The sequence below is a fragment of the Streptomyces ferrugineus genome (genome assembly GCF_015160855.1).
Classification (GTDB): Bacteria; Actinomycetota; Actinomycetes; order Streptomycetales; family Streptomycetaceae; genus Streptomyces; species Streptomyces ferrugineus.
On sequence record NZ_CP063373.1, the window covers coordinates 9505066 to 9561879 of the forward strand.

Annotated in this window: 56 protein-coding genes (1 of these 56 only partly in view); 25 read left to right on the forward strand and 31 right to left on the reverse strand. The window is 67.5% G+C overall.

All coding sequences use genetic code 11. The annotated features are described in order from the left end of the window. Positions 1-338 carry the final stretch of a glutamate decarboxylase gene (gene gad / locus IM697_RS42240; RefSeq protein ID WP_194042567.1) on the forward strand. The gene continues 1069 nt to the left of window position 1, outside the view, so the window shows 338 of its 1407 coding nt (coding positions 1070-1407); its start codon lies beyond the left edge, outside the window; its stop codon occupies positions 336-338. 224 nt (positions 339-562) lie between these two features. Here the strand turns inward: gad and IM697_RS42245 are convergent, their stop codons facing one another. The 6 genes from IM697_RS42245 to IM697_RS42270 all read right to left on the reverse strand — a co-directional run bounded on the left by IM697_RS42245 (position 563) and on the right by IM697_RS42270 (position 5395). Beyond that, complete coding sequence (locus IM697_RS42245; RefSeq protein ID WP_407699586.1) at positions 563-1336, reverse strand: ABC transporter permease; 774 nt, start codon at positions 1334-1336, stop codon at positions 563-565. Beyond that, positions 1333-2298 carry an ATP-binding cassette domain-containing protein gene (locus tag IM697_RS42250; protein ID WP_194042576.1) on the reverse strand — a complete coding sequence of 322 codons (966 nt, stop codon included), beginning with the start codon at positions 2296-2298 and terminating at the stop codon, positions 1333-1335. The genes IM697_RS42245 and IM697_RS42250 overlap by 4 nt, the downstream gene beginning before the upstream one ends. Positions 2299-2383: 85 nt before the next feature. After that, a complete protein-coding gene (locus tag IM697_RS42255; protein WP_194042578.1) occupies positions 2384-3025 on the reverse strand; it encodes a PadR family transcriptional regulator in 642 nt (213 codons plus the stop codon). 18 nt (positions 3026-3043) lie between these two features. Then, a complete protein-coding gene (locus IM697_RS42260; protein WP_194042581.1) occupies positions 3044-3580 on the reverse strand; it encodes a DinB family protein in 537 nt (178 codons plus the stop codon). 52 nt (positions 3581-3632) lie between these two features. Continuing rightward, positions 3633-4562 carry an alpha/beta hydrolase gene (locus tag IM697_RS42265; RefSeq protein WP_228045150.1) on the reverse strand — a complete coding sequence of 310 codons (930 nt, stop codon included), beginning with the start codon at positions 4560-4562 and terminating at the stop codon, positions 3633-3635. Then, a complete protein-coding gene (locus IM697_RS42270) occupies positions 4559-5395 on the reverse strand; it encodes an MBL fold metallo-hydrolase (RefSeq protein WP_194042583.1) in 837 nt (278 codons plus the stop codon). The genes IM697_RS42265 and IM697_RS42270 overlap by 4 nt, the downstream gene beginning before the upstream one ends. Before the next feature lie 80 nt (positions 5396-5475). Between IM697_RS42270 and IM697_RS42275 the strand changes: the two genes are divergently transcribed. Next, entirely contained in the window at positions 5476-5814 is a 339-nt protein-coding gene (locus tag IM697_RS42275; RefSeq protein WP_194042585.1) for a winged helix-turn-helix transcriptional regulator, read from the forward strand. Between the two features lie 139 nt (positions 5815-5953). On the opposite strand, the gene IM697_RS42280 is transcribed toward IM697_RS42275, so the two are convergent. Then, a complete protein-coding gene (locus tag IM697_RS42280) occupies positions 5954-7417 on the reverse strand; it encodes an aldehyde dehydrogenase family protein (RefSeq protein ID WP_194042587.1) in 1464 nt (487 codons plus the stop codon). A 101-nt stretch (positions 7418-7518) separates the two neighbouring features. Further along, positions 7519-8343, reverse strand: coding sequence for a helix-turn-helix domain-containing protein (locus IM697_RS42285; RefSeq protein WP_194050113.1), 825 nt, complete (start codon positions 8341-8343; stop codon positions 7519-7521). A gap of 333 nt (positions 8344-8676) precedes the next feature. Here IM697_RS42285 and IM697_RS42290 point away from each other — a divergent pair, with 333 nt between their 5' ends. Next, positions 8677-9198 (forward strand): ATP-binding protein, encoded by a 522-nt coding sequence (locus IM697_RS42290; protein ID WP_194042589.1) that lies wholly within the window; start codon positions 8677-8679, stop codon positions 9196-9198. A gap of 103 nt (positions 9199-9301) precedes the next feature. Here IM697_RS42290 and IM697_RS42295 read toward each other — a convergent pair whose 3' ends face one another. The 5 genes from IM697_RS42295 to rpmG all read right to left on the reverse strand — a co-directional run bounded on the left by IM697_RS42295 (position 9302) and on the right by rpmG (position 11705). Further along, positions 9302-9520: a DUF397 domain-containing protein gene (locus tag IM697_RS42295; protein ID WP_228045152.1), complete on the reverse strand. Its 219-nt coding sequence runs from the start codon at positions 9518-9520 to the stop codon at positions 9302-9304. 336 nt (positions 9521-9856) lie between these two features. Beyond that, positions 9857-10087 (reverse strand): 30S ribosomal protein S18, encoded by a 231-nt coding sequence (gene rpsR / locus IM697_RS42300; RefSeq protein WP_194042593.1) that lies wholly within the window; start codon positions 10085-10087, stop codon positions 9857-9859. Between the two features lie 6 nt (positions 10088-10093). Then, positions 10094-11275: a CobW family GTP-binding protein gene (locus tag IM697_RS42305; protein WP_194042595.1), complete on the reverse strand. Its 1182-nt coding sequence runs from the start codon at positions 11273-11275 to the stop codon at positions 10094-10096. Continuing rightward, positions 11275-11532 carry a type B 50S ribosomal protein L31 gene (locus tag IM697_RS42310; protein ID WP_194042597.1) on the reverse strand — a complete coding sequence of 86 codons (258 nt, stop codon included), beginning with the start codon at positions 11530-11532 and terminating at the stop codon, positions 11275-11277. Before IM697_RS42310 ends, IM697_RS42305 begins: the two co-directional genes overlap by 1 nt. A gap of 8 nt (positions 11533-11540) precedes the next feature. Next, positions 11541-11705 carry a 50S ribosomal protein L33 gene (gene rpmG / locus IM697_RS42315; RefSeq protein WP_030573688.1) on the reverse strand — a complete coding sequence of 55 codons (165 nt, stop codon included), beginning with the start codon at positions 11703-11705 and terminating at the stop codon, positions 11541-11543. Positions 11706-11765: 60 nt separating this feature from the next. Between rpmG and rpmB the strand changes: the two genes are divergently transcribed. The 4 genes from rpmB (at position 11766) to IM697_RS42335 (ending at position 13580) form a co-directional block, all read left to right on the forward strand. Beyond that, entirely contained in the window at positions 11766-12002 is a 237-nt protein-coding gene (gene rpmB / locus IM697_RS42320) for a 50S ribosomal protein L28 (protein WP_194042599.1), read from the forward strand. Then, positions 12002-12307 carry a 30S ribosomal protein S14 gene (rpsN, locus tag IM697_RS42325; RefSeq protein WP_194042609.1) on the forward strand — a complete coding sequence of 102 codons (306 nt, stop codon included), beginning with the start codon at positions 12002-12004 and terminating at the stop codon, positions 12305-12307. The genes rpmB and rpsN overlap by 1 nt, the downstream gene beginning before the upstream one ends. Before the next feature lie 160 nt (positions 12308-12467). Continuing rightward, positions 12468-12950, forward strand: coding sequence for a hypothetical protein (locus IM697_RS42330; RefSeq protein ID WP_194050114.1), 483 nt, complete (start codon positions 12468-12470; stop codon positions 12948-12950). 96 nt (positions 12951-13046) lie between these two features. Beyond that, entirely contained in the window at positions 13047-13580 is a 534-nt protein-coding gene (locus tag IM697_RS42335) for a DUF4232 domain-containing protein (protein ID WP_194042611.1), read from the forward strand. Between the two features lie 6 nt (positions 13581-13586). Here the strand turns inward: IM697_RS42335 and IM697_RS42340 are convergent, their stop codons facing one another. Then, complete coding sequence (locus IM697_RS42340) at positions 13587-14693, reverse strand: DUF2786 domain-containing protein (protein ID WP_194042614.1); 1107 nt, start codon at positions 14691-14693, stop codon at positions 13587-13589. 87 nt (positions 14694-14780) lie between these two features. Between IM697_RS42340 and IM697_RS42345 the strand changes: the two genes are divergently transcribed. Together IM697_RS42345 and IM697_RS42350 are read left to right on the forward strand one after the other, a co-directional pair. After that, on the forward strand, positions 14781-15542 hold the full coding sequence (locus IM697_RS42345) for a Clp protease N-terminal domain-containing protein (RefSeq protein WP_194042616.1): 762 nt from the start codon (positions 14781-14783) through the stop codon (positions 15540-15542). Between the two features lie 190 nt (positions 15543-15732). Further along, positions 15733-17436 (forward strand): bifunctional 3'-5' exonuclease/DNA polymerase, encoded by a 1704-nt coding sequence (locus IM697_RS42350; protein WP_194042625.1) that lies wholly within the window; start codon positions 15733-15735, stop codon positions 17434-17436. 228 nt (positions 17437-17664) lie between these two features. On the opposite strand, the gene IM697_RS42355 is transcribed toward IM697_RS42350, so the two are convergent. The 5 genes from IM697_RS42355 to IM697_RS42375 form a co-directional block, all read right to left on the reverse strand. Further along, positions 17665-18558, reverse strand: coding sequence for a glycosyltransferase family 2 protein (locus tag IM697_RS42355; RefSeq protein WP_194042627.1), 894 nt, complete (start codon positions 18556-18558; stop codon positions 17665-17667). A 119-nt stretch (positions 18559-18677) separates the two neighbouring features. Then, positions 18678-20048, reverse strand: coding sequence for a Tat pathway signal sequence domain protein (locus IM697_RS42360; RefSeq protein WP_194042629.1), 1371 nt, complete (start codon positions 20046-20048; stop codon positions 18678-18680). A gap of 265 nt (positions 20049-20313) precedes the next feature. After that, the gene (locus IM697_RS42365; protein ID WP_228044387.1) at positions 20314-21582 is read right to left on the reverse strand and encodes an MFS transporter; all 1269 of its coding nucleotides are present in this window, start codon (positions 21580-21582) and stop codon (positions 20314-20316) included. 129 nt (positions 21583-21711) lie between these two features. Then, entirely contained in the window at positions 21712-22674 is a 963-nt protein-coding gene (locus IM697_RS42370) for a hypothetical protein (RefSeq protein WP_194042633.1), read from the reverse strand. A gap of 30 nt (positions 22675-22704) precedes the next feature. Beyond that, positions 22705-23841 carry an MFS transporter gene (locus tag IM697_RS42375; RefSeq protein WP_265582695.1) on the reverse strand — a complete coding sequence of 379 codons (1137 nt, stop codon included), beginning with the start codon at positions 23839-23841 and terminating at the stop codon, positions 22705-22707. Positions 23842-24315: 474 nt separating this feature from the next. Here IM697_RS42375 and IM697_RS46065 point away from each other — a divergent pair, with 474 nt between their 5' ends. From IM697_RS46065 to IM697_RS42445, 14 genes are all read left to right on the forward strand, one after another. After that, on the forward strand, positions 24316-24867 hold the full coding sequence (locus IM697_RS46065) for a hypothetical protein (protein WP_407699670.1): 552 nt from the start codon (positions 24316-24318) through the stop codon (positions 24865-24867). A gap of 20 nt (positions 24868-24887) precedes the next feature. Beyond that, on the forward strand, positions 24888-27965 hold the full coding sequence (locus IM697_RS42385; RefSeq protein ID WP_194042639.1) for an AMP-binding protein: 3078 nt from the start codon (positions 24888-24890) through the stop codon (positions 27963-27965). Next, positions 27962-28210, forward strand: a complete 249-nt coding sequence (locus IM697_RS42390; protein ID WP_194042641.1) for a phosphopantetheine-binding protein — start codon at positions 27962-27964, stop codon at positions 28208-28210. The genes IM697_RS42385 and IM697_RS42390 overlap by 4 nt, the downstream gene beginning before the upstream one ends. Positions 28211-28414: 204 nt before the next feature. Then, positions 28415-29212, forward strand: a complete 798-nt coding sequence (locus IM697_RS42395) for a hypothetical protein (RefSeq protein WP_194042643.1) — start codon at positions 28415-28417, stop codon at positions 29210-29212. Further along, the gene (locus IM697_RS42400; RefSeq protein WP_194042645.1) at positions 29197-30957 is read left to right on the forward strand and encodes a non-ribosomal peptide synthetase; all 1761 of its coding nucleotides are present in this window, start codon (positions 29197-29199) and stop codon (positions 30955-30957) included. The genes IM697_RS42395 and IM697_RS42400 overlap by 16 nt, the downstream gene beginning before the upstream one ends. A 145-nt stretch (positions 30958-31102) precedes the next feature. Further along, complete coding sequence (locus tag IM697_RS42405; RefSeq protein WP_194042647.1) at positions 31103-32308, forward strand: non-ribosomal peptide synthetase family protein; 1206 nt, start codon at positions 31103-31105, stop codon at positions 32306-32308. A gap of 15 nt (positions 32309-32323) precedes the next feature. Continuing rightward, the gene (locus IM697_RS42410; RefSeq protein ID WP_194042649.1) at positions 32324-33595 is read left to right on the forward strand and encodes a condensation domain-containing protein; all 1272 of its coding nucleotides are present in this window, start codon (positions 32324-32326) and stop codon (positions 33593-33595) included. A gap of 493 nt (positions 33596-34088) precedes the next feature. Continuing rightward, the gene (locus tag IM697_RS42415) at positions 34089-34412 is read left to right on the forward strand and encodes an acyl carrier protein (RefSeq protein ID WP_194042651.1); all 324 of its coding nucleotides are present in this window, start codon (positions 34089-34091) and stop codon (positions 34410-34412) included. A gap of 106 nt (positions 34413-34518) precedes the next feature. After that, on the forward strand, positions 34519-35619 hold the full coding sequence (locus IM697_RS42420) for a branched-chain amino acid aminotransferase (RefSeq protein WP_194050115.1): 1101 nt from the start codon (positions 34519-34521) through the stop codon (positions 35617-35619). Beyond that, on the forward strand, positions 35613-37667 hold the full coding sequence (locus IM697_RS42425) for an amino acid adenylation domain-containing protein (RefSeq protein ID WP_194042653.1): 2055 nt from the start codon (positions 35613-35615) through the stop codon (positions 37665-37667). The genes IM697_RS42420 and IM697_RS42425 overlap by 7 nt, the downstream gene beginning before the upstream one ends. 5 nt (positions 37668-37672) lie before the next feature. Continuing rightward, the gene (locus tag IM697_RS42430; protein ID WP_194042655.1) at positions 37673-38932 is read left to right on the forward strand and encodes a cytochrome P450; all 1260 of its coding nucleotides are present in this window, start codon (positions 37673-37675) and stop codon (positions 38930-38932) included. A gap of 25 nt (positions 38933-38957) precedes the next feature. Next, the gene (locus IM697_RS42435; protein ID WP_194042657.1) at positions 38958-39695 is read left to right on the forward strand and encodes a thioesterase II family protein; all 738 of its coding nucleotides are present in this window, start codon (positions 38958-38960) and stop codon (positions 39693-39695) included. Further along, the gene (locus tag IM697_RS42440) at positions 39692-40441 is read left to right on the forward strand and encodes a thioesterase II family protein (protein ID WP_194042659.1); all 750 of its coding nucleotides are present in this window, start codon (positions 39692-39694) and stop codon (positions 40439-40441) included. Before IM697_RS42435 ends, IM697_RS42440 begins: the two co-directional genes overlap by 4 nt. 196 nt (positions 40442-40637) lie before the next feature. Further along, a complete protein-coding gene (locus tag IM697_RS42445; protein ID WP_194042661.1) occupies positions 40638-41855 on the forward strand; it encodes a class-II aminoacyl-tRNA synthetase family protein in 1218 nt (405 codons plus the stop codon). A gap of 549 nt (positions 41856-42404) precedes the next feature. Here the strand turns inward: IM697_RS42445 and IM697_RS42450 are convergent. From IM697_RS42450 to IM697_RS42485, 8 genes are all read right to left on the reverse strand, one after another. Beyond that, positions 42405-43226: a Rossmann-like domain-containing protein gene (locus IM697_RS42450; RefSeq protein WP_194042663.1), complete on the reverse strand. Its 822-nt coding sequence runs from the start codon at positions 43224-43226 to the stop codon at positions 42405-42407. 36 nt (positions 43227-43262) lie between these two features. Further along, the gene (locus tag IM697_RS42455) at positions 43263-44183 is read right to left on the reverse strand and encodes a radical SAM protein (RefSeq protein ID WP_194042665.1); all 921 of its coding nucleotides are present in this window, start codon (positions 44181-44183) and stop codon (positions 43263-43265) included. Further along, positions 44180-45265, reverse strand: a complete 1086-nt coding sequence (locus IM697_RS42460; protein WP_194042667.1) for a radical SAM protein — start codon at positions 45263-45265, stop codon at positions 44180-44182. The genes IM697_RS42455 and IM697_RS42460 overlap by 4 nt, the downstream gene beginning before the upstream one ends. 309 nt (positions 45266-45574) lie before the next feature. After that, positions 45575-45925, reverse strand: a complete 351-nt coding sequence (locus IM697_RS42465) for a tRNA-binding protein (protein ID WP_194042670.1) — start codon at positions 45923-45925, stop codon at positions 45575-45577. A 248-nt stretch (positions 45926-46173) separates the two neighbouring features. Next, complete coding sequence (locus tag IM697_RS42470; RefSeq protein WP_228044388.1) at positions 46174-46998, reverse strand: phenylalanine 4-monooxygenase; 825 nt, start codon at positions 46996-46998, stop codon at positions 46174-46176. A 26-nt stretch (positions 46999-47024) separates the two neighbouring features. Next, positions 47025-48056 carry a class I SAM-dependent methyltransferase gene (locus IM697_RS42475; RefSeq protein WP_194042674.1) on the reverse strand — a complete coding sequence of 344 codons (1032 nt, stop codon included), beginning with the start codon at positions 48054-48056 and terminating at the stop codon, positions 47025-47027. A gap of 109 nt (positions 48057-48165) precedes the next feature. Next, positions 48166-48543 carry a cupin domain-containing protein gene (locus tag IM697_RS42480; RefSeq protein ID WP_194042675.1) on the reverse strand — a complete coding sequence of 126 codons (378 nt, stop codon included), beginning with the start codon at positions 48541-48543 and terminating at the stop codon, positions 48166-48168. A 22-nt stretch (positions 48544-48565) separates the two neighbouring features. Beyond that, positions 48566-49300 (reverse strand): hypothetical protein, encoded by a 735-nt coding sequence (locus IM697_RS42485; RefSeq protein WP_194042677.1) that lies wholly within the window; start codon positions 49298-49300, stop codon positions 48566-48568. Positions 49301-50187: 887 nt separating this feature from the next. On the opposite strand from IM697_RS42485, the gene IM697_RS42490 reads away from it, so the two are divergent. After that, positions 50188-50994, forward strand: coding sequence for an endonuclease/exonuclease/phosphatase family protein (locus IM697_RS42490; protein ID WP_194042679.1), 807 nt, complete (start codon positions 50188-50190; stop codon positions 50992-50994). Between the two features lie 227 nt (positions 50995-51221). On the opposite strand, the gene IM697_RS42495 is transcribed toward IM697_RS42490, so the two are convergent. After that, positions 51222-52556 (reverse strand): PLP-dependent aminotransferase family protein, encoded by a 1335-nt coding sequence (locus tag IM697_RS42495; protein WP_322734542.1) that lies wholly within the window; start codon positions 52554-52556, stop codon positions 51222-51224. A gap of 519 nt (positions 52557-53075) precedes the next feature. Between IM697_RS42495 and IM697_RS42500 the strand changes: the two genes are divergently transcribed. After that, positions 53076-53843: a hypothetical protein gene (locus IM697_RS42500; RefSeq protein WP_228044390.1), complete on the forward strand. Its 768-nt coding sequence runs from the start codon at positions 53076-53078 to the stop codon at positions 53841-53843. A 400-nt stretch (positions 53844-54243) separates the two neighbouring features. On the opposite strand, the gene IM697_RS42505 is transcribed toward IM697_RS42500, so the two are convergent. From IM697_RS42505 to IM697_RS42515, 3 genes are all read right to left on the reverse strand, one after another. Beyond that, positions 54244-54390 carry a hypothetical protein gene (locus IM697_RS42505; protein ID WP_194042683.1) on the reverse strand — a complete coding sequence of 49 codons (147 nt, stop codon included), beginning with the start codon at positions 54388-54390 and terminating at the stop codon, positions 54244-54246. A gap of 32 nt (positions 54391-54422) precedes the next feature. Then, entirely contained in the window at positions 54423-55568 is a 1146-nt protein-coding gene (locus IM697_RS42510; protein WP_265582696.1) for an MFS transporter, read from the reverse strand. A 301-nt stretch (positions 55569-55869) separates the two neighbouring features. Then, positions 55870-56811 (reverse strand): helix-turn-helix transcriptional regulator, encoded by a 942-nt coding sequence (locus IM697_RS42515; protein ID WP_194042685.1) that lies wholly within the window; start codon positions 56809-56811, stop codon positions 55870-55872. Positions 56812-56814: the final 3 nt, after the last annotated feature.

Below are 56814 nucleotides of genomic sequence, written 5' to 3' on the forward strand. Positions count from 1 at the left end.
GGCTCGCCCGGGCCGTGGAGAAGCTCGGCGACTTCCGGCTGCTGACCCGGGGCGACCAACTGCCGGTGTTCGCCTTCACCACGGCCCCGGACGTGCGGGCGTACGACGTCTTCGACGTCTCCCGGCGGATGCGGGAGACGGGCTGGCTGGTCCCGGCGTACACCTTCCCGCCCCACCGCCAGGACCTGTCCGTGCTGCGGGTCGTCTGCCGCAACGGCTTCTCCGCCGACCTCGCCGAGCTGTTCGTGGCGGACCTGAGCCGTGCCCTGCCGGAGCTGCGCCGCCAGCCGCACCCCTTCACCCGGGACAGGGAGGCGGCCACCGGCTTCCACCACTAGGCCTGTCGTCAAATTCCCGCCTGCCGCGCGGCGTCATGCACGCTCCCCCACTGCCTTGAGGGCGTGGGAGGTACCCCCACTCGCCGCACCGCGCGAAAGCCCACGTGGCGCCTCCCCCACGCTCGAACCGGCTTCCCTCGGCTTGCGCGGGGGCACCCCCATCGCGGCGGGCGCGCGGCCCGCCCTTCGGGCGGACGACGGGAATTGACGACAGGGCGTGGCCGCTAACGGCTCATGCGCGCGAACCGTCGTACGGCCAGTGGGAAGAACACCGCCAGGAGGACCAGCGGCCATACGATCGCCGCCGCCAGGTGCGCGGTGCCCGTGCCGGCGAACAGGTCCCGTACGGCCGTCGCCGTGTGGGACATCGGGTTCCGGTCGACGACCGCGGCCAGCCAGCCGGGCATGGACTCGGGCAGGGCGAGCGCGTTGGACAGGAAGGCGATCGGCCAGACCAGGATCTGCACCGCCTGCACCATCTCCGGCCTGCCGGCCACCAGCGCCAGATGGATGCCGATCCACAGCATGGCGAAGCGGAAGAGCAGCAGCAGCCCGAAGGCGCCCAGGAAGGCCCCGGGGCCGCCGTCCACGCGCCAGCCGAGGGCGTGGCCGACGCCCATGAGGACGAGCAGCGCCAGCGCCGACTGGAGCATGTCGGCTGCGGAACGGCCCACCAGGACGGCCCCGTTGGTCATCGGCATGGACCGGAAGCGGTCGATCACACCCTTGTTGAGGTCCTGGGTGACCGCGATCATCGTGCCCTCCAGTCCGAAGGCCATGGTGAGCGCGAGCATCCCGGGGACGAGATAGTCGATGTAGGAGCCCTCGACCCCCCGGCCGCCGCCGATCAGATAGCCGAACATCAGCAGCAGCATCACGGGAAAGACCAGGTTGACCACGACCTGCACGGGCTGCCGCGCCCAGTGGGCGAGTTCGCGGCGGGTCATGGTCCAGGAGTCGGTCAGCGCGTGCGCGCCGGCGTTCGTGCTCATACTCATACGGGCTCCTTCACTCGGTGCTCGTCCTCGGTGAGGCGCAGGAACACCTCGTCCAGCGTCGGCCGGCGCAGGGCGATGTCCGCCGCCTCTATTCCGGCCGCCTCCAGGGCCCGTACGACGCCGGAGAGCGCCGCCATCCGGTCGGTGACCGGGGCGCTGAGCAGGCGGCGGTCGGTGTCGACGGAGACGCCCGACGCGGGGACCGGCAACAGGGCGACCGCCGCGCCCAGTTGCCCGGCGTCGCGCAGGACGACGTCGATGCGGTCGCCGCCGGTCAGTGCCTTCAGCTCGTCCGACGTGCCGTCGGCGATGACCCGGCCGGCGTCCACGACCGAGATGCGGTCGGCGAGTTGGTCGGCCTCCTCCAGGTACTGGGTGGTGAGCAGGACCGTGGTGCCGCCGCCGACGAGGGAGCGGACGGCGGACCAGACCTCGGCGCGGCCGCGCGGGTCGAGTCCGGTGGTGGGTTCGTCGAGGAAGAGCACCTCCGGGTCGGTGATGAGTGAGGCGGCCAGGTCCAGCCGGCGGCGCATGCCTCCGCTGTACTGCTTGACCGGCTTGCGGCCGGTGTCGGCCAGGCCGAAGCGCTCCAGGAGTTCGTCGGCGCGCACGCGCGCGCGGCGGGCGCCGAGGTGGTGGAGGCGGCCGAACATCTCCAGGTTCTGATGGCCGCCCAACTCCTCGTCCACGGCCGCGTGCTGGCCGAGCAGGCCGATGCGCAGGCGCACCTCGTACGCGTGGCGCACCACGTCGTGCCCGGCCACCTCGACGTGGCCGCCGTCCGGCCGCAGCAGGGTGGACAGGATCCGGACCAGGGTGGTCTTGCCGGCCCCGTTCGGGCCGAGCACTGCGTGCACGGTGCCGTGCGCGACCGTGAGGTCGAGCCCGTCCAGTGCGTTCTTGCCGGCTTTGCCGCCGTACTTCTTGCGTGCCCCTTCGACGGTGATCGCCGCGTCGGCCACTGCTTCTCCCTCGCTAGTCAAACTTGACTACCCGCTCGAAGGTAAACCAGCCTCCAGGGTTAGTCAAACTTGATTAGAGCCTGGACTAGAGAGCGTCCTCGGGATGGGACTCCCCCGTCGCGTACGGGTTCTCCTCGCCCTCGGCCAGTACGCCGACGAACGGGTCGCCCTCGTCGGCGAACGTGTAGGCGCCCTTCTCCAGCCGCTCGATCAGCCCGCCGGTCCAGGTTCTCTCGGAGTCCGCCGTGTGGACCCACATGTTCATGATCTCGCCGATGTGGCCGAGCTGCTCGGGCCCGTCCTCGGGCACGTAGTGGGCCACGACGGAGGCCCGCCACTCCTCGATCCGCCGGGTCCGCTCCTTCAGGAGCGTCACGGCCTCGGCCCTCGGCAGATCGACCATGAAGCCGACGGCTGCCGTCTTCACATCTCCCCGCTGGTCGTACGTGACCAGCGCGTCCCGCAGCAGCGTGAAGTACTCCTCGGTGCCGGCGTCCGTGAGTTCGTACTCCACGCGCGGCGGGCCGCCCGCCGTGGACGGCGCGATCTCGTGGGCGTGCAGCAGGCCCTGCTTCGCCATCTGCTTCAGCGCGTGGTAGATCGAGCCGGGCTTGGCGTTGGACCACTCGTGCGCGCCCCAGTACTCCAGGTCGTTGCGCACCTGGTAGCCGTGGGCGCGGCCGTGCATACGGACCGCGCCGAGCACGAGGAGACGGATCGCTGACATGCGGTCCAGGTTATGACCTCACATTCCGGCGAGAGCAACCAGCTCAAAGGCCGTCTTCCCGTCCAGGGACTCCCGGATGACATCCGCGTGCCCCGCGTGCCGGGCCGTCTCGCGGATCAGGTGCAGCACCAGCCAGCGCATCGACACGCGGCCCCCCGGCGGGAACCACGGCTGGTCCGGCAGGGCGAAGGTGTCGTCGAGGCTCGGTACGGAGCGGATGAACGCCTCCGTGTCCGCGGCCACCTTCTCCCAGTACGCGAGCTGCGACTCGACGCTCTCGCCTGCCACGAGGACGAAGCACTCGTGCCAGTTGCTCTCGTCGCGCTCGATGGCCGGCGCCTCACCCTTGGCCCGCGCGACCCAGCCCTGCTCGACCTCTGCGACATGCTTGACCAGCCCCGCGAGGGACAGCTCGCTCACACTGGGACGGCAGCTCGCCTGCTCGTCCGTCAGCCCGAGCACCGCCCGCCGGATCCCGCCGCGCTGCTCCGCCAGGAAGGAGAGCAGGGCCCCGCGCTCGTCGCCGTACTCCTCGGCCGGAACGTGAGTGACCATGACCGCCGCCTTTCGCCGGAACGGGGGCCCTCGCCCCCTGACACCGATGAAGCTACGGGCCCTTGCGGTCAGGTTCGGTCCGCAAAGGGCAAGGTGTGTGCTCCGAGCGGCCGGCCCTCAGCCCAGGTGGCGGTGGAGGAAGTCCGCGGTCGCCCGGGTCGCCTGGCCCACATGGGGGTCGACGTCGTACAGGTCGATGTGCTGTTCGCAGTCGAGCCGGCGGATCTCCTTCGGTCCGGCGGCCCGCTCGTACATCGCGTCGGCGAGTTCCGGCGGGCAGTAGTCGTCCGCCTTGCCGTGCACGATCAACAGCGGTGTGGCGCCCAGCAGTTCGGCGGCGCCCAGGGCGTCGAAGGTCATCAGCGAGTGCAGCGAGCCACGGGTGACGCGATTGGCCCAGTGCGGGGCGGCGCCGCGCCCGGTGCCGTAGTACGCGTACGGCTCCGCACCGGACATGGCCGCCTCCCCGCCGCCGGGCGCGACGGCGGGCAGCGTCTCGTCGTACCGCTCCAGGAACGAGGCCAGGGCGGTGCGGTAGGCGTCGACACCCATGCCCCGGGCGAACCACGCCGGACTGTTGTACGCCCCCGCGATCCCGGCCACCGCCCGCACCCGGGGGTCCGTGGCCGCCGCCCAGGCAGATGCCGACCAGGCCGACGCGGTCCTCGGCCACCTCCGTACGACGGGCCAGCGTCCCGACGGCGGCCCGCAGATCGGCCAGCTTCCCCTGGCTGTCCTCATGGCCGCTCCGCCCCGGGCTCTCGCCGAAGCCACGGTGGTCGAAGGCGAGGGTGACGAACCCGGATGCCGTGAGCCGTTCCGCGTACACGCCGGTGACCTGCTCCTTCACCCCGGTGAACGGTCCGGTGAGGGCCACAGCGGGAAACGGTCCCGGCCCGTCGGGCAACCGCAGCTCACCGACCAGCTCCCGCCCGTCCGCCAGTCCGTCCGCGGTGAAGGTGATCCGCTCCAAAACCGTCATCCCCCAGCTCCTTCGGCCAGTTCCCGGGCGACCGCGTCGGCGCCGAGCCCGACCATCCAGGACAGCGCCGCCTGCGGCAGGAACGCCTCCATCTGCCGGGTGAGCTCGGCCTTCTGCTCCTCCGTCAGGGACGGGCGGCCATCGGCGATACGGAGCACCGACTGCCGGAACGCCAGCAGGTATCGGCGCTGGGCGGACAGCAACCCGGTGTCGGCGGGTGCGCCGTGCCCGGGATGAAGCGGCACCCCGGCCAGCTCACGCTCCAGCCGGTCCAGCAGCGCCAGCCACGCACCGGTATGGCCGTCCGCGGTGTACGGGTGCATCAGATCACCGAAGGCCAGGTCGCCGATGAAGGCGGCGCGCTCGGCGCCGGCCTCGACCATCAGGTAGGAGTCGGCATGGCTCTCCCCCGCCCCCAGCTCGCGGAGGGTGATCCGCAGCCCGCCCAGTTCCACGGCGCCGCCGTCGCCCAGGAGGTGCTCCGGTATCCGGTAGCGGTCCGGCCACTCGCTCCCGTACACCGGCTGCCACTGCTCCCGCTTGGGTTCGGCGATCTCCGCGATGGTCTTGGCCACGGCCGCGCCCGCATAGACCGGTACGTCGTCGCCGACCGCGTACGGCAGCCCGTTGAAGTGGTCGGGATGGGCGTGGGTGACGAAACAGGCGAGGACCGGGCCGTCCAACGCGGCTGCGCGCTCGGCGATGGCACGGCCGTCGGAGACCCGCAGCCCGGCGTCGACCAGCACCACGCCGTCCGGGGTTTGCAGCAGATAGGAGTTGGCGAAAATGCCCAACTCGTCCGCGGTGTAGGTGTGAATGGCAAGATCGGTCATGACCCCGACGCTAGAGGCGCACAGCACCCCGGAACAGAAGGCACTTGGAAGTGCCCTTCCACGGAAGGAGCGTCACCGTCATGGCCCTGGTCATACCCGACGTGCTCGACCCCGGATGCGCGACACGGCAGGCGCTGGAGCGGCTCGGCAGCAAATGGCGTGTCCTGCTGATCTACGCCCTGCTCGCCGGCCCGCAGCGGCACGCCCAGCTACGCCGCCGGCTGCCCGGCATCACCCAGAAAGTGCTCACCGAGACGCTGCGCGGCATGGCCGAAGACGGCCTGATCGAGCGCCGCGTCCTCAAGGAGGACCCACCCGCGCACGTGGAGTACGCCCTCACCGAACTCGGCAAGACGCTGCGGGAACCGCTGGCCGCGATCTGCGACTGGGCCACTGCTCACACAGCGGTTCGCCCTTGACCCCCGTGACAAACGACGACCAGCCGGACGCCTGCTCCGGTACGTGCTGGCCCGGACGAGCGAGGCGCTGACCGACGTACGCCGGATCGCGGTGAACCGTGGCGCCGGGCCGTAAGGCCCGACCCTCCTGCGACGCCGCTCAGAACGGGAACCCGCTCCGGCCGTGCTGTACCGAGATCCACTTCATCGTCGTGAACGAGTCCAGCATCGTCTCGCCGTTCAGACGGCCCAGGCCGGAGTGCTTCTCGCCGCCGAAGGGGACGATCGGCTCGTCGTGGACGGTGCCGTCGTTGACGTGGAACATGCCGGTGTCGATCTGCTTGGCGAAGGAGACGCCCCGCTCGATGTTCCCGGTGTGGACGGCGCCGCTCAGGCCGTACGGGGTGTCGTTGACCAGGCGTACGGCCTCCTCCTCGCCGTCGAACGGGATGAGGAAGGCGACCGGGCCGAAGACCTCCTGCCGCAGCAGGGGCGAGTCGGCCGGGAGGCCGGTCAGGACCGACGGCTCGACCAGGTTGTCCGTCGTCGTGCCGTGCACGAGGGCCGTCGCGCCCTCGGTGATCGCCTGCTCGACGGTGGCCGAAAGCGCGTCCGCCTGCGAGGAGTTGATGACCGGGCCGATGACGGTCTCCGGGTCGCGCGGGTCGCCGGCCCTCAGGGTCTTCACCTTGGCGACGAACTTCTCGGTGAACTCGTCCGCGATCGAGCGGTCCACGAGGACGCGGTTCGCGGCCATGCAGACCTGGCCCTGATGGACGTAGCGGCTGAAGACCGCCGCGTCGACCGCGTAGTCGATGTCGGCGTCGTCGAGGACCACCAGCGCGCTGTTGCCGCCGAGTTCGAGGACCGAGCGCTTGAAGTGCGAGGCGCAGACGGTGGCGACATGGCGGCCGACCTTGTCGGAGCCGGTGAAGGAGATGACCTTCGGGATCGGGTGCTCGATGAAGGCGTCGCCGATCTCGGCGATGTCCGTGATGACGACATTGAGCAGACCGGCGGGCAGGCCCGCGTCCTCGAAGATCTTCGCGACCAGGGAGCCGCCGCAGATCGGCGTGTTCTGGTGCGGCTTGAGGACCACGGCGTTGCCGAGCGCGAGGGCCGGGGCCACCGACTTGATCGAGAGGAGGAAGGGGAAGTTGAAGGGGCTGATGACGCCCACGACGCCGACCGGGACGCGGTAGACACGGTTCTCCTTGCCGTCCACCGGCGAGGGGATGATCTTTCCCTCGGGGCGCAGCGCCAGGTGGACCGCCTCGCGCAGGAACTCCTTGGCGAGGTGGAGTTCGAACGCCGCCTTCAGCCGGGTGCCGCCGAGCTCGGCGATGATCACCTCGGCGATCTCCTGCTCGCGGTCCTCGATCAGACGCAGCGCCTTCTCGAAGACGGCACGGCGGGCGTACGGATTGGTGGTGGCCCACTGCTTCTGGGCGCGGGCGGCCGCCTTGTAGGCGTCGTCGACCTCGTCGACCGTGGCTATGGTGATCGACGCCAGCTTCTCGCCGTCGTACGGGTTGAAGTCGATGATGTCCCAGGAGCCGGTACCCGGACGCCACTCACCGTCGATGTACTGCTGAGCCAGCTCGGTGAAGTAGGACGACGACATGTGATCCCTCAATCCCTAGCAGACACCCGGTCGACTGATCACTCAAGCAGGATCGCCTTGATCGTCTTCACGGCCTGATCACACGTCATCGTACTTGTGTTTCAGGAGAGTTGAAGGAGTCCTCGGAGAAGATCCCGGCTCTCGTCCGGGCCCGGGCTGTCCTGCTGGAGCTCCTTCAGCGCCTTCTCGTACTGGGCGACGTCCTCGTGCTTGTCGAGGTAGAGGGCGCTGGTGAGCTGCTCCAGGTAGACGACGTCCGACAGGTCGGACTCGGGGAAGCTGAGGATGGTGAAGGCGCCGGACTCTCCCGAGTGGCCGCCGAAGCCGAACGGCATGATCTGCAGCCGTACGTTGGGCCGCTGGGAGACCTCGATCAGATGCTGCAGCTGGCCGCGCATCACCTCGCGGTCGCCGTAGGGGCGGCGCAGGGCGGCCTCGTCCAGCACGATGTGGAACTCGGGGGCGCTCTCGGCGACGAGGTACTTCTGCCGCTCCAGGCGCAGCGCCACGCGCTTTTCGACGTCGGCCGCGCTCGCGCCCTTCATACCGCGCCTGACGACCGCGCGGGCGTACGCCTCGGTCTGCAACAGGCCGTGCACGAACTGCACTTCGTACGCCCGGATGAGGCTGGCCGCGCCCTCCAGGCCGACATACGTGGGGAACCAGCTCGGCAGGACGTCGGAGTAGCTGTGCCACCAGCCGGCGACGTTGGCCTCGCGGGCGAGGGAGAGGAGCGAGGCGCGCTCCTGCTCGTCCGTGATGCCGTACAGCGTCAGCAGGTCCTCGACGTCACGTGTCTTGAAGCTCACCCGGCCCAGCTCCATACGGCTGATCTTCGACTCCGAAGCGCGGATGGAGTATCCCGCCGCCTCGCGCGTGATCCCTCGCGCTTCCCGCAGTCGCCTCAGTTGCGAGCCGAGCAGCATGCGCCGCACCACCGATCCGGGCTCTCCCGCGCTCACGTTCGCCAGCCTCCCCAACCGTCTTCAGGGCCCGCAGTCTGCCACTAAATCACTCCGAGCAGTACTCGTCCGATTACAGAGATGGAAAGAAGACAAGGATTCCTCGCAGGGAACGGTCTCCGGAAGGCAAGGAGAGCGGTTGAAGTTGGCGGAAAAAATGGCCAACAAGCGGTACGGGAGTGGCCAATTCGGTCACGTGCACGTGCATCTGCCCTTGCATCTGCTCTGCGCATCAGAAACCATGGTCCCGCGCAACCGCTGCATCGCAACGACCGCGAACTCCCGGGAGTGCCTCGCATGGGGACGAATGGATCGACCATGCTCGAGCCGTTAAGGCAGGGCCTTCCGCCACTGGATCCCGCAGCCGTCTCCAACGCCGCGTCCTGCGCCCTGCCCGCCCGTTACGAAGCGGTGCGTGAGGCCAGGAAGTTCACCGGACGGACCCTGGACCAGTGGGAACTCGGCTATCGGTTCGACGACGTGTGCCTCGTGGTGTCGGAGCTGGTGACGAACGCGCTGCGGCATGCGCTGCCGGCCGGTGCCGCGCGGCTGCCCGACCAGACGCCGCCGGTGCGGTTGCATCTGATGCGGTGGACCGAGCGGCTGGTGTGCGCGGTGCGCGATCCCAGCCATGACAGTCCGGTCGCGCGCGATTCCGACGACTTCTCGGCCGAGTCCGGGCGCGGGTTGTTCCTTGTCGACTCCTTCAGCGACGGCTGGGGATGGCATCCGCTGGCGGGAACGCTCAGCGGGAAGGTGGTCTGGGCGCTGTTCCGGCTGCAACCGGGGCAGGGGGCCGCGGGGGGATCGGCGGACTGATGGGCCGCGGGGCTGGACGGTGCCGTGGTTCTACGCGCGTTACGGAGCGATAGGCGCCGATTGTCCTGAGTTGTACGCCGGTTCTGGCGGGAGTCGCTGCCGGTCAGCTCGTGACCAGGTGGTCGAACTCGCCGTCCTTGACACCCAGGAGCATGGCCTCGATCTCGGCGCGGGTGTAGACGAGCGCCGGGCCGTCCGGGAAGCGGGAGTTGCGTACGGCGACGTCTCCACCGGGTAGCCGCGCGAACTCCACGCAGGAGCCCTGCGAGTTGCTGTGCCTGCTCTTCTGCCAGGCCACCCCGTTCAGATCCGTGGCTGCCATGCCGTTGTACACGTCGTGGTCCACAGGTCGCTCCCCGGTGGTGCGGTGGCTCGAGGCCATTGAGGCATGAGGTGGTGCAGTGATGCGGCAGTCAACTGCTTCCGGATCATAGCTCTGTTCACGTGCAACTGCATGAGCAGATGCACGTGCACGCGGGGTGTTCCTGTGGTTACTCCTGTGACGTACGCGGGCTCAGATGCGTTCCAGCGCGTTCACCATCCCTCGTGCACTAGGAAGAGACGCGTTCCACGTCCTTCTTGTTCCAAACTCCAAGTAACCGCCCCATTGGTGGAGTTGGGGGGCTTACGGGGCGCCCCGGCGCCGGGGCGCCCGGTGTCAGCGCGTCGTGTACGGCAGCAATGCCATTTCGCGGGCGTTCTTGATCGCCTTTGCCAGTTGGCGTTGCTGCTGGACCGTGACTCGGGTCACCCGGCGGCTGCGGATCTTGCCTCGGTCGGAGATGAAGCGGCGCAGGAGGTCCGTGTCCTTGTAGTCGATGTAGGTGATGCCGGCCTGGTCCAGGGGGTTCGGCTTCTTCGTGGGCCTGCGGTCGGGCTTGCGGGGCATGGGGTGTCAGACCTCCAGGAGGGTGTCGAAGGCGGGCGGGAGTCGTTTCCAGGCGTCACGGCCCGCGGCGTACTCGGCGTCGGTGAGCAGGCACGACTCGAGGAGCCGCTCCAGGCCGTCGCGGTCCAGTCCGGGGGACGTGAAGACCAGGTGCTGGCAGCAGTCGCCGTGCTCGGGGTGCCAGTCCAGCGCGGCGGCCGCCCGGCGTACCGGCGGGACCATGTCCCAGGCCGCGTCGGGGAGCGAGGCCAGCCAGGGACCCGCGCTCTCGACGCAGAGGGCGCCTCCCGCGGCGTCCCAGTGCAGCAGTACGTCGGGCTTGTCGGCGAGCCAGAAGCGGCCCCGGCTGCGGGCCGCCGCGCAGGTGATGTCCTCCAGGGCCTCGTACAGCCGCTCGGGGTGGAAGGGACGGCGGCGGTGCCAGACCAGCGTGGCGACGCCGTGCGCGTCGGCCTCGGCGGGAAGCAGGGCGCACGCCGGGTGCTGGGCCGCCGCCGCCGACTCCACGTCGAAGCCCGCCAGTGCCGCCCGGGCCAACGGGGACAGCGGGGACAGCGGGCGGTCGTCCGCGGCCGTGCCCGGTGCGCCCGCCAGGTCGCCGTGGCCGATCGGGACCTGGCGGGCCGTCGGATGGAGCTGGGCGAGCAGCTCGCGATCCTCGTCGTCGGCCTCCGGCGAGGGGGCCACGGCGAGGACGGGGGCGTACTCCAGCTGGCGTGCGAACGTGTCGGCGACCGTGCGCTGGTCCGTCGTCGCCGCCGCGAGCCCGCGCTCGGCCAGGTCGTCGCCGTTGCCCAGGTACGGCAGGACCAGCGCCGGGTCGACGGCGGTGATCACGCCGGTCACCACGAGCCCGCCGGCCGTGACCACCTCGGCCATCGCCTTCGGCTCCACCGAGTCCCAGAGTTCGACGATCGCCATGCGGGTGGCGTCCGCGTCCTGGATCCTCAGCAGTTCGGGCACCAGGTCCTCGCGCAGGGCGCAGCAGGCGCAGTCGTTGACCAGCGGGGCCTCGCCGGCGCTGACGAGGCCGGTGGCGTCGCGGATCGTCCGGACGACCGTGCCGGCCGCCGCCGTGGCCAGGTCGTGGTGGAGTACGACGCTGCCGGGGACGTCGGTGAGCAGCCGCTCCACGGCCGCCTTGCGGGCGTCGGCGTGCAGGCCGCCGACGATCACGACGGAGAGCATCAGCCCTTCTTTCCGTACCGGCGCTCGAAGCGCTCCACGCGGCCCGCGGTGTCCAGGACGCGGGCCGTGCCGGTGTAGAAGGGGTGGCTGACGTTCGAGATCTCGACGTCGACGACCGGGTAGGTGTTGCCGTCCTCCCACTCGATCGTCTTCTCGGTCGGCACGCCGGCGAGCGTGGAGCGGGTGAGGAACGCGTGGTTCGCGGCCCGGTCGCGGAAGACGACGGGGCCGTAGGCGGGGTGGATGCCGTTGCGCATGGTGGTCCTCAGCGCTCCTCTCGGAAGTCGACGTGGCGGCCGGCGACCGGGTCGTACTTGCGCAGGGTCATGCGGTCGGGGTCGTTGCGGCGGTTCTTGCGGGTCACATAGGTGTAGCCGGTGCCGGCGGTGGACCGGAGCTTGATGACCGGGCGGAGTTCGTTGCGTGCCATGCTGCTATCTTACTGAAAATGAATTCCATTAACAGCCGCGTCTGAGAGAGGTACGTCACCGTGTCCGCTCACTGCATGCTGACCGGGGCTCGGCCCGGGTTCGGCAACACCATTTCCCATTCGCACCGGCGCACTTCCCGCCGCTTCGACCCCAACATCCAGACCAAGCGCTACTGGCTGCCCAGCGAGGGCCGGCACGTTCGGCTGCGGCTGAGCGCCAAGGGGATCAAGACGGTCGACGTCATCGGTGTCGAGGCGGCCGTCGCCCGGATCCGCGCGCGGGGAGTGAAGGTCTGATGGCCAAGAAGAGCAAGATCGCGAAGAACCAGCAGCGGCAGGAGGTCGTCGCCCGGTACGCCGCGCGGCGGGCCGAGCTGAAGGAGATCATCCGCCGGCCGTCGTCCACCGACGCCGAACGGCTCGCCGCCCAGCAGGAGTTGGCCAGGCAGCCGAGGGACGCGAGCGCCACGCGCGTACGCAACCGCGACCAGGTGGACGGGCGGCCGCGCGGCTACTTCCGGGCCTTCGGGCTGTCCCGGGTCAGCCTGCGCGAGCAGGCGCACGCCGGGTATCTGCCGGGGGTGCGCAAGGCGTCCTGGTAGGTCCGGCGGGCCCCGGGTCCCCGGACAGGACTCCCTGGTAACTTGCTGCGGTCGTTTCGGCCAAGTGGGCCGATTCGGCCGTATGCCGACCGCTACAGCTTGGGAGCTTCCAGTGACCTCGGCGACTTTCTCGCGTACGCGCACGATGCACGGCCGGCGGATGCGGGTCGCGGCCGTGGCCGCGTCCCTGGCGGGGGCGTTCGCGCTGACCGCCTGCAGCGGCGGCGGCGACTCCGACGACAACTCCGCCTCGGACAGCCCCAGCGCCTCCGCGACCACCGGCGCCGAGACCGGCGGCGGTAGCGGTACGGGCGGCGGGTCGGCGGCCGGCGGCCTGGAGGGAAGCTGGCTCGCCACGACCGACGGCAAGGCCGTCGCGCTGGTCGTCACCGGCAAGGAGGCCGGGCTCTTCGCGACCGGCGGGACCGTGTGCAGCGGGACCGCCGGCGAGCAGGACGGGAAGCGGACGATCCGGCTCAAGTGCACCGACGGCAGCAAGGACCGGGCGGCCGGAACGGTCGACTCCGTCGACGGCCGGCAGCTGAAGGTGACCTGGGAGGGCGGCCTCGGCGCGGAGACGTACACCAAGGCCGAGGGCGGCAAGCTGCCGACGGGACTGCCCACGGCCGGTCTGGGATCGTGATGTCCGATCGGTGACCGGCCGCTCGGTCGATACGCTCGTCCCCGATCGATCACGACTGACCACGACCGGTCACCGACGCCACCCCTCAGAGGACCCATGCGCGCCACATCCCGCACCGTCGCCGCCCTCGCCGCGGCCCTCCTCCTGACCGCCTGCGACGACGGCGGGGACGGGGACGGCGGCCAGGACGACAAGGCCGCTTCCGGCTGCGTCGCCGGGCTGGCCGTGGAGTTCGGGCCGGCCAACGCCGCCCCCGCCGCCGGCGACACCGGCAACGTGCCCGTCACCGTCACCAACCGCGGCGACGCCGACTGCGCCCTGGCCGGGCTGCCCGGCGTCGAGTTCGAGGCGGGGAACATCGTGACCACCGTCGCGGCCGACGAGGCCGCCGGGGCCGCCGCGCGGCAGAAGACGACCCTCACGAAGGGCGCCTCGACGTCCTTCACGCTCACCTACGTCCGGGGCGAGGAGGGCGACGCCAAGAGCCTCGCCGTGCGGAGGGCGAAGGTGCTGCTGCCCGGGTCCACCAGGACGCACAGCTTCAAGTGGTCGTACGGCGATGTTTCGCTGAAGAGCGACGGGCAGACCCCGGACGCCTCGCTGAGCGGGTTCCAGCGGTCCGGCGACTGACGCCGCTCAGCGCAGCGGCCGGCGGGGCGACATCCGCGCCCGGTCGGCCGCCTCCGAGCCCTCCGCCCAGCCCGCCTCGTCGCTGACGCCGCGCAGGCGGGTCGTGGTGGTCTGCGGGAACATGCGGTCCAGGCGGGCGGTGACCGCGACCTCGCGGGAGGCGAGGACCGGGAGCAGGTCCTCGGTCACCGGTGTCCGCGCCGCAGCGGCCAGGCGGCTGCCGATGCGGTGGGCGTAGGCCGCCAGGAACGACTGCCGGAAGGTCTTGGTGCGCTTGCGGCCGCCCGCGCGCTGCGCCGCCTCCGCCGTCGTCATCGCGGTCTGGGCCTGCACCAGGAGCGAGGTGTGGAGGAGCTCGACCACCTCCAGGTCCGCCTCGAAGCCGACGACCGTGGAGAAGCCGCACGGCTCGTTCCACACCGCGCGGCAGTGGTTGGCGGTCGCCACCGCGTCCAGCAGCACCGCCTTCGCCTGCTCGTACGGCGGCTCCACACCGATCCGGCAGGCGCCGGGGGCGTCCTCGGCCACCGGCGCACGGGACGCGAGCAGGGCCTCGTCGATGCTGTGCCGGGCCATCAGCTCCTGGGCCTTGGCGCTGAGCGCCTCCGCCTCCTCGGCGAACCCGGTCGCCTCCGCCTTCGCCAGCAGCGCCCGGATCCGGGTGAGCATGCGGGACTCGGGCCTGGCGGGCCCGCCCGTCGGCTCCTCCAGGGGCTCCAGGGCGGGCAGGCGCAGCAGGAGGCGGTACAGCTCCAGGACGGCCGTCGCGTGCGAGAAGCGGTCCGTGCGGGGCGGGGCTCCGGTGGGCAGATCGTCGAGCTGTGCCCGCCAGCGGGGGCCGCGCGGGGTGTCGTGCGGTGCCTGCGCGCGGATCAGCGCCGCGAGCAGTCGTATGTGCACGTCGTCCAGGTCGCGGCGCACGAGGCGTACGACGTCCGCCGGCTGCCAGCCGCGCCGCCAGGCCACCGCCACGAACTCCTCGCCGCGCCGGGCGAGTTCGGCGTCCGCTTCGGGGTCGGCGGCGAGGAGGGAGGCGCCGGTGTCGAGCGTGGTGTGCTCGGTGTCGTAGAGGGCGGACTCGAAGGCGCGGTCGACGGTACTGGGCGTGCTCACCAGTGGATCGTAAGGCCGCTGCGGGCCGGGGAAGCCGCATGTCAACCACGGGTTGACACCCTTCTTCTGTCAACCTACGGTTGACGCATGTCGACGAACCCGAACATCACGTCATCCGTACGCCTCGACGAACTCATCGCGGCCATCAAGAAGGTCCACGACGAGCCCCTCGACCAGCTCCAGGACGCGGTGATCGCCGCCGATCACCTCGGCGAGGTGGCCGACCACCTGATCGGTCACTTCGTGGACCAGGCCCGCCGGTCGGGCGCCTCCTGGACCGACATCGGCAAGAGCATGGGGGTCACCCGACAGGCCGCGCAGAAGCGGTTCGTGCCGAAGGAAGGCACCGACCTCGACCCCCAGCAGGGCTTCGGCCGCTACACGCCGCGTGCCCGCAACGTGGTGATGGCCGCCCACAACGAGGCCGTCGCCGCCCGCAACCCCGAGGGCCGCCCCGAGCACCTGGTCCTCGGGCTGCTGGCAGAGCCGGACGGCATCGCCGCCAAGGCGATCACGGCACAGGGCGTCGTCCTGGACTCGGTGCGCCAGGCCGCCACCGCCGCGCTGCCGGCCGCCGCCGACGAGGTTCCCGAGCTCATCCCCTACGGCTCCGACGCCAAGAAGGTCCTGGAGCTCACCTTCCGCGAGGCCCTGCGCCTCGGCCACAACTACATCGGCACCGAGCACATCCTGCTGGCCCTGCTGGAGTTCGAGAACGGCACCGGCGTCCTGTACGGACTCGGCCTCACCAAGCAGGCGGTGGAGGACTACGTGGTCGAGATCCTCTCCCAGTTCCTCAAGAGCGGCGAGGAAACCGCCAAGCAGGCCCGCGAGCAGGGCGAAGGCTAGGGGCGGTTCGAAAGTCCCGTGCGGTGCCCGCGCCGGCCGGGGCAGCGGCTTGTGTCACAGCCGGTGCGGCGAGGGTGCGTGTCGACCGCGACACAAGCCGCTGCCGCGGCGGGCGCGGGTGCTGTGCGGGAGCTTCAAACCACCCCCTGGAACCGAGGCCGTTGTCAGACCCGGGTGCCACACTCGCAGCATGACCGACCGGTGGGCGCTCGCTCCGGCCGAGGACGGTGGCGTGGAGGTCGCCCCCCTCGGTCCCGACGGGCTGCTCGCCGGACCGGTGCGACGGGAGCCGGATCCGGCCACGGCCGTGCGCGGGCGGCCGGAGGTCGCGCGGTGGGTGTGGCGGTCCACCGCCGAGGTCTATCCGCGGCTGCTCGCCACGGGGGTGCGAGTCGAGCGGTGCTACGACATCGAGGACGCCGAGACGCTCCTGCTCGGCCACGAGGGCCGCTACGGCGAGCCGAGATCGGCCGCGGCGGCACTCGCCCGGCTGCGCGGCGGCCCCGTGCCGCCCGACCCGCCCCAGCGCGCGGCCGAACCCGGCTCGCAGTCCTCGCTCTTCGAGCCGCAGGCGGTCCATGTGCCGCTCGCCGACCTCGTCGAGGTGTACGCCGAGCAGCAGCGGCGGCACGACCGGACGGCGCACCCGGAGCGGATGCGGCTGCTGACGGCGGCCGAGTCGGCGGGGATGCTCGTGGCCGCCGAGATGAACCGGGCCGGGCTGCCGTGGAGCGCCGAGGTGCACCGCCGGGTGCTGCACGAGCTGCTGGGCGAGCGGTACGCGGGCGGCGGGGAGCCGCGGCGGCTGGCCGAGCTGGCGGACGAGGTGTCGGCGGCGTTCGGGCGCCGGGTGCGGCCCGATCTGCCGGCCGATGTGATCAAGGCCTTCGCGCAGGCCGGGGTCAAGATCAGATCCACCCGTCGCTGGGAGATCGAGACCATCGACCATCCGGCCGTGAAACCGCTGGTCGAGTACAAGAAGCTGTACCGGATCTGGGTGGCCCACGGCTGGTCCTGGCTCCAGGACTGGGTGCGCGAGGGGCGGTTCCGGCCGGAGTTCCTCGCGGGCGGGACGGTCACCGGGCGGTGGGTGACCAACGGCGGGGGCGGGCTGCAGATCCCGAAGGTCATCCGGCGGGCGGTGGTCGCCGACCCCGGCTGGCGGCTCGTGGTGGCCGACGCCGACCAGATGGAGCCGCGGGTGCTCGCCGCGATCTCCCGTGATCCCGGGCTGATGGAGGTGGCCGGCCGGGAGACCGACCTCTACCAGTCCGTCTCCGACCGGGCCTTCTCCGGCGACCGCGATCAGGCCAAGCTCGCCGTGCTGGGTGCCGTCTACGGGCAGACCTCCGGCGACGGGCTCAAGAACCTCGCCGCGCTCAGACGCCGCTTCCCCAGGGCGGTGGCGTACGTCGACGAGGCGGCACGGGCGGGCGAGGAGAGACGGCTCGTGCGGACCTGGCTGGGACGGACCTGTCCGCCGGCCGCCGGCGCGGCGGACGACATCGCCGAGGAGGCCGGGATCCCGGTCGCGGAGGGGCCCGACGACACCGCCGAGGGCGCCGGACCGCAGGAGTGGGTGCCGGGCTACGCCTCCACCAACTCCCGCGCGCGAGGCCGATTCGCCCGCAACTTCGTCGTGCAGGGCAGTGCCGCCGACTGGGCCCTGCTGCTGCTCGCCGCGCTGCGGCAGGCATGCGCGGACATGGCGGCGGAGCTGGTCTTCTTCCAGCACGACGAGGTGATCGTGCACTGTCCCGAGGAGGAGGCCGAGACGGTGGTGAAGGCGATCCGGGAGGCGGCGGAGCTGGCGGGGCGGCTGACGTTCGGGGAGACGCCGGTGCGGTTTCCGTTCACCACGGCGGTGGTGGAGTGCTACGCGGACGCCAAGTGATCGACGCGTGTCACGGAACACATCTGGACAGACGCCGGCGCTCCGTTGTCATGGCTTAATCTGATCACTGCATCGGGTCCGGCCCGACGGCGCGCGCGTACATGCGCAGCTCGGGGGAGCGTCGCCGCCGTGGCCGGATCCGGGGAATGTGGGGGTCCCCGGTCGGCAGAGGTGAACGACCGGACCCCCGCGTCCCGTTCTCTCTCACCCCGTGCCGGGCCCTCTCGGTCAGATGACCGGCGGCCGTCCCAGCCGGCACAGCCGCCACACCGTGCGCCATCGCATGGGCCGCCGTCGGCCGGCCGGTTCCCGCAGGCCCTCCAGGAAGCCGCCGAACCAGGCGCGCAGTCCGCCGGACGACCGGGTGCGGACGAGGGTGAGCAGGACCCAGATGCCGAGGTGGACCGGGATCAGCGGGAGCGGCAGCCGACGGCGGGTCAGCCAGACGCGGTTGCGGGCGGTCACGCGATAGTAGATGGCATGCCGGGCCGGCGAGGTCTTCGGGTGCTGCAGGAGGAGTTCGGGAGCGTAGAGAATGCGCCAGCCGGCGTCGGCGGCCCGCCAGGCCAGATCGGTCTCCTCGTGGGCGAAGAAGAACTCCGCGGGCCAGTCCCCCGTCTCGGCCAGCATCGCCATGCTCAGCGCGTGCCCGCCGCCGAGGAAGCCGGTGACGTAACCGCCCCTGAACGGATCCGACTTGCCGATCCTGGGCACGTGCCGCCGCTGCGTCTCCCCGTGCTCGTCGGCGATGCGGAAGCCGACGATGCCGAGCCGGTCGTCGGCGGCGTACAGATCCCGTACCCGGCGCAGTACGTCGGCGTCGACGAGGAGTCCGTCGTCGTCCAGCTCCACCACGACATCGACGTCCCCGAACTCGCGCAGCCGCTCGATGGCCGCGTTGCGCCCGCCCGGGCAGCCCAGGTTCTCGTCCAGCTCGATCGGCGTGAACTCACCGGGCAGCGCCAGCCGTTCGGCGAACTCGGGCAGCGGGCAGCCGTTGCCGACGACGACGATCCGTTCGGGGGCGAGATCCTGCTTGGCCACGGACTCGAGCAGCGCGTCGACCTCGACGGGCCGGTTGCCCATCGTCACCACGGCGACCGCGATCCTCGGTTCCGCCATACCCGCCCTCACCCTCGATCCGGCTTCGATTACCGCCGCGATGCTAGTGGTTCACGGTAAGGACTTCTTAAGTTCGCTGTACTGAGGAGGGTGGCGGGCGGGCCGTGACGAGCGCCCGTTCAGGCCCGCAGCGGGTTGAAGCGCACGGCCGCCATCACATACCAGGCAGTCGCCCCGACGTGCCGATACGGGTAGTACCCGAACCCGAACCCCGTATCGAGCGGACTGCTGGCGGACACCACCCCCGCCCGCTCGGGCAGCACCCGCCCGCCCACGGTCTGCCCACCGCCGAGCAGATCCTGAGCCCGCTCGACGGAGTCGACCAGCCGGCGAGCCCGCGCCACGTCGCCCCGCCCGCACCGCTCCCGCAGGGCGAGCGCGAGATGGGCGGTCCCCTCGAACCACACGCCGTTGCGGTCCGGCTTGGGCTGGGAGTCGGCGATCGGCGTGTCCTCGTCGGCGAGCAGACTGGCGGAGCTGAAGGTGACCCCCTCGTACGACTGGCCGGCCGGCACCGTGCTGTTGCGCCGCCCGGCGTGATCGAGCACGGCCAGCTCACGGGCGGCCCAGTCCAGCGACGAGGCGTGGGCACGGGAGTCGAGGGCGAGGTGGGTCCAGGTCTGGGTGTCCTCGGGGACGGGCGAGGTGTTGATGTTCACCCCGTCATTGGTCCCGGTGTAGAAGAACCCGCCGTCGCCCTCCCACATCCTCTCGACGAACTCCCGAGCCCGAGCACGCCGCTCCAGCCACACCCGGTCTCCCGTCAGCCGAGCGAGCCGCCCGAACAGACAGACGAGGTCGGTGTTGTGCTCGGTGGAGGTGAAGGGCAGTTTCTGATTGCTCCCGTCGACCCCGAACTTGTACCCGCCCAGCGGTTCGTCGGTACGCCCGTTCCGCTCGATCCACTCCCCGATCCGCACGGCACCGTCGAGGAACCGCCGCTTCCCGGTCCGCCCGGCGAGCGCCGCGAGCGCGATCCCCGCCCAGGCCATGTCCCCCACGGCCGTCCCCGTGAACCCGAACTGCGTCCCGACGTTGACGCTCCCGTCGGCCCGCACGAACCCGTCCGGCTGGAGCGAGCCGTCGTAGAAGGTGTACGGCCCGACGTTGTAGCCCTGCCGAAGCCGACCGTCCTCGTGGACCGGGTCATGCGCCTGGGCGTACAGCAGCGCGTCCCCGAGCGAGACGGCCCGGCGCCGCCCGTCGGCCGTGCGGGCGGCGAGGAGGGCGAGGATCGCGAGGGCGTTGTCGTACGTGAACGCGGTGCTGAACAACCCGGCCTGATCGGTGTAGCTCTGGGCGAGGCGGGTGGTGCCGTGGTCGGGGTAGGCGTCCATGGCCGCGGCAAGGAAGGACTGGGCGCGACGCCGCGCGGACCCGCCGGAATCGGCGTGAGCGACCCCGGTTCCGGTGAGGGCCACGGCGCCGAGGCCGAGTCCGGTACCGATGAGCGTGCGACGACTGAGCTCCGGGCCCCGTCTGTCGGTCATGCCGGTCATGGGTCTCCCTCGGTTTTGAGAGCGCTCTCAGAACGAATGCGGGCTCATTCTGCTGGTGCGGATGGGGTGGGTCAACGCCCTTGAGGCTTGCAGCAGTTGGAGGCGATGAGTATCGCGCCGGGCCTTGGGGCAAACCCCACCGCCTGCCACGCCCTCGGCATGACCGTCCACTTCGAACCCACCGAGCGGCCTCAACCCACCCAGCGGGCTGCTGCCCAGACGCCGATGCGAAGGCCTCGCCGGACCCGGGCGGGCGTCAAGCCGAGCGATCCAGGACTGCAGGGGGGACTGCGCTGGACGCGGTCCCGGCAAGCGCCGTACCAAGCGAGCGTTCGGCGGCGCGGGCCACGAACGGGGTGACGACGGCCGCGAGGACGACGATGGCAGCGATGGTGAGCCAGCCCGCCATGTGCCAGTTCAGGGCGAGATAGGTGTAAGCGGCCGGCGCCCACACGGTACCGATCGTATGGCCGACCTGGTTTACGCCCTGGTATTCGCCGCGCCGTGCGGGATCGGACAAGAGCGCCGTGAATCCCCAGCCCGCCGCTGCCTGGAAGAGCTCGGCACCGGTCAATACGATGTGCGCCAGCCAAACCAGAGCGATGGTCAGCCACTCGACGCTGCCGTCAGTGAACATGATGATCACACAGGAGGCGGCAAAGCAGGCCGCGCTCCGGTATGTCGCCCGAATCGCGCCCGACAGTGTGTCAGTGCCGCGGGCGGTCATGGTCTGCAGGGCCACCGTCATGAGGGTGTTGGTCGCGACCAGTGCCGCCAGGAGCACCCGAGGCGCGTTGGTGTCCTCCACCAGCCAGAGCGGAACGACCACGAAGAGGATTACCTGGTTCGTGGACAGCACACCGCCCAGGACGGAGAGGGCGAGAAACGGACGATCCGTCAGCGCGCCACCCCGCTTCCGACGCTCGCGCCCTTCCGACCGGGTCGGATCCTGGACGGGGCTGACCGCCTTGGGCAGTCGGAAGATCACCACTGAGTTGATCAGCATCACCACTCCGACGAACAAGGGCAGCATCCAGATGGCCGTTTCGCTTCCGGTTGCCAGGGCCAGGCCGCCAAGTCCCGCGCCGACGGTGAACCCGGCGTTCAACGCACTCCGGTTGTAGGCGAGCCCTGCGACACGCTCCTTGTCGGTGTAGAGGTTGAGCACATACGCGCCATAGCCCGCAGACCCGGAGGCGTTGCTCAGACCGAGGGCTATGACGATCACCAGGAAGGCGGGGAACCCGCGAGCCGCCGGGTAGGCGAGGAAGCAGGCCGCCTCCGCGAGAGACGCCGCAGCCCACATGGTCTTCGGGCCGACCCGGTCAGCGACCCGGCCCAACGGCACAGCGGCGGCGAACGCGCCGATTCCGGCAATCGTCAGGCCCAGACCCACAGCGGCAGCGGAGAGGCCCACGACTTTGGTGAAAAAGACCGCGTTGGTGGTGATGTAGCTGCCGGTGCCCAGCCCGTAGAGCAGCGCCTGAGCACTGACTCGCCCCGCGGTCGGCGACGGCGGGGCCATTCGCCGGAGCAGGCGAGAGAGCGGACCGCGAGGGGTCGGCGGCGGTACATCCGGGGTGGATCGAGGCATGCGCGGACGTTAACGGAGAAGTTTGGCGCACGTCTCCTGACATGGGACAGGTCTGCGGCGTTACGGATGGGCAGAACCGGACGGGCTGCCGGTGGCGCTTCTTGATGGGGCCAATGACTCGACGTCGGAGCCGAACACACTGAACTGGAATGGCGTGTTCGGGTTGGGGTGTACGACGGCCCGAAGCCGGACGTCCATCAGGTCGGCCTGCTCTGGCGGCCAGGTCGGATACGCGAAGAACATCAACGGTGGGGCCAGCCCATCGTCATGCACCACACGTGTGAGCACGTCTTCGGAACCGTCGGGTCGCAGCGCAGCTCGAGGTACTGGACGGAACCCCAGCAACCGCTTGTACGCTGCCAGGCCGGCCTTGCCGATGTGCCCATAGAGGTTGGGCTCCCACCCTCGGCTGACCAGTGGCATCTCGTAGGCCCGGGCGACGTTCATCATGGCGAGGTCGAGCAGCCGGGAGAAGTTGTGGCTTCGCGGGCCGTCTCGTTCGCCGTACAGCCCGCACGTGTAGACACCGCGGCGGTGATCGTTGAGCGTGACTATGCCGGCGCACATGTTTCCGTGGCCGTCCCGGATTGCCAGCATCTCCACGTCCGGCCCGATGCCCACCACCTCTTCCGGCGAGGTCACAACCGGGGCCGCGAAGGCCATGCCGGCCAGGGACGCTCGGTAGAGTGGCAGCCATTCCGCGGCCAGCGCGGGCGTGATCTTCTCGACATGCTCAAGCGTCATCGTGGAGGCCCGGAAATCCCTGAGTGCCGTTCGCACGGTGTGCCGTTGGGAACGCCCCAGCCCCTCGACGTATTCTTCTTCGGATCCCTTCGGATCCGCGAGCCAGACGACGTTGGTGGGTCGGAAGCGGAATCCCTCGGTCAGCCACTCGCCGCCGGATGCCGGCGGCGGCGCCACGTCGACGACGTGCAGGTCCTTGCGGCACTTGAGTGCCTTCCACGCCGAGTGGTCGTTCGCTGCAAGGGTAGCCGTGACCAGTCCCTCATGATGCTGCAGCATCCGTAGCCCTCCAGTATCTCGTCGAATACATCAGGCCGCCTTTATCGCCGCCCGTTCGCCGCCGAGCGCCCGCGCGATCGCCAATGCCGCGCCGACCATCAGTACACCCGCGATGACCAGGGTTGTGCGAGGGGTCAGTTCAGCACTGACGGGACCCACCAACACCTGCCCCAGCGGTACGCCGATGAAGGACCCGAGGGCGTCATACGAGTACACTCGCCCGAGCTTGTCCGGCTCGATCCTGTCCTGGAGGGTCGTCTCCCAGACGGTGCCGAAGACCTCCATTGACAGGCCGCCGACGAACGCGGCCAGTAGCAGCACCGCGAATGTCGGATGAACGCCCAGGGTGAGTGGCAGCGCGGCGCCGAGGGGAAGCGCCAGGAGGCCGGCGCGCAGCGAGATTCGCCGGCCGCTTCTCATGATCAGAACGGCCGCTACTGTCAAGCCGCCGACCTGGGCGCCGAGTACGAGGCCCCAGAGGTGACTGCCGAAGGTTTCCTCGGCCAAGATCGGCCCCAGCACTGGGATGGTGCCGGAGAAGCACAGGTTCATCACCGTTGAGCCGACGATGGCCTGCCACAACCACTTCTGCTCCGAGAAGGCCACCCAGCCCCCTCGGAGCTGGCTCATCAGCGATTCCTTCTTTGACGCAGTGCCGGCTGGGACCCGGACCCTTGAGAACAGGACTCCGGCGACGGCGAAGCAGAGCGCGTCGAAGGCGATCAGCCAGCCAGGGTCGGCTACGAGCAGGAACAGCGCCGCGAGTGCTCCGGAGGCCACGGCGCACAGATTCAGGGTCAGTCGCATAGCCGCGTTGGCCTGGCTTCGCATGGTGGACGGGACGGTCTGCGGCAGTAGCGCCGACGAGGCCGGGGACGCGAACGCCGCACAGATCCCGTTCAGCAGGGCCAGTAGAGTCAGCGGGACCACGGAGCCGCCACCGGACAACACGTACCACGCCACGACCCCTTGTGTGATCGCGCTGGCCGCACTCGACCCCTCGAGGACCACGGACCGTGGGAACCGGTCGGCGAGGATTCCTCCAGCCAGAACGAACAGCAGGTTGCCAGCGGACCTCGCGCCGACAACGATGCCAATCGTGGCGGCGCTCCCGTCGGCGTCGATGATGGCGAGTGCGAGTCCGATGGGCGCAACGGTGTTGCCCAAGATCGCCATCGTACGGCCCGCGAGGAGCCACCGGAAGGCGGAGGGGAGCTCGGTGAGGGTACGGAACGTCAAGCGCCTTCTCCGTCTCGGTGCCCATTAATGACCGACAACACCGCGCCTGTGCCGATCATCGATTGGCTCTCCGATGCATGCCTCCTCGGCAATTGCGTGGATACCGTCACCGAGTGAGGTTTTGCCGGCGCCAATGCCCCGTTCGGTAAAGGGGTCATGAACTTGAGGGCAGTTTGGCACGACGAAATGAGTTCACCACTCAAAGCCCTCCGAAGGGTGTGCCCCGCTTAGGTGTCGTGGCCCGGTCAGATTTTGAAGTCGCCTGGGATGCTAATCACAGCCTCCCTGAGCCGTCAATCGGCCCACCAGGCGCTGGAGATGCGGTCGAAGACACCGCCGACGTGCGCGGAGGACCGGCAGAACGCGCAGGTCGCGAAGGGCATCGGGGTCTCGCGGGAGACCGTGCGCAAGTGGCTCGCCCGGTTCGCCGCCCACCGGCTTGAGGGGCTGGTGGACAAGTCACGCTCGGGGCCCGCGGCGGATCCGCGGCCGGGATGTCGCAGTCCGCGGTCTCCCAGGATGGCGCCGACGAGGACGACCCACGACTACGCCGGCGGAGCGGGAGCCGGAGGCTGTGGTCGGTCACTGCCATATGTCAGGGGCGACGCAGGACGACCCGGCCTAGACTCAAGGGGCCCATCGAAAGATCAGTGGCCCATGTTGCGCCATATCGCTGCACGTCGGAGCAGTGCGCTATTGATTTCTCGACGGGCCCAGGATCCCGGCCTCCTAACGAATTGTCTGCTTTGCACCGGGCGCCTGCAGCCCACTCCGTCGTGCACACAGCGACGACCGAACGAGCTTGGCTACCGCAGGATGACGAAAAAGCGGGCAACCGAAAGGACGCCGCGGCCCTGGTGGCTTACTTGGCTGCGTCTGCATTCGTCACTTGGTGGCGTAAGGGAAGCATCCTTGCTCCAGCCACGTAGCCAACCGTTCGCATTCGCTGTTTGACGAAGGAAGCTGGCTGAGTCATGAGCGCCGTGTCCATCCATATGGTTCTGCATGACCTTGCTCAGGCGGATCCCGCGCGTCCCGCACTGATCCACGGCAATGAGGTCGTCAGTCGGGGTCAGCTCGATGCCTGGTCCGACTCCGTCGCCGAGTGGCTGGCAGCGGAGGGGGTCCGAGCAGGCAGCATCGTCCCCCTTCAACTGGAGACATCACCCGCCCTGATCGCCGCAGCCCTCGGTGTGCTGAAGCTCGGCGCCGCTTACACGGTCATGGATCTGGAGTGGAATGCGCGGCGCCTGCGGCGGATCGACGGGATTCTCGGCGGCGCCCTCGCGGTCGCCGCGCCGGGCCGGCTCAGCGGCTGCTTCCGGCGTGAGATCGAGTTGCCCGGCTTCGACACGCCCGCTGAGGACTCTGCGGACCACGCCTGGAAACCGATCCCCGCCGCAGGCACCGATATCGCGACGGTCTTCTTCACTTCGGGCAGCACCGGCGAGCCGAAAGCGGTGCTCTCGACGCACGAAGCGACCCTACGGATGTTCACCGGGGAGGGCATCGCCTCCATCGACGAGAAGACCGTGCTGGCGCACCTGGGCTCCTCGAACTGGGACGCCCTTCCGTTCGAGGTGTGGGGCCCGCTCCTGCGCGGCGGCGTGTCCTTGCTCCGGAAGCATCGGGCACTCACGCCCGACGAGCTGCGTCACGAGATCTCGGACCACGGCCTCAACACCCTCTTCGTCACCTCTTCGCTGTTCAACGTCCTGGTCGACGAGGACGTGTCCGCGTTCGAAGGCCTACGCGTCGCCATGGCCGGCGGCGAAGCGCTCTCCCCCGCGCATGTCGCGCGCTTCCTGGCCGCGCATCCGGACATCCCGTTCATCAACGGCTACGGCCCCGCCGAGTCGACGTGCATCGCTCTGATGCACCGAGTGACAGCCGACGACACCCGCGGCGCCATCCCGCTGGGCCGGCCAATACCCCGTACCGGGGTGCATGTGCTGGACGGCGAGCGGGAGTGCGGCCCGGACGAGATCGGGGAGCTGTGCATCTCAGGCGACGGATTGTCTCCTGGATATCTCGGTGACGAGGAGTTGACCGCGGCCAAGTTCGTCGAGGTGCTCGTCGGAGGCCGGCGTCTGCGGGTGTACCGCACCGGGGACTACGGCAGCAGGACCGCCAGTGGCGTGTTCACGTTCGCGGGGCGTCGCGACCGCGAGCTGAAGATCCGTGGACACCGGATCGACGCGGGCCAGATCGAGCGGACGGCAGCCGCTTTCGACGGAGTCGCGCAGTGCGCCGTGGTCCCGCTGCTCGGCCTCTCCGGCCGGCCGGAGTCACTCGCCCTCGCCGTCGTCTCGGCCAGTGACCACTTCGACGAGGAAGGCCTGAGGATCGCGTTGGCGGCCGACCTGCCTCCGGGGTGGGCTCCGGATGTGGTCGTCCGGTTGGCGGCGCTGCCGCTGACCAGCAACGCGAAGCTCGACACGGTCGCGCTGCACTCCGCCATCGCAGAGCTGACCGCAGCTCGCGCGGAGGCCAACTCCAGCGATCCGATCGAGGCTGCGTTCAGCCGGGTTCTCGGTGGCTCATCGGTGGATCCCGACGCCTCGCTGTTCGACCTGGGCGGCACGTCGCTGGGCGCGGTTCGTCTGTGCACGGCCCTGAGCCAGGTGACCGGCCTCAGCATTCCGGTATCGGTTGTCCGCAGCCACCCGTCGGTCAACGAGATGCGGGTCTGGATCGCCAAGCAGTCCGCAGCGACGCAGGACGACGCCAACGGGACAGCCGCAGCGGACAGCGCGGACCGGGCGGACGCAGCCGCGCCGTCACCGCTGACCGGGATGCAGTCCGGATTCCTCTTGCAGCACCTCGACGGCAACGACACGGACAATCACCTCTACTTGGCCTGGCGCATCGCGGGCGCGCTCGACGTCGACCGTTTCGTTGAGGCGCTGCAGGACGTGCACCGTCGCCACCCGTTCCTCCAGGGCCGTTACGCCTTCGAGGACCTGGCCACGTGGAATCGCTCCGACCGCCCGGTCACGGTCGAGCACATCGAGGCCCCGGACGAGGAGACGGCCCTGCCGCAGTTGAAGGCAGTCCTCGACAGGCCCTTCTCTCTGTTCGAGGGAGAAGTCTGGCGCGCGGTGCTCTGCAGGCTCGGGGAGCCCGAGCGGTGGATCTTCGGCATGTCCGTTCACCACATCGCGTTCGACGGATGGTCCAAGCGGATCTTCGCGGAGGATCTGGCCGAGGCGTACCGCGCGCGGTGCAATGGGCACGAGACACAGTCCGCGCGTCCGGTCGCCGCACCGTCGGAGATCCACGCGGAGACCGAGCGGATCCGGGACTTGGCGGATCTCGCGGCGCAACGGGACTACTGGGCGAAGGAACTGGCCGAGCTTCCGGTCGATCCCGCACCGTGGGTCACGCCCGCGCTGTGTACGGAAGTCGGCGTGACGAAGATCGACGTACCCCTGACGCCGGAGCAGGCGGACTCCCTGGGCCGGCGCTCCATCGGCGGCGGCCTCCTCCCGCTGTTCGTCGCCGCGCTTGGCGGAACGCTGTCCGAGGTCACCGGCACCGAGGATGTCACGATCGGCATTCCGATATCCCAGCGTTCCACCCCGGTTCTGCAGGACACCATCGCATGCCTGATCGACACGATGTGCGTCAGACTGCGGACGACCACAGCTCACGATGCCGCAGCCCGGGCCGAGAGCACGGTTCTCGCCGCCCTGCGCAACAGCGATCTGTCCATCGCAGAGGTGGCCCGGAGCGCCGGGCAGGCAGGGCAGCGGCTGTATCACGTCATCGGCGCGGTGCAGGACTCGCCCAGCGCTGAACTCCAGCTCGACGGCTGCGCGGTGCACGGGATCGAGCTGCCGTACGTCCGCCTCCAGGTGCCACTGCTCGTCGAACTGCTCGCGGACGACGGCATCGCGTCGACGGTGCGGGTCTCCTATGAAGCCGCGCTGGTGACCGAGAGCGTGGCCCGGGACATCAGCGCGCGTCTGGTCGCCCGGCTCACGGAAGAGAGCGGCAGCCGAAGCGGAGAGCCGATCGGTAACGACAATCAAAGGAGCTGCCAAGTATGAAGACCGAATACCAGAACGTCTCGGACCGCACAGCCGCACTCACGGAGATCTGGCGCGAAGTCCTCGGGCAGGAGGACCTCGACGAGACCTCGGACCTCCTCGAGAGCGGCGGCACGTCCCTGCACCTCCTTCAGATCGTCGGCAAGGTCTACGACGTCCTCGGTGTGGACGTCCGGCTGCGCGACCTCTTCACGCACGCCTCGCCGAAGAGTCTGTCGGCCTTCATCGACAGCTCCCAGGCTTAGCTTGGGGTTTGACCTCGGGAGTCACCCGAGCTACTGGTCCGCGGTTCTTCCCGGGACTGTCGAGGCGGCCGTTCTCCACGCGTCGAGATGTTGAGTAACGAAGTGCGAGAGGACGGCCGCTGTGTTGCGCTGGTGGGCCATGACGGACGCATCGAAGCTCCGGGCCGCCCGTTTTCGTGATGTAGCAGCGAAAGGAACTCGCCCATGGTCCAGAGCGAACGCCCTGTGGTTCTCGCACTCGACTATCCCGGATACCGCAAAGAGGCCCGGATCGACGAACTGGGCCTGGAGCGGCACGGGGTGCGAGTCCACGACCTGCTGCCCGCCCCCCTGCCGAGGGCGGTGAGCGGCGCGGCCTACGCGGCCCGCCTGTTGGCGAACGTGCCGGCCGGGACGGGCCCGGTCGCGGCGGTCGCCGCATACTGCGCCTCGGCGCCGCTTGCCTTCGAGGTGGCCGCCGCCCTGGATGGGGAGCCGGTGATCATGCTGTTCGACCCCGAGGTCACATCGCTGGAATCGATCACGGCGGAATACCGCGCGCGGCTCGCCGGACTCGGCGTCCAGCTGGACGAACAGGAGTTGAGCGAGCTCGTCGACGCCGACACACTGGCCGAGGCCCCGGAGCGCTTCGTCGCCGACCTCACCGACGAACTGGCCCGCCAGGCCTTCGCGGCGCTACGCGCGGCGGGCGCCAACGAGTCGGAGATCGCGGCAAGCGCCACGCAGATGGTCAGCGCGTACACGGACTGGCTCAGCCATCTCGTGGCGGCCCACCACTCCCGTACTCCGACCTGGGAGGGGCATGTGCTGCGCGTCGACTCCGCGGACGCCGACCCGGCCGCTTACGCCTGCACTGCCGGGCACCAGCGCGCACTGCGCTCGAGCTGCGACCGGTTTGAACTGCTCAGGGCCGAGGAGACGCGTGCCGCGGTCCTCGAAGCGCTGGGCCTTCCCCTTGTGTCGGGCACGAGGGAGAGGACAGAGCGTTGCCCAGCCGAGTAGTGGACCTGATCGCCGACCAGGCACAGCGCCGCCCTCTGGCGACCGCGCTGGTCGCACCCGACGGCAGGCTCGACTATGCCGAACTCGACCGCAGGTCAGCCGACGTGGCCGATCGCCTGACGCGACACGGGGTGCGCCCCGGCGACATCGTGCTCGTCCAGGCTTCCCGCGGAATCGCACTCGGCGTAGCCGTCCTTGCCGTGCTCCGGTCGGGCGGGGCCTTCTGCGTGGTGGATCCGCTCTATCCGGCGGACCGCATCCAGCACATGTGGCGGCGTTGCGGTGCCCGGTTCGCGCTGGTCGAGCCGGGTCTGCGGCCCCCGGACGGGCCGGACGGGCCCGTCGTGCTCCCTCTCCGGGAGGACCCCGCTGCCGGCACCGCGCACGATGCCCCGGCACCTCGCCGAACGCAGCCGGACGGCGAGGATCCCGCTTACGTGGTGTTCACGTCCGGGTCCACCGGAGGGCCCAAGGCGGTGTCCATGCCGCACCGTTGCCTGGACAATCTGATCGAGTGGACGCTGGCGAGTACGTCCCCCGAGCCGCTGCGCACGCTGATGTTCGCCCCGCTCGGCTTCGACATATTCGTCCAGGAGGTGTTCACAGCCTGGTGCAGTGGGGGCTGCCTGTACACACCGTCAGACGCCGAACGCGTCGACCTGCAGCGTGTGTGGGAGCTGTGCCGTGCGTGGGAGATCCAGCGGATCTTCCTGCCGCCCGTGGCGCTGCGTCGACTGGCGGAGCTGACCGTCGAGTTCGACATAATGCCCGGCGCGTTGCGCGAAGTGGCGGTGGCGGGAGAGGCGCTGCAGATCACGCCTGCCGTCCGGGAACTGTTCCGACGACTGCCCGCGGCGCGTCTGCACAACCACTACGGCCCGGTGGAGACCCATGTCGCCCTCGCCCATACCCTCACCGGTCCGTCGCACTCCTGGCCCGACTTTCCCCCTGTCGGGCGGCCGCTGCCCGGCATGACGGCCCATGTCGTCCCGCAGGAGGAGGGCGGCGAGCTGTGGGTGGCGGGGGTCGGTCTCGCCCACGGGTATGTGGGTGATCCACAGCAGACGGAGGCGCGGTTCCGTAGCGTACGGATCGAGGGACGGACCGTACGCGCGTACCGAACCGGTGACCTCGTGCGCGAGCGGCCCGACGGAGCCCTGGACTATCTGGGCCGGGCCGACGACCAGCTCAAGATCCGCGGATACCGGGTCGAGCCCGGTGACATCGAGGCAGCACTGCTCCGCCACCCCGCGGTCCGGGAGTGCGCCGTGGTGGCCTGGACGCCGCCCGACAGCGAGGAACGCAGGCTGGTTGCTCATGTAGTGCCTGAGCCGGGCTGCCCACTGGAGACCGGCGAACTACGCGCACACGCAGCACAGTTGCTGCCGAACTACATGGTTCCTCACCACGTGGTCCACGCGTCCGAACTGCCGCTCTCCCCGAACGGGAAGATCGATCGCCGCCGCCTGCCGGCCCCCGGCGATGCTCGTGACTGCGTCGGGCCGCTCCCGGAACCCACCGATATGCAGTCGGCCGTCGCCGGCATCTGGTCGACGGTGCTCGGCGTTGCCGACATACCACCCGACCGGCACTTCATGGACCTGGGCGGCACCTCGCTCTCCGCCGCGCTGATCGTCACCCGCATCCATCAGCGCTTCCAAGTCCAGGTGTCCGTGCAGGAGTTCCTGTCCGAGCCCACGGTGGAATCGGTCACCGCGCTGATCAGGGGACGAGCCGCCGCATGACCCTTCCCGTGCACGTGACAGAGCGGGCTGAATGAGGTCCTGCTCCTGTTATCTGTTAGGACTTCACAGGCCCTTGCGTCAGTAATCTGAACCAGATTCTTCATGCGGTCGGCAGGGGCCGTTGTCGCGGCCGAAAGGGGCACACATGGCGGACCGGCTCCCGTTGCTGAGTACGCAACTCGGCTTCGCGCTAATGGCGGAACGCACCGGTCGGCGAATCTCTATACACCAGCTCTTTCGTATGCCGCCCGCTGCCCTGTCAGCCGTCGATCTGAATCGGGTCCTGGACTCGATCATGCTCCGGAATCCTACGCTGTCCTATCGCATGGGGTTTTCCCGTGGCGAGGCGTACCAGGAACGGTATGCGGCCACGTATGACTTCGCCGAAGTGCAGGCGGAGGACGAAGAGGCCGTCATGAGACTTTCCATGACGGTGGTCGATGAATTCGAAGCCTCTCTGGACGGTGCCGCGATGGCGGCACGTCTCGTACGCTCCCACGGCGCCGACTATCTGCTGCTGGTCTTCGACCACGCACTGGTCGACGGCCAGTCGCAGCTCACCATGATCCAGCAGTTGGCTGCCCCAGGATCTCCCGATGACGGGCAATGGGAGCGCTTCGAGGCCGCTGTCCGGGACAGGGCCGAGTCCGAGAGCGCCGCGGCGGTCGGACGCGGAATCGCCTTCTGGGCGGACCGTCTGAAGAACTTCCACGGAGAGTTCCCCAAGGTGGCGGCGAAGGCGTCCGCTGAAGCCGTTCCCATCGTCGACCTCCCGGGCGTCGCCGGCCCGAGCTCCGTCCGTGGCTCCTACTTCCCGTACGCCCTCTTCTCGCTGCACCGCGCTCTGCGCGACGTCACGGGGGCCGAGGCAACCGTCGTCGCTTACCCGTGGGGACAGCGGAACGAGGCGTTCTCCGATGTCACCGGGTGTTTCCTGAACACTGTCATCTCGCTCGACCTGACCGGACCACGCAGCCCGCTGGAGGCGATGGACGACTTCCTCGACGACTGGTGTCTGGAGATCGACCATGCGGAGGTGCCGTTCGTCTCGGTCGCAGGGCTCGGATCCGCCTTCTCCGGCTCGGTCGCGGGGATGCTCGTCTACACGGTCGCGACGGAGGGCAGCGTGAACGTCGCGGGGGTCGAGGCTGTCGAGATCCCGCCGCGGTGCGGCCACAACCAGCCGATGTCGGCGTTCACCGCTGGTGCGACGGTCCGTGGGCACGAGATCGGGCTCGATCTCATGGTGGACGAGGGGACCGGCTACGGGGCCCAGGACCTCGGTGCCCGCTGGCGCCATCGGCTCAGCGAAGCGTTCTCGTGCTTTCCGCACGCCAATCCTGACAACTGATACGGAGGCAAGGAAATGACTGTGGGCCGGGCTGAGGTCACGCGGGGTCCGACATCGCTCGCCGAGACGGCCCGGCTGTCGGGGGAGTTCGCGGACAGGCACAATCTTGTCTATTGCGTGTTGTGGCTCACCGGGGAGCTGGACATCGCCGCCGTGCGTGAGGCGTGGCGGGGTGTCTGTCTGAGTCATGACGTGCTGCGCCGGGCCTACGTCTCGCCGGACGAAGCATGCACGTACGACGACGTGTTGGGGGATGTGGAGTTCCACACCGCCGATACCGACACGGAGGCGCTCAAGACGATACGCCGGATCATCGAGCCCCCCTTCGACCTCGCCGGCGTGGGGTTGTCGCGCATCGCGATCGTGCAGCGCGACGACCACAGGCATCTCCTCGGGATAGCGCTGGACCACATCATCGTCGATGAGAAGACGTGGAAGCGTCTCATGAAGGATTTCGGCGAGTTCTACGAGCGCGCCATTCAAGGGGCGAGCGTCCCCGACAAGGCCGGGAAGAACGCGTATCACGACTTTGCGTTGCTTGAGCGGCGCGAGCTGTCCGGTGCTTGGGGCGAGGAGCGTAGGGCGTTCTGGCGCTCCCAGACCGAGCAGTTCGGAACGTTTCCTCCCCCGTTTCCGATCGCCTGTGAAGCGAAGGGCAAATCCAGGCTCACGGCGGTGCATCACGCGTTGCCGGCGGACGCGAAGGCGAGAGTGCTCGACATCGCGAGGCGTGCCCGGGCGACACCGTTCGTAACGGTGGCGTCCGCTGTGCTGGGAGGTTTGCGGGAGGTGAGCGGCGCCCCGACCGTGGGGGTCACCACCCCTTTTCACGGGCGCGTGCTGCCGGGTACATCCGATATCGCCGGGCTGTTCGTCAAGATGGTCCCCCTGAGCCTGACCGCGCGGTCGCGCCGTCAGCTGGAAACGGTTCGCGAAGTCTTTGCCCATACCCTCGACGTGTTCGAGTACAACCTCGCGCTCGGGCCTGCCGGAAAGCTCTGGAATGAGGAACTGGCGTCCGTGGACCGGCCGGCCGGGGTGAACGTGACCCTCGACAAGCGGACGGTGTCCTTCGAGGACTCACTTCTTGTCGGAACGAAGGCGGAAATCGTCCCGCTTTATGTGCCGGGCGAGGTGACTTGGCCGCGAACGGTTCAGTTCAGGTGGGAACTGGATGGCACGGACCCGCAGATCGTCGTTTACTACAACGAGAACTATTTTCCGGACGAGGCCATCGAATCGCTGATTCAGGCGGCTGAGAGCTTCGTGCTTTCGGCGGACAGCTGAGCTGATTGCTTCATCCCTGTCCTGGACATCACGATCTGCCACATGCCACCGGACACAGCCCCCCGCTGGGCAAGCCGGGTGACGAAGTCGTGGGTGCCGCCCGGTCCGTGGTCGATGAACCCCGTCGGCGCACCCCATCCAGACCGACGGTCATCGTCCCGCCTGCGTCGCGCGCCTCGCGGCCGCCCAACTGCCAGAGGCAGTCGCGGGCTTCGGCCTGGGCGACCAGCGGGCGGGTGCGACCGCTACTCTTCCTCACCTGGGAAGTGCCTCCGGCGATGGCAGGAACAAGGGCATCGAGAGCCCGCGCGAGGCCTGTTGTTCCCCTGGTCTGCCGGAGAGTCGTAGGTCCGTCTCCCCCGGACCCTGACTGGTGCCAGTACGTACGTGTCCGGTCGGTGCCATAGCCTCAACTTTCAGTTCATGGTGACTGACTGACCGCTAAAGCGTCGTTCCAGACTGCTCCACCATCCCCTCCGACCACCTTTCGAAGATGCCTGCTCAGCATCGTTCGCATTACTTGGGGGACCTCGTGTTCACACCTGGCACGCCACAGCCCGACAGTGGAGAATCTTCCGACTCGGCCTGGCTCCAAGCATTTCGTGAGGTTCTTGAGTCCGCCGACATCGACGAGGACACCAACTTCTTCCAGGCGGGTGGCCATTCGCTGCTGATCCCGAAGCTGTTGTCGCGCTACGCGTCGCTTTCGGGTTGGCGGCCGCCGGCGAGTCTCCTGTTCAAGTTCTCGTCCCCGCGCGAGCTCGAGGCCGAGTCGGCCCTGCTCTACGAGCGGACCGCGCAGCAGGGCAGCCGGTAGCGCGATTCCGTGCGTCGGCGGCCAGGGCTGTGCCAGGGCGGGCTCCTGCGCGACTGACGGATCGGAAGAACCGTTTCACACGAATCACTGGAAGAGGGCAGTAGCCATAGTCGACTTCGAGATCAGGCCGAACCGAAAGCCGGCGCCCGACGCGGAGCGCCGCGCGGCTCTCGACACTGCTGCGTTCGGCCAGGCGTTCACCGATCACATGATCACTCTGCGCTGGGATGAGGAGCGCGGGTGGCACGACGGACGGGTGGAGGCCTTTCAGCCCATCTCCCTGCCGCCGTCGGCGTCGGTCTTCCACTATGGGCAGGAGATCTTCGAGGGGATGAAGGCGTACCGTCAGGAAGGTGGGTCCATCGCCCTCTTCCGGCCGGAGCGCAACGCCGCCCGCTTCAACGCCTCCGCCCGTCGGCTCGCGATGCCGGAGATCCCGGTGGAGACGTTCGTCCACGCCGTTGAACTGCTCGTCCGGCAGGATCGCCAATGGGTGCCGGACGGCGAGGGCAACAGCCTGTACCTGCGGCCGATGATGATCGCGACCCAGCCGACGCTGGGATTCACCCTTCCGTCGAACAGCTATCTGTTCTGTGTGATCGCCAGCCCGGCCCCCGGGTACTTTCGCGGGCGCACCGGGCCGTCGGCGCTGTCCGTCTGGCTGTCCGAGGAATACAGCCGCGCCGCGCCCGGTGGGACCGGATTCGCGAAGGCCGGCGGCAATTACGCCGCGGCGTTCCTGGCCCAGCGGAACGCCGTGGACAACGGTTGCGACCAGGTCGTCTGGCTGGACGCGGTCGAGCACACGTGGGTCGAGGAGATGGGCGGGATGAACCTCTGCTTCATCCAAAGCTCCGGTGGCTCCCAGACGCTCATGACACCCGCGTTGACCGGAACGCTGCTGCCGGGGGTGACGCGGAGCTCGCTGCTCCAGCTCGCCGGAAGGCTCGGCCTCGGCTGCGACGAGGGGCGTATCTCGGTGGATCAGTGGCGCAAGCAGTGCGAAACGGGCCAGATCACCGAGGTCTTCGCCTGCGGGACCGCGGCGGTCATCGCACCGGTAGGACAGGTGCGCGGTGCCGACGGCGGATGGACGATCGGCGACGGCCGCCCCGGCCCGGTCACCATGCGGCTTCGCGAGGAGTTGATCGGTATCCAATACGGCCGCATCCCAGATGAGTTCGGTTGGACGCACCCCGTGTGCTGACGAATTTTGGCCGTATCAGGACTGACAGAGAAAGATCTCCCGACTTGAATGAATTTGACAACCCCAACGGCACGTTTGTGGTCCTGGTCAACGATGAGGAACAGTACTCACTGTGGCCATCGAAGCTGGAGTGCCCATCCGGTTGGCGGGTGGCGCGGGTGGCCGGCTCTCGCGAAGAGTGCCATGCGTTCATCGAATCGACGTGGTCCGACATCCGGCCGGCGAGTGCCCGGGGCGCCGCGCCTGAGCACGACCCGGTGGCGCTCATCCACAATATGGTTGCCGAGCAGGCCAGGCGTACGCCCCACGACGTGGCGGTCAGCCACGCGGGCACCGCACTGACCTACGAGGAACTGGACACGCAGGCCGAGTCGCTGGCTGCCCGACTGCGATCGGCGGGTGTCGGTGGCGGATCCGTCGTCGCCGTCGTCCTCGGCCGGTCGCTACCGCTCATCACGACGCTGCTGGCCGTCCTCAAGGCCGGTGGGGCGTACCTGTATCTCGACCCGGCCGAGCCGGCCGACCAGCGGCGCCGGATCGTGGCGGACTCCGCCGCCCGGTTCGCGGTCGTCAGCCGCGAGACGGCGGACGCGGTCCCGGAGATCGGCCAGATCCTGTACGTCGACGACGAGACCGCCGACCGGTTCTCGCCGGAGCCGGCCGACGAGACGCCGATCACGGCGGACACTCCCATGTACGTCTGCTACACCTCCGGCTCCACCGGCGAGCCCAAGGGCGTCGTGGTGCCGCACCGCGCGGTCTTCCGGCTGATCGACAAGCCCGATTGGATCGATGTCCAGCCCGAGGACGTCTTCCTGCAGCTCACCCGCGTCGGGTTCGACGTCTCCACCTTCGAGATCTGGACCCCGCTGGTGCGCGGCAACCGGCTGGCGCTGGCCAGCACCGGCCACGCCGATTTCGGCGAGCTCATCGCCACGGTACAGAACGAGGGAATCACCGTCCTGTGGCTCACCACAGGGCTCTTCCACAAGATCGTCGACCACCATCTCGACGGCCTCGGTGGGGTCCGTCACCTCCTGGCCGGCGGAGACGTCCTGTCGCCGACGCACGTCCGGCAGCTTCTGGAAGCACACCCGCACCTGGTCTTCACCAACGGGTACGGCCCGACCGAGAACACGACGTACACGACCTGCTGGACGTCGCGCACGGCGCCCAGCGGTTCCCGGGTGCCGATCGGACGGGCCATCGAAGGCACTACGACCATGATCCTCGACGACGCGCTCCGGCCGGTGAAGCCGGGCGAGGTCGGCGAGCTCTGGGTCGGCGGGCCCGGCGTCGCCACCGGCTACCTGCGCAGGCCGGTGGCCACCGCGGAGAAGTTCGTGGCCGACATCGATCCCTCCAGGCCCGGCGCCCGGATGTACCGTACCGGCGATCTCGTGGTCACCACCGACTCCGGTGACCTCGACTTCCTGGGCCGTGCCGACCGGCAGCTCAAGATCCGCGGCTACCGCGTCGAGCCGAGCACGGTGGAGATGGAACTGATGTCCCATCCGAAGGTGCAGCGGGCCGTGGTGCTCGCCCACACCGACGGCGCGGGCGACGCCCGGCTCATCGCCACCGTCGCCGTCGGCGAGCTCCTGGCGGACGAATCGAAGACCCTGGGCAGCGAACTGCGCGACTACCTGCACCAGACACTGCCCGCGCACCTCGTCCCATGGGGGATCTTCCCGGTCGCGGACATCCCGCTGAACCCGAATGGCAAGGTCGATCGCTCGGCCCTGCCCGCGGCCCGGATGCCGCGCAACGTCTGGAATGAATTCGTCGAGCCCTCCACGGATATCCAGCGGAAGCTGGCGGAGGTCTGGAGCGACGCCCTGGAGATCGAGCCGATCGGCATCACCGACGACTTCTTCGAGCTGGGCGGGCATTCGCTGCTCGCGGCCGAGCTGCTGGCCGCGCTGGAGAGTCGGTTCAAGGTGGCCATGTCCGCGCGTACTTTGTTCCTGAATCCCACGATCGAGGCTTTGGCCGAAGAGGTCTCGCGACGGCTGGACAGCGCCGCGGCCGAGGCCGGTGAAGGGTGATGAAGATGACCGATGTCGAGGAGATACCCGCCCGCCTGGTGGGCAAGTGCCCGGTGAGCCACACGGCGGCGTACGGCGTCGCCGACCCCATGTTGTTCAGCGACGGCGACTACCGCGCCGCCTGGGCCCACTTGCGCGGGCTGGATCGGCTCACCTGGCAGCAGGTGGACGATCGGCGCGGCTTCTGGTCCGTGGTCAAGTACGAGGACGCCGACCGGGTCCTGCGCGACCACGAGACGTTCACGTCCGAGCGCGGAACGATGCTCGACACCCTGGGCACCCAGGACCCCGCGGGCGGCCGTCAGATTCCGGTGACCGACCCTCCGCGGCACACCGGGATGCGCGCGCGGCTGCAGAAGGCGCTCACGCCCAGGTCGCTGGAGGCGCAGCACGAGGCGATCCAGGGTCTGGTGCGCGAGCTGTTCGCGCCGCTGGGCGACGGCGGTACCTTCGACTTCGCCCAGGCCATGCTCATGCTCCCCGTGGCGGTGGCCGGGGTCGCGATGGACCTGCCCCGGGAGGACTGGCCGCGGCTGTGCCACCTGCTCAACGCCTCGATCGCGGGCCACGATCCCGACTATCTGGACGCCGGCACCGGCGATGCCGTGGCGACGGTGGACGGCGCGCACCGGGAGCTGTTCGCGTACTTCCAGGAGATCTACCGCGAGCGGAAGCGCAACCTCGGCGACGACCTCATCAGTGTTCTGATGACCACCCAGGTGGACGGCCGGCCGATGGCGCCCGGCGAGGTCATGTCCAACTGCTACAGCGTGCTGCTCGGGGCGTCGGTGACGACTCCGCACTCGCCCAACTACGTCATGTCTGAGCACCTCGGGGACGGGCTGCTCGACGAGTGGGCCGCCGACATCAGCGTCACCGGGTCGGCGGTCGAGGAGGCCCTGCGGCTCGCGGCGCCCGTGAACTACTTCATGCGCCACGCCACCAGGGACGTCGAGGTGCGGGGCACCACCGTCAAGGAGGGCGACCCGCTCGTCGTCTGGTTCGGATCGGCGAACCGAGACGAGGATGCGTTCCCCGATCCCGACGAGTTCCAGCTGCGTCGCAAGCCGAACCGGCACCTCTCGTTCGGCATGGGGCCGCACTACTGCGTCGGCCACACCCTCGCCCGCGCCACCCTGAAGATCCTCTTCGAAGAGCTGCTGACCACCTATCACCGGTTCGAGCCCGCCGGCACTCCGGTACGGATGCGCTCGACGTTCGTGTCCGGTTACAAGCACCTGCCGATCACGGCACGCCCCATCTGACGAACACCGGGAGGTAAGAAGCTCCATGTCCGACGGACATCGCTGGTTCAAGCGTTTTCGAAGCCCGGCAGCCGGGGCGACCACGCTGCTGTGCCTGCACCACGCGGGCGGCAACGCGGCGATGTTCCGCGAGTGGCCGCGGCTGCTGCCGCCGTCGATCGATCCGATCGCGGTGCAGCTGCCCGGCCGTGCCGACCGGATGGACGAACCGCCGTTCCTCGCCATGGACGACTTGGTCGACGACCTCGTCAATGCCGTCGAGCCGCTGCTGGACCGGCCGGTCGCCCTGTTCGGAGCGAGCATGGGTGCGCGGGTCGGGTGGTCGCTCGCACATGCCCTGCGCGAGAGGGGGTTGCCGATGCTGCGCGCGCTGTACGTCTCGGCGAGCTCGGCGCCGAGCCTTGATCGCGAGGTGCGCGGCTGGAACGGCCCGGACGAGGGCTTGGTGCGGTACATGAGGACGTTGGGAGGCACCCCGGCCCAATTCCTGGACGACCCTGAGCTGTTGGAGGGAATCGTGGCCACCCTGCGCGCTGACCTGACCGTGCTCAGTACGCACACGTATCAACCCGATGTGCTGCTCGACATCCCGATCACAGCCTTCGCCGGCGCGGCCGACGAGGAATCCTCGCCGCAGCAGCAGGAGCCGTGGGGCAAGGAGACCACCGGTCCGTTCGTCATGAACGTCATCGACGGCGGACACTTCCTCGACGCGCATGCGACGCGGTTCGTGATCGACGCCATCTCGGAGGACCTGCGATGAGCGATGTCAAGGCAGGCCTGGCACCGAACAAGTGGTTTCCGCGCGCGCCGCTGGCCGAGGCGTCGGCGCGCGTGTTCTGCATCCCCTACTCCGGCTGCGGGGCGATGATGTACCGGCAGTGGCCGGACTCCTATCGGGGGATCGACTTCTGCCGCCTGCAACCACCGGGCCGGGAGAACCGGTTCAACGAGCCGATCTTCGCCACCTACCAGGAGATGGCGGCGGCGCTGGCGGACGCCGTCGAGCCCTACCTCGACGTTCCCTACGGCTTTTTCGGCCACTGCGGTTCCGCGCTCGCGGCGTATGAGGTGTCCGCGGAGATCGAGCGGCGCGGATGGCCGACGCCGACCTCCCTGTTCATCTCGTCGCAGGTCGCACCGCAGGACGGACCGACCGGGCGATGGCTCGTGATGAACCGGTCCGAGCTGAACGACGAGCTGGACAAGATGACCATCGCGATGGGCGGCACGCCGATCCCCGACCTCAGCGACGTCTATCTGGACATCCTCGAAGAGGACATCGCCGCCAACAAGCGGTACGTCATGCCGAACCCGCAGCGGCTGGCGACGCCGATCACCACGATCGGATGGAGCGAGGACATCGAGGTCGACCATCGGCACATGGGCGGATGGACGGCCTGCGGGGACACACGCTTCGTACTCCTCAACGGCCCGCACCAGCGCTTCCTCAGCGGGCCGCCGGAACTCTTCGAGACCTTCGCCGCGGACCTGCCGACCCTGGCGTGAAGCCCTCCCAGGATCGGGAGCGGAAAGGGACTTGAAACGCCGCAGTCGAAGGCTTTTCAACACCCCGAGTACGGGTACGTCACCCCACTCGAAAAACGAACTCTACTGCAACCAGATCTCGCCCCCGCAGCGTAACCACCCGCTGCCTCAGGCTCAGGCGGGAACTTCACCTTGCGCGCCCCACTTGAGGAGTTCCATGCCCACCCAGACCGTCATGCTCGTCAAGCAAATTCCTCAATACCTCGGCTCCGAGCTGGCCAAGCGGGTTTACTACGTTTCACCAGGGATCGAGGAGTTTCGGCTTATTTCGGAAGGCGGGCGGGTCGTCGGCGTAGAGGTCACCACCTCGACCGCCGTGAATGGGGATGAGCTGAGCCGAAAACTGGACGTGATCATCACCAAAGACGTGCTGCCCCAAGAGCAGCTGGAGACCGAAATACTTTGGAAGTCTCCACACGCCGCTCAGGGAGACGATGGGGTCTTCGCCAAGCTGACAGACGCCGATATAGTCGCAGAGATGGGGGAAGGACTCTACGCCGTTGGAGGCCTGTTCAGCCAGGTGATGTTCGGGCTTGACCGCAGGCTTCACGAACTGGCCGTCCAGAAATTCGATGCCGACTCGTTCCATTACCCCACGCTCATATCCACGGAAACCCTGCAGCGCGCCGGGTACATGAGCGCCTTTCCTCAGTTCCTGATGACGGCCAGTCGATTCCACTCGGACGTCGACACGTACGACTCATTCACATCGGGAATTGCGTCGACCGATGATATCGGCAAGCATATCGAGGACCACAGCGAACATATCGGCTACTGCCTTCCTCCGGCCGTTTGCTATCACGTCTACCAGCACTTGTCCGGGAGCAGCCTGGACAAACAGTCCATCGCGGTGACCACACGAGGGAAAACCTTCCGCTTCGAGGCCCGCTATCGGCGCTCTCTGGAACGGCTCTGGGAATTCACTATGCGGGAGGTCGTCTTCTTCGGCGACCGGAAATCGGTCGTCGAACAGCGCCGTAGTATGGTTTCCGCGGTCTGCGATCTGGTCGACGAACTGGGACTGGCCGGTCGACTTGAAGTCGCCAACGACCCATTCTTCTTCAACGAGCAGATCGCCGGCTATATGCAGGTCCAGCGAGTCATGGAACTCAAGTACGAGCTGTGCCTGCCCGTCGAGGCCGGGCGGAGCGTAGCCGCCGGATCGTTCAACGTGCACGGCGACAAGTTCGGCTCCGCCTTTGGGATTTCCGACGCGGACGGCCGTACCGCGCACACCGCATGTGTCGGTTTCGGGCTCGAGCGTTTCGCGTACGCGGTCTTCTGCCAGCACGGCGCGGACCCCGGCGCGTGGCCCGACGCTCTGAAGGCGCTGGTCAGCTCACACGGCAACGGGTCAGCAGGAGAGCCGATGTAGAGAATGGCACTGGTGCACCTGCGCGGACACCTACACCAGCGCGGTCATCCACCCCGCTCGCCCAACGAAGCGCCGGATCCGCTGAAGGAGCCGGCGCGAGACCGATACGCACTCCGTCCTGCGCGACGCGCCAGCACCCCCGCCCAGTGCGACCGGGCTAGAGACCGACGAACCGGCCACTCCCAAACACCGCCGGCACGCAGTGAACGTGCCGGCGGCCACCGATCCGAACCGCCCGGCCGCTGTGGCTGTCCCCGCCCCGCCAGGCCGGCCTCACGACCCGACCGCGGCCCGAACCCACCAGATTCATCCGCATCCGCGAGCTCCACCCTCACCCGGAACAGCAGCGCTCAAGAAGCTCACTGATTTGCGGTTGACGGCGTGGCCGAAGCCCCGCGGACCGGCGTGGACGCGCAACGCACCGTGGTTCCCACGGTGTTCGGAGGGGCGCTGCCAGAGGCGGTGTCCCTGCGATGCCGAGTGCTTCCGAAGGCGCGGGAAGGTATCGGCGGCCTGGGAGAACAGCGGCACGGCCTGCCGGCTGGCTCGTCAGCGAGAGTCCCTGCGGTAAATCTCCAGAGTCGAGGGTCCCTGGAAAAGATACTGCGGCTGAGGTTCGGCTATGACGGAATCTATGCCGATTGTGTGGCAGTACTCCTCGGCGAAGTGACATCCGGAGACGGCGAAGATGACGAGCTTCGTGTCGTTCTCATGAGCAGCAGCGACCAGTTCCTCCAGCGTCTGGCTCGCTAGAGTCTCGCCGCAGACCAGCGCCACATCGCTGTCTGCCACAAGCTGCGCACTTTCATGACCGGACACCACGGGAACGCCGAGGATCCCATTCTCGATCAAAGTCGGATCGAAATCGCTGGCCGTGATACTGACGTCCTGGGCCTGTAGGAGATGGATCAGGTTGCCCATGACGCCGATCTGCGCGACACGTCGTCCACCGGACCGACTGACCTGCTCCAAGGTCTCCCGGACGATAATCTCGGCGCGCGCCAGCGCCTTCTCGGCCGGCCGCCGGCCGTCGATCGTCAGCACCTGGTGCGGGTTGCGGGGCAGGCAACCGAATGCCGCATCCAGGATCGCAATGTCCTCCTCCGTCGTGGCGCCGCGAGCCTCACGCGCGTCACGGCCGATGAGCGTGTCACTCAGTTCACCGACCTTGACGCTTCCGAAGTCGGCATAGCAACAGCCTTGGCGCACCGTCTGTGCCATGACGAAGCTGTAGATCATGAAGCGTTCATATGGGGTTGGTTGAGATCGATAGTCCACTCCCCACATGGCCCTCAGCAGAAAGTCATCATCGGGAAGGCCGCGGCTGCGTTCCACGAGTACCCCGCGCAGCGTGTCCAGGATTGATTCCACGCCAAACCCTTCTCTCGGATTCTTTCGTGGCGGACGTCATGACAGGACAGCTGATGCGCTTTCCCGTACATCTGGCTCCGCCGAGTTACGGATGACACCCCATCGCTTCTTGGCGGATTCGTGTATGAACCAGGTGTCCTCTTCGGTCAGGCGCCGGGACACAACACCCGGGAAGGCCTCTTCGAAGAAGATGTAGGGAGGGGTGTTCTCGACATGGAGGGAGTGATAGTCCAGCTTGCCCGTCATGCCGTGGGCCCGGGTGATGGGGGTAGCCGGGTGGTAGGTGAGGATGTTGGGGCTGGCCAGTGTGAGCAGGCTGTCATCGATGAGCAGTCCCACTTCATGGATGGTCTCCTCGATGGTCTCGCGTGTCTCGCCCTCGAGCCCGAAGAGCACCGAGCTGCCGGTGGGGATACCTGAGTCCTGAATTCGTTCGAGTGCCGTGCGCACTTTGGTCTTCCAGGGGAGATCAGCGGTTCGCCGGATGTTCTTGTGCACATGCTCCATGACGGCCGATGACATGCTCTCTATCCCCATGTAGAGATAGGTGCAGCCTGCCTCGCGCATTGCTGCGAGCACTTCCCTCACTTCCTCCTCCTTGTGGAGGGTGGTCATGAGGTCAGCCGTGACCTGGCAACCGAACTGGAGATTCTGCAGGCGCTGGAAGTCGTCGTCTTCGCGGATCCACCTGCGGTACCTCTCTGGCAGTTCGCGGCGATGTGCGACGGAACGGAGCGACTTCAGTGCCGCGCAAAACGATCGAATCAGCGGGAAGGAGCCTGTCCAGAAGATCGAGTCATCGAAGAAGACGGCCTCCGCCCCGTAGCTCACGTACTCGCACACTCGCTCCAGCGCGCTGTCCACGTGGTTTCGGCCGAACCGCTTCAGGCCGCCGGCCAGGACGGCCGATTCGGAGCAGAAGTCACAGTGGTACGGACACGCGTTCGATACTGTCATGTGGGCGGTGCGGGACGGCAACCCGTCAGCATTGGGGAAGACCGGGAAGCGGATCGGATGCCGAAGCCTTGGTAGGGCGAAGGCAGATCTGCCAGATCGAACCGATCCCCGCGGATGGGGAAGGCGTGTACCTCTTCGGGCGTCACGGCGCAGATAAGGGACGACCCGGATACTTTTTCACCAGCCTGCCCAAGCAGGCCAAGCATGCGAACCACGTCAGCGACTTCAGCCCGGGTGCGGTTCAGATCCATGGAGAGCGCGATCGCCCTCATGAGCATATCGAGTGCATAGTGCCCCTCACCGGACACGAGGAAGTCCACGACCGGTTCGATGCGGCCATCGTCGATGGCTCGCAGCGTGCTGCTGTACTCCAACGAGAGTCTCTGGGCAGCCGGGACATATCGCATTGTTTCGTCGATGTGGCGTCCACCAAGGACCACCAAGCACTCAGGTGTTTCCCGCTTGACCATACGGGCCATCTCCAGGGCATATCGATGGCCCGGAGAGACTGTGCTGATCAGAAAAACTCTGGGACGGCATCGGGCGAGTTCAGCCCGGAAGTCTTCGCGGGCCTCGTCGTCCCATACCCGGGGATCGAAGACACTGCGGTCGGGTGTGCTTTCGTCCGTGTTCCAGGAACGGACTCCATGGGTAGCGGCCAGCCTCTGCAACTTCGTTGGCAGCTTCCCCCAGTCCGGGCAGAGGTCAGTGAATGGAGAGTTACCGCCCACGCCGTGCCGCGCCGAGCGGAGGGCACTGTCAACGGTCACGCTGAGGGCCGCGTAGAGACACATCGGGTCCCCGGGGTAGGTGATCTCTCCCTCGACCGAGGTCATGACTGGAGCGAGGGCAGCGAGCACGGGAAACCGCCGCGCTTGCCAGTCCAGTTGCTCTTCTCCGAGGGCCCCGTGTAACTGAGCCAGCGCTTGCAGCCGACTGGTGCGTATTTGGTGAAGCTGTCTCCGGGCTGCCGCCGTCTCCGTGGAGTCGCTTGATTGACCCGACCAATAGCAGAGCTGGATCTTGATCTCCCGGGAGAGCATGGTGTTTCCCTTCCGCAGTGTCTTCTCGATCCTGTCCACGCTGCCAGGAGCAGGGCGGGCTGCTCAGGCTGCCCAGCCGAGTGATGATTCGGCGTTCGGGAGGGTGTGAGTCTCGGCCGTGGATCATGGATGACGACTTGTGGATGCTGATCGAGCCGCTGCTGCCGCCCTGGCCGGAGAAGTCGCCGGGGCCGCGGCCGGTGGCGCCTGGAGCGGTGCGACGGACGCGGCACCTCGTGCGAGGTCATCACCACCGCGGCCAACGTCAATGCCGGCACCCCGACTCCAGTCCCAACCGGCCTGGGCAAACTCCGCTACGTCGTCGAGTAGACCTTCGCCCTGCTCCAGTCAGCCGACGGCATCACCGGGGACGGCTTCGGGTGCAGGGGACAGGAGATGCACGACACCATCCGCGTCGTACGAGCCGAGCAGCAGAAACTCGCTGACGAATCCCGCGATGCGCTTCTTTCCGAGATTCACCACGCCGACAATTGCACGGCCTGTCAGTTCATCAGGACTGTAATTTGTCACTTGAGCACTGGTCTGCAAAATCCCTGCCGCCCCGAAATCGGCCTTGATTTTGTAGGCCGGCCGACGAGCTTCCGGGAACTCCTCAACGGAGGTAATACACCCGACCCTGATGTCGGTTGAGAAGAAATTTTCGGCCGGGACAACCTGCTTCAGGAGAGGGCTTTCCATGGAACTCGGTACGCCTTTCTATTCTGGTTGAACAAAGAGCACAACAGACATCGGGATTCTGCCCCATTGAAGTGCGGGACCCAACGCGCTCTCATATAGACACCGGGCGCCGACGCATCTACGGGTGAGGTGCAGCATAACGAGAACAGGGCGGACCATGCACCAGATTTTCACTCTTCAGAGGGAGATGAAGTGAAGTCCCAGCGGCGGGCCTTCACTTCATCTTTCCATGCCCTCCCAGTTCAATCTCAGCAGACGGGTTCGGCTAGCAGAGCCTCAATGGTATTGTCGTCGCAGGTCTCCCAGAAGCTGCCCACAATGTCTTCGAGCTGGTTCATCGAGTCCGCTTCGAACAAGATTTTCTGGTAGGTCGATATATCGTAATCGACATCAGCCAGGCTCTTCAGGTTCAGCGGGCGGATTTCAGCGTCACGGAAATGGCTCAGCTCTCCGTACGAGGAAACGATGGTCGCGCCGTATGCCTTCAGCATTCCCCGCTCCCGGAGCAGGCCGCACTCGAGCGTGAACCAGAACACCTTGGCGATGAACTGCACCGCAGCCTCACTTTCGGCTCGCTCGGCCGCCTCACCGGCCAGGCGGTACAAACGGGCGAACCGCTTGCTCGCCAGAGCGTTCCCGTGCCCGATGACATCGTGCAACATGTCCGGATCCGCGGTGTAGAAGGGGGTGGCCGGGTGCCGCAAATACTGTGTGGAGTGGAAGGCCGAATCCGCCAGGCCGCTGCAGAACTGCCGGAAGGGAACGAGCGCAGGCGCTGACCTGAAACGAAAGCCGGAAAGCGATTCAATACGCCTGCTGACATCCCGGAGCTGCGGAACACCTTCCTGGGGAATTGCGAGGCATTCCGCCGCGTCAAGGTACTCGATCGCGGCGTCCGAGCGGTGGTGTGCGGCAAGCTTTCCGCACACCAGCCGCCAGACCTCGTGTTCCTGTTCCGTGTACTCGATCGTTGGGATCGGATCGTCCGGACCACAGCGATCCGACATGGCCGCTATTTCGGCACGCCGCGCCTCGTAGTACGGGTCGGAGGCCACTGTTGATTGTTCCTGCACGCGGTTCTCAGCTCCTTGCCCGGGTGTCATTCGAGTTCGAATATGAATCCGTTGGTCAACCCGTCCACCCGGTGAGTCCTCAGAAGTCGCCAGCCTGTCTCGGGAAAAACGCCTTCCCAATCCTCCATGGTCGGCAGATAAACGCCCATGAGGTCGTGTCCGACTTCGTAACCCAGGTTGAACATCGGGAATCGGTGGTCGGGCAGATCGGTCAGTCGAGCGGTGTCCGCCAGCAGGAGTCGGCACGCGTTCGGAAACACCTCGCGAAGTTTCCGGAAGGAGGTGATGCACTCCTCCCGGGGCCAGAAGTCGTGCGCCATCATGAAGCTGGTGACGAGGTCGACGTCGGCGAGTTCGGGACGTGGTTCGAGCGCGCGGGCGTCCGCGACACCGAACGAAATGCGGTCTCCGAGCCCAGCCTCCTCTGTCGCGGCCTTGGCGGCCTCCAGCGCACGGGGGGCGATATCGAGCCCGACCCCCTGGACTCCGGGATGACGCCGGGCGATCTGCCTCAGTCGTTCACCGCTGCCGCATCCGAGGTCGGCAACCTTGGTGAAGGGGATGTCCAGATTGTCCATCGCCTCCCAAAAGACAGGGTCAAAGACCTCCGCGTTGATTTCCCGGCAGGCGAAGCTGATCGCCGGCGCGTCCCGGGTGTAGAACTCGCCGACTCGGTTGGCGTTCTTCATCACCGTAGGCATCGCCGTGAACAACGACGCACTGCCGCGGGTGAGCCAGTGGAAGAAGGACTTGGTCCGGAACACGTCGTCGAACAACGGGCCGGGGAGGATGGTGTCGCCTTCACGCTCGACGACGCCGACGCTGGCCAGCGCGGTGAACATGCCCCTTGTCGACTGGACGTGCAGGTCGTACTTTTCGGCGAAGTCGCGCGCCTCGAGCTTGCCCTTCCCGCTCAGTTCATCGAGTGCGCCGATCTCCCATCCTGCGGCGATCGCCCAAGACGCGACTGCCGAGTTGAAGAGATCAGCCGCTGACTGCGGGGCGACCGGGTGCGGGAGATCGGCTACGTGGCCTGTTTCCCATTCAGGAGGATTCATTGTACGACCTTCCCGTCATGCGGATAGAGGGGTTTCCAACAATGCGGCTCACCCGGGTTCTCTGCTGCCACTGCCTGAGTCCAGCCTTATCCAGGTCGGACGGCGGGCTTCAGGTGCGGGGAGTGTTCGGAATCTGGTTCTTTTCCAGAAACCTGACATGCCGTTCGTTCGCTTCGTCCCACGCCGGAGACACAGTGAGCAACAGCTCCATGGTTCCGAAGTAGTAAATACGTGTCCCCGGCGGAATGACGACTAGATCCGTGGCTTTCACCTCCACGGCTTCGTCGTTGAGATAGAAGGTGCCATAGCCGCTGATGACGTAAATGGTATAGGAGCTCTTAACGTTGTAGAACTCCTCAAAATGACCTTCCGCGACACGGATGTGGACGACGGTCATAGACGGATCTGATTGTCCGTATACGGTCAGATCGACGCCGTGCTTGTTGAAGCGCGCCGCAGCCTCAGCCGTGTATTTGTATTCAGTCACGATTCTGCGCTCCGGCCTGGGGTCACAACCAGTCGTGGAGCTGAATCAGCTCCGCGCGCAGTTGGTCGATGGAAGGCCGTTCGACATAGATCTCCCTGTCGCCGCCCTTCTCGCTGGCCGGGGTCGTGCGATAGACATTCGTCGAATTCTCCACAGTGGGTCCTTGCAGGACGACCGTGGCCGTGGGCCCGTCGTGGGAACGCGCGATGCTGTGGAGGACCCGGTGGTCAAGGTGGTAGACCGTGCCGGCCTGGAGGTTGGATTCGAACACCTGGGCAAGCTGCCCGGTCCCCATGGCCTCCAGCGAGAAGAACTGGTCCGCCCGAACCGGGGTGTACCTGTAGTGGTGGTACTCCTCGCCGGGGGCGATCATGTACTCGCGGGCGTTGTACTCGCCGAGCAGCAGGGCGGTTGTGAAGTCCCAGCGATGCGAGTGGATGTCCTCCCTCGGCTCGCGATCCTCCTCCGACTGTGGATGCCATACGTGGAGGCGAAGCTTCCAGGCATTCTCGCTGCCGACCGCCAGAACGAGCTTGAGAAAGCTGTTCGCGTGGTAGTACGACCGCGACGCGACCTCGGCGAGCTGAACTTCGTCCGACAGCACGTGATTTATCAGGGACCGCATCTCGTCGTGCCTGGCGAGGCTACGGACCACCGCCCCGGCTCGCTCGGAGAGCGTGCCGTCGCCAAGGTGGCCCGTCATTTCCAGGTGGTCGCGCACTTCAGGCAGTAGCGTCTTTGCAAAAAGTTGTGCCATGAATCGGATCCTTTGTGCGAGCGTCGGTTCCCCATACACTGGGTATGTCTATTAACTGCCGCTCCCTGCCTGACGACCCTCCGCGAGAGACTGCGGAACGGAGCGCATCTGGAATGAGCCGAGCGGCGCGTCGGCCTCGCCCCGGCCAGGGGCGCCATCTAGCCAGACGGCCATCTTGGTAGGCAATTCTGAGTTTCGCTCACGGGCTGCTATGGCCACGTGAGAAGAAGCTGCAAGACTGGATTTGCTCCGACGGGGGCCAGGTCGGATGGAACGTCTCCATACGCGGCAGCCAATCTCTATTGCGGCTCGGTCATCTCCTGCCAGGTGGTGCAAATTCCTGAGCCGGGGCAGCTCATTGACTATACGAAACCGCATGCTAGCGATCCCCTGGCGGCACGCGTACTGACATTAGCCAGGGCCGCCTAACGAGCTCGTGCATGATTGGCGGTGGCACGGCAGGTGCGCTCATCCGACCCGGGTCCCTGTCGGCGGGGACGTCACCTCGGACGTCGCCGCACGAGGGCCTCGTTGGTCATCCCTGGTCTACCTGCTCGCCCAACTACGCCGGATCTGCTGAAGGATCCTGCGCGAGGCCGATGCACACTTCGTCCTGCGAGACGGCGCCCCCGCCCCCGCCCAGTGCGACCGGGCTGGAGCCCGGCCGGCCTCACCTGTCAGGACGGTCTGGGCTGCTACTGTCGATCCGATGTTTCGCCGTTTTGATCCAGCCAACGACGCATGGTGCTTCGCTCGCTGAATTCTCCGACTGCCACCGGCATGCAGGCCGCAATCACGCTGTCCGCACCTGGCGTTGAAGAGTGCGACACACGGATCGCCGACGATTCGAGATCGTATGCGGAACAGGTCTCACTTCCTCCCTACGAATGGGCGAAACCGTGGAACCCACATCCCTCATCAAGCTCGCGACCTGGAACATAGGAGGCGGGATTCTCGGCGCATCCCATCAGCGCGACGGAATCCCCTCGCCGGACTACTACGCTTCGGTGCTGCGGCAGCATGCGCCCGATGTGGTCTGCCTCCAGGAGGCTCACGACTACCTCGGGCGTTGCGAGAGCCAGCCGCACTACCTGGCGCGCCGAGCGGGGTATCCGCACGTGGTGTCGTTCCCCACGAGCGCCTCGCACCTGGCAGGAGACGCCAACCTCACGCTGGCGGTCCTGTCCCGGTTCCCGCTCGGGAACGCGGTGTACAGACAATTTCCAAATCCCGGCCTGACTGGCGCCGGCCCAGACGGAGAGGCATGGTCGCTGGCAGACAAGGGATACATGATCACCAAGGTCGACCTGGGTGGCCGTCAGGTCGGGCTGATCAACGGCCACTGCTTTCCGCTGCGGTACTTCGGCGCACGTGCCACAGACCCGGAATTCGCTGACGTATGGGACATGCTCACACGGGACATGCTGGCTCTCAGGGAGTCCGGTCCGGCCGTGGTCGCCATCGACCTGAACCATGACCCGATCGAGGACGTGCTGAATGAGGTCCTCGGGCCAGACAGGTACATCAACGCGTTCGCGAGTACCGTCACGGCCGTCAAGGGTGCCAAGCGGGACTACATCCTCTACGAGCAGGGGATGCGCCTAACGTCGGCTACTGTGACGGCCACCGAATCCGATCACGCATACCGTCAGGTGAGCCTTTTCGTCGAATGCTCTACCTCCCCAAATCCATAATTGTTGCGCTGCGGAACCGTCACCTGATCGGTGACCCGGTCGAAGAAGCGAAGCTCTTCGCCCCGCAGACCACGGCGGAACAGGCAGTCAGCGGTACCGCTCTGGTCGCGCACTCGCAAGACCACCGGGACCTTGCAATCGCCCTGCCCGGCAACCGCGTTGTCCGACCGGGCCGGTGGACGCCACCAGCTCGGCCGGCTGCAGTACGTGGTTCCGGGCGCCGACGCCTACTCCGTGTCGGCGAAGAAGTAGGGACTCTCGAACGACTGGCGCGCTTGTGAGCTGAGCCCGGCAGCACGGTCGACCGCACCGTCCCGAGCCGCCGCGAACGCCTCGGCTATGAGGGTCATGGACGTCTCGGTAGCGCCTTCGAACGTCACCTCGTTGGTGCCCAGTCGGAACACAGAACCTGAGATGTTCGGCATCTCGTTCTCAGTCTGGACGTTGGCCCGGATCCCAGCCTCGGCCAGGGCCCCAGCGAGCTTGTTGGTTGCGGCGTGGTCCCCGACATCGACCCAGAGCATGTGGTTATCGGTGAACCCGTTCGTGCGGCGGGCGACGTCAAAGCCCCGATCCGTCAACTCGGCGCCGAGCCGCCTGGCATTGGCAACGACCTGGCGGGCGTAAGCCGGGCCGAAATGCTCGAACTCGCGGGCGGCCAGCCCCAGCGCCAGGGTCGCGCCGAAGTGGTGACTGCTTACTAGGAAACGCTGCGCGTCCTTGATGAGCTGACGCACATGCGGGAGCCGGGTGAACAGGACGCCCTTGTGCGGCCCGGGAAAGGTCTTGTGCGTAGAGCCACCGAAGCTGGTTGCGCCGAGATCGAGTGGGTTGGGCGCCTGGCCGCCGAGAATGAGCCCGAGGGTGTGACTGGCGTCGATGTGCAGCAGGGTGTGCGGGCTGTGTTCAGCGAGGCAGGCGGCGACTGCGGCGACGTCCAGCAGGTGCAGGCTGTTCGCCAGGTCAAGGAAGAGCAGGGATACGTTCTGCGAAGAGAGGATCTTCCGCAGGCCATCGATGTCCACGGCGCCTGCCTCAAGAGAGACGGCGGCAGGAACAAAGCCAAAACGCTCGATCACTCCCGCGGTGGCGTAGTGGCCTCCGCTCGCGGGGTCGATACAGACGACCGTGCTGCCCGGGTCGCCACCCATGCCCGCGATCGCAATGATCATCGCGCTGAGACCGGAAATCGGGCGAAGGTTGACGAACGGCGCATCGGACAGTGCGCTCAAGCTGCTGTGCGCCACATCCGTTTCAACGTCTGCGATGTTTTCCCCGCCCCTGAATTGCCAAAAATCCGGGTCGTGGTCTTCATTGAAGAAGTAACGGTTGTGAAAATCAAGCTGCAGAGGCAACTGCGCCAAAGGGGAAAGACGGTTCTCGCTCGGGACCAGACTCAGTGCATCTCGACTTCGGTTATGGCTCTCGCGAAGCCGCTGCGCGAATCCATAGAGTTGACGCCCATGCTGTTCTCGTAAAACCGCGCTGGGTATAGCGCTTTCGTCTGTTGACACCTTACCCCGCATATCAGAGTGAACTAGGACGAATGGCCGGACAGGCATTTTCCTGCCTGTTCAACCTGCACTGCACTGCATAAGCGCCAGAGAATTAACGGATTGTTCAGTTCGCGCTGGTTGCCTTGAGTGGCCACCAAGTGGCCGCCCCGTCAAATCAACAGAGACAGAAACAGTATCCAACTAGGCCAGTCGAGCGTCAAGAGCGCAAGATCGGTAAACCTCTTGGGCGCAGAACCCATCAGACCGATGCAAAACGGATCCACGACCGACGACGACAGTAGAGTTCCAAACTTTTTACTTTGCTAGGGTAGTTATGCGCGTTGTACGGTCTCATGATCAAGCTAGTCAGATATGAGGCGCGGGGGTGTTGGCCGGCTCTGGACCACCGAACCTCATGCTGGCGGGCTCCGATGCCAACATCCCTCTTGTCACGTCAATGAAACTTTGCCGATCAATACTCGCATCACCTTAAGCAAGCGGTGCCAGTCGAGGCGACGAAAAGGTATTCAATCCGACAAAGTGCGACAATGACGAGAGGTCAACAAAACGGGGGAAATACTGGTCATGCCTACCAAGATCGAATCCGACGTAGAAGTGATCGTGACCTGGCGCGGAAACACTCGCGACCTCAACGGGATGAATCAAGAAGGGGGGCGCAGTAATCTAAAAGTCGGTGATCGGCTAGAATTCGACATATCGAGCCGCACCGGAATATTCCAGCCCGAAGCCGTGCCGGGAATTGGGGCGTTCGAGGTTTCCAGCAATCACCTCCTTCTCTCGAATTTCACCACGTGCTCCACTTTTGTCATCGAGAACCTGGAGGGGGGTACGGAGCTGATCAAAGCGCGCCCTCGCCGATTGGGCATGGTAATTCCTTTTGAAATGTCCCGCATTCTGATCCCGTCCGGTTTGAACATAGTCGAACTCACTGTTTTCAGTCCGCCGCCGGTCATGCTGGGACCTGAGCGGGCCGCTAGAGTGGCCGAGTCAGATTTATTCAAATTGGATACGGCGAGCAAGTACTTCGCTGTTCTCGTTACGCTCTGTGAGCCGCGATTGCGCGGCTCATCTATGGCGGCAGTGCCCTCCGTTCAAGAGGTGGTGGAGAGGTTACGGGTTACCGATCAGTTCAAAGGTGCAAACCGCAGCAGTATCAATTACCACATCGACTACCTGGCCGATCAGAAGTTACCGGTCAGCCAATGGGCCAAGTATGTGGACGGAGGCCGTATGCACTCCAAGCGTGAGGCCCTGGTCGCGTTCGCCCTCAGGTTCGACCTGGTCCGCGAGGAACATCTTGCCCTGCTTCCTGACCTCGATCTTTCGTGCTGACCCGCCCACGGATTCGGCGGTTCATTTCGCGTTCTGCGGCTGAGGGTCGGCAGTCTGGTGGCCCGAGTCTCGGCTCGGGTGGTCGCCGGGTTCCAATTGCTATACGGAACCGTATATTAGCGATCCCCTGGCGGCACGCGTACTGACATCAGCCAGGGCCGCCCAGGCGGGCCAGTGGCCGACACTTCCGTTCATGCCATGCCGAGTGGGACCGGCGGCTGTCCGTGGCCGCCGCGGGCAAGGGATTGATCGGGCATGCGGGGGCGGTGCTGCTGCGCCGCTGCGCGGACCGTACGGGGCTGACATCCGCACTCGCGGGGTGTTACCGCGCGGTCCGAGGTACTCATCTCGCAGGCGATGGCGATCGTGGTGGCCGCGAAGCGGCGACCGCTATCGCCAGTCACTCGCCGTGGTAGAGGCGGGTCAGGTCGATCAGCTGGACGGTGGGGTCGTTCTTGGCGAGGTGCTGCAGTTCGTCACTGAAGCAGTGCAGCCGGGTTGCCTCGGTCGCGGTGCCGCGGGTCGGAAAACCGTCGCCCGACCGCACCGCACAATGCGAGCTTGTTGCCCACAGCACACTCAGTCCAGGTCCCTGCGGCTGCGGATGGAGCTCGTCCACATGCTCAGGGGGGTCAGGAAGCCGACGGCGACGATCAGCCAGAGGGCGCCGCGGCTGCCGAGGAGGGTGCCGGCGATTCCGGCAGTCAGGGCGCCGACGGGGACCGCTCCCCAGGAGACGAAGCGGACGGTGGCCATGACGCGGGGCAGGAGTTCGGGCGGGGTGACCGTCTGGCGGTGGGTGCGGGCGAGGACGCTGAGCACCACCGCCGCCGCGCCCACGCCCACGTTGCCGAGGGCGAACAGGAGCAGGCTCCAGCCGCTGCCGGCCAGCGGCATCAGGAGGGCGGCGCAGGCGCCGGCCAGGGTGGAGTACAGGATCGTGCGGGCGCTGCCGAAGCGGTTGGCCAGGGTGGTGGTGACGGCGGCACCGATGAAGCTGCCCAGTCCCTCGGTGGCGATCAGGATGCCGACGAGGCTCGCCGGGGCGTCGAGCGTCCTGACGAGGAAGACGGGGATGAGCGCCATGAGCGCGCCGAGGGTGAAGTTCACCAGGGTCGCCGCGGCCGCGCAGAGCCGGATGACCTTGTGGCGGACGACGAAGTGCCAGCCCTCCTTGATGAGCGCCAGGGTCGACTCGCGTGTGGTCCGCGGCGGCTTCGGGGCCGCGGGTCTCGGCAGGCTGCGCAGGAGCACCGCGGAGACGAGGTAGCTGACGGCGTCGAAGACGAGGCTGACGGCCGCGCCGCACAGCTGGACCAGCACACCGCCCGCCGCCGGGCCGCCCATCTGGGTGGCGGCGGCGGAGCCGGAGGTGAGGCTGTTGCGCGCGGTCAGTTCCTCCTTGCTGACGATCGACGGCAGGAAGGTGGAGTTGCCGACGTCGAACACCACCGTCGCCAGGCCCACGACCAGGGCGACGGCGACGAGTTGCGCCAGGTGCAGGACGCCGAGGAGGGCCGCGACGGGCACGGACAGGACCGCGACGGCCCTGATGACGTCCATGGCCACCTGGGTGCCGCGCAGCGGCAGGCGCTGCACGATGACTCCCGCGGGCAGGCCGATCGCGATCCAGGCCGCGTACTGGGCCGCCGGGAGGAGGCTGACCTCGAAACTCGACGCGTGTAGAACGCTGACGGCAAGGAGGGGGAGGGCGACTGTGGTCACCGCGTCGCCGACACCGCTGATCGTCGTGGCGGTCCAGAATCGCCAGAAGAGGGATGCCCCCTTCGCGGGGTCCTGTGTCGCCCCACTCGCCGCATCCTGCGTCGGCCCCTCCGCCGTCCGGCTGATGTCTGATGAACCATCAGATCTGGTCGTCTGGTCGGCCGTCACCGGTCCCCAACCTCCATGAGAATCGCAGCAATTGCAGCAATTGCGGGTTTCGCACAGCTCGCCGGTCTCGCTGGTTTTGCTGGTTTTGCTGACTTTTCGTGCTTCGGGCGTTGCGGGAATTGCATGATCGGTGTCAGCTCGCGTTTTCCCCGACCACGTCGTCGGCGTCCCCGTCGAGCAAACCCGAGTTGGCGATGAAGACGCCCAACTGGCAGCGGCTGCGCGCTCCGAACTTCTCGTAGATCTTGGAGATATGGCTGCGACAGGTCCGCACACTCAACCCCATACGGCGGGCGATGGTCTCGTCCGTCTCACCGTCGGCGAGCAGCTTGATGATGGACAGGCGGACGTCCGAGAGCAGGACCTGCACATCGGGTGCGCGGTTCTGGGAGGGGAAGGGAGTTCCGAGGAGCCAGGCCCGCTCGAAGATGCCGACCAGGAATTCCACTATGGCCGGCTGATAGATGGCGAGGGCGACCCCGCGATCACTGCGGGCCGGGATGAAAGCGACCTTGCGGTCGAAGATGATGAGGCGCTCGGCGAATTCCTCGAGACTGCGGACCTGTCCGCCGTACTTGGTCACCTGGTTGACGTAACGCCGGGTGGCCGGGCTGAAACGGGCCGAATGCTGATAGACCGTGCGCATGCGGATGCCGCGTTCCAGCATGTCCTTGGTGGCCGACCAGGCCGATTCCAGACTCTCCGCGCTCCGGCCTCCGCCCGGCTGGGCCGTGAGGACCTCCTCCTGGCACCGTGCGGCAGCCCGCTCCAGCTCGGCGTTGATGGCGTCGTGGCCGACCAGCGTGACGAACTCCAGGTTCCGGTCGGAGCCGGCGACCGCCTCGGTGTAGGCGACCTGGTACTTGCCGAAGTCGGCGCGGAGCCGGAACGCCTCGCGTTCCAGGCTCTCGATCTGCCGGTCGAGCGGTGCGAGAAGTCTCGATGCCGCGTGGCGCGGAGTGGAGACGCTGAAGGTCTCTCCGTCCTGATGGGCCGGAACCAGCAGGTTGTAGCGGCACAGTTTCTCGACGGCGGCGGCCGTGCGCTCCCGGTTCCAGCCGAGAGTTTCGCTCAAGCC

Bases quoted from the DNA above. Each gene is read 5' to 3' on its own strand.
- IM697_RS42255 (WP_194042578.1), bottom strand. From the start codon at position 3,025: ATGTCAGCGATCCGTCTCCTCGTGCTCGGCGCGGTCCGTATGCACGGC.
- IM697_RS42345 (WP_194042616.1), top strand. From the start codon at position 14,781: ATGTCGACGAACCCGAACATCACGTCATCCGTACGCCTCGACGAACTC.
- IM697_RS42245 (WP_407699586.1), bottom strand. From the start codon at position 1,336: ATGAGTATGAGCACGAACGCCGGCGCGCACGCGCTGACCGACTCCTGG.
- IM697_RS42265 (WP_228045150.1), bottom strand. From the start codon at position 4,562: ATGACGGTTTTGGAGCGGATCACCTTCACCGCGGACGGACTGGCGGAC.
- IM697_RS42435 (WP_194042657.1), top strand. From the start codon at position 38,958: ATGTCCGACGGACATCGCTGGTTCAAGCGTTTTCGAAGCCCGGCAGCC.
- IM697_RS42285 (WP_194050113.1), bottom strand. From the start codon at position 8,343: ATGCTGCTCGGCTCGCAACTGAGGCGACTGCGGGAAGCGCGAGGGATC.
- IM697_RS42335 (WP_194042611.1), top strand. From the start codon at position 13,047: ATGCGCGCCACATCCCGCACCGTCGCCGCCCTCGCCGCGGCCCTCCTC.
- IM697_RS42355 (WP_194042627.1), bottom strand. From the start codon at position 18,558: ATGGCGGAACCGAGGATCGCGGTCGCCGTGGTGACGATGGGCAACCGG.
- IM697_RS42500 (WP_228044390.1), top strand. From the start codon at position 53,076: ATGCCTACCAAGATCGAATCCGACGTAGAAGTGATCGTGACCTGGCGC.
- rpsN (WP_194042609.1), top strand. From the start codon at position 12,002: ATGGCCAAGAAGAGCAAGATCGCGAAGAACCAGCAGCGGCAGGAGGTC.
- IM697_RS42465 (WP_194042670.1), bottom strand. From the start codon at position 45,925: ATGGAAAGCCCTCTCCTGAAGCAGGTTGTCCCGGCCGAAAATTTCTTC.
- IM697_RS42280 (WP_194042587.1), bottom strand. From the start codon at position 7,417: ATGTCGTCGTCCTACTTCACCGAGCTGGCTCAGCAGTACATCGACGGT.
- IM697_RS42385 (WP_194042639.1), top strand. From the start codon at position 24,888: ATGAGCGCCGTGTCCATCCATATGGTTCTGCATGACCTTGCTCAGGCG.
- IM697_RS42445 (WP_194042661.1), top strand. From the start codon at position 40,638: ATGCCCACCCAGACCGTCATGCTCGTCAAGCAAATTCCTCAATACCTC.
- IM697_RS42440 (WP_194042659.1), top strand. From the start codon at position 39,692: ATGAGCGATGTCAAGGCAGGCCTGGCACCGAACAAGTGGTTTCCGCGC.
- rpsR (WP_194042593.1), bottom strand. From the start codon at position 10,087: ATGCCCCGCAAGCCCGACCGCAGGCCCACGAAGAAGCCGAACCCCCTG.
- IM697_RS42485 (WP_194042677.1), bottom strand. From the start codon at position 49,300: ATGGCACAACTTTTTGCAAAGACGCTACTGCCTGAAGTGCGCGACCAC.
- IM697_RS42260 (WP_194042581.1), bottom strand. From the start codon at position 3,580: ATGGTCACTCACGTTCCGGCCGAGGAGTACGGCGACGAGCGCGGGGCC.
- IM697_RS42305 (WP_194042595.1), bottom strand. From the start codon at position 11,275: ATGCTCTCCGTCGTGATCGTCGGCGGCCTGCACGCCGACGCCCGCAAG.
- IM697_RS42310 (WP_194042597.1), bottom strand. From the start codon at position 11,532: ATGCGCAACGGCATCCACCCCGCCTACGGCCCCGTCGTCTTCCGCGAC.
- IM697_RS42360 (WP_194042629.1), bottom strand. From the start codon at position 20,048: ATGACCGACAGACGGGGCCCGGAGCTCAGTCGTCGCACGCTCATCGGT.
- IM697_RS42275 (WP_194042585.1), top strand. From the start codon at position 5,476: ATGGCCCTGGTCATACCCGACGTGCTCGACCCCGGATGCGCGACACGG.
- IM697_RS42350 (WP_194042625.1), top strand. From the start codon at position 15,733: ATGACCGACCGGTGGGCGCTCGCTCCGGCCGAGGACGGTGGCGTGGAG.
- IM697_RS42370 (WP_194042633.1), bottom strand. From the start codon at position 22,674: ATGCTGCAGCATCATGAGGGACTGGTCACGGCTACCCTTGCAGCGAAC.
- IM697_RS42395 (WP_194042643.1), top strand. From the start codon at position 28,415: ATGGTCCAGAGCGAACGCCCTGTGGTTCTCGCACTCGACTATCCCGGA.
- IM697_RS42390 (WP_194042641.1), top strand. From the start codon at position 27,962: ATGAAGACCGAATACCAGAACGTCTCGGACCGCACAGCCGCACTCACG.
- IM697_RS42495 (WP_322734542.1), bottom strand. From the start codon at position 52,556: ATGCCTGTCCGGCCATTCGTCCTAGTTCACTCTGATATGCGGGGTAAG.
- IM697_RS42290 (WP_194042589.1), top strand. From the start codon at position 8,677: ATGGGGACGAATGGATCGACCATGCTCGAGCCGTTAAGGCAGGGCCTT.
- IM697_RS42430 (WP_194042655.1), top strand. From the start codon at position 37,673: ATGACCGATGTCGAGGAGATACCCGCCCGCCTGGTGGGCAAGTGCCCG.
- IM697_RS42330 (WP_194050114.1), top strand. From the start codon at position 12,468: ATGCGGGTCGCGGCCGTGGCCGCGTCCCTGGCGGGGGCGTTCGCGCTG.
- IM697_RS42405 (WP_194042647.1), top strand. From the start codon at position 31,103: ATGGCGGACCGGCTCCCGTTGCTGAGTACGCAACTCGGCTTCGCGCTA.
- IM697_RS42455 (WP_194042665.1), bottom strand. From the start codon at position 44,183: ATGACAGTATCGAACGCGTGTCCGTACCACTGTGACTTCTGCTCCGAA.
- IM697_RS42365 (WP_228044387.1), bottom strand. From the start codon at position 21,582: ATGGCCCCGCCGTCGCCGACCGCGGGGCGAGTCAGTGCTCAGGCGCTG.
- IM697_RS42415 (WP_194042651.1), top strand. From the start codon at position 34,089: ATGCCTGCTCAGCATCGTTCGCATTACTTGGGGGACCTCGTGTTCACA.
- IM697_RS42295 (WP_228045152.1), bottom strand. From the start codon at position 9,520: ATGGCAGCCACGGATCTGAACGGGGTGGCCTGGCAGAAGAGCAGGCAC.
- rpmG (WP_030573688.1), bottom strand. From the start codon at position 11,705: ATGGCACGCAACGAACTCCGCCCGGTCATCAAGCTCCGGTCCACCGCC.
- IM697_RS42270 (WP_194042583.1), bottom strand. From the start codon at position 5,395: ATGACCGATCTTGCCATTCACACCTACACCGCGGACGAGTTGGGCATT.
- IM697_RS42475 (WP_194042674.1), bottom strand. From the start codon at position 48,056: ATGAATCCTCCTGAATGGGAAACAGGCCACGTAGCCGATCTCCCGCAC.
- IM697_RS42410 (WP_194042649.1), top strand. From the start codon at position 32,324: ATGACTGTGGGCCGGGCTGAGGTCACGCGGGGTCCGACATCGCTCGCC.
- IM697_RS42490 (WP_194042679.1), top strand. From the start codon at position 50,188: ATGGGCGAAACCGTGGAACCCACATCCCTCATCAAGCTCGCGACCTGG.